General features: G+C 73.1%; 42 protein-coding genes, 3 tRNA genes and 1 pseudogene (1 of these 46 cut by a window edge). 21 read left to right on the top strand and 25 right to left on the bottom strand.

Going from position 1 to position 41734, the window contains the following annotated elements:
* Positions 1-789: hypothetical protein (locus tag R2740_RS17490; RefSeq protein ID WP_371303978.1), on the top strand; the 789-nt coding region annotated here is incomplete at its 5' end.
* A 15-nt stretch (positions 790-804) separates the two neighbouring features.
* Here the strand turns inward: R2740_RS17490 and R2740_RS17485 are convergent.
* The 5 genes from R2740_RS17485 to R2740_RS17465 all read right to left on the bottom strand — a co-directional run bounded on the left by R2740_RS17485 (position 805) and on the right by R2740_RS17465 (position 8936).
* On the bottom strand, positions 805-1746 hold the full coding sequence (locus R2740_RS17485; RefSeq protein WP_371303977.1) for a putative zinc-binding metallopeptidase: 942 nt from the start codon (positions 1744-1746) through the stop codon (positions 805-807).
* 16 nt (positions 1747-1762) lie between these two features.
* Positions 1763-2662, bottom strand: coding sequence for a transglutaminase N-terminal domain-containing protein (locus R2740_RS17480; RefSeq protein ID WP_371303976.1), 900 nt, complete (start codon positions 2660-2662; stop codon positions 1763-1765).
* Positions 2659-5244 (bottom strand): circularly permuted type 2 ATP-grasp protein, encoded by a 2586-nt coding sequence (locus tag R2740_RS17475; protein WP_371303975.1) that lies wholly within the window; start codon positions 5242-5244, stop codon positions 2659-2661. The genes R2740_RS17480 and R2740_RS17475 overlap by 4 nt, the downstream gene beginning before the upstream one ends.
* A 1-nt stretch (position 5245) precedes the next feature.
* On the bottom strand, positions 5246-8545 hold the full coding sequence (locus R2740_RS17470; protein WP_371303974.1) for a DUF2126 domain-containing protein: 3300 nt from the start codon (positions 8543-8545) through the stop codon (positions 5246-5248).
* Between the two features lie 79 nt (positions 8546-8624).
* On the bottom strand, positions 8625-8936 hold the full coding sequence (locus tag R2740_RS17465; RefSeq protein WP_371303973.1) for a YciI family protein: 312 nt from the start codon (positions 8934-8936) through the stop codon (positions 8625-8627).
* A gap of 320 nt (positions 8937-9256) precedes the next feature.
* Between R2740_RS17465 and R2740_RS17460 the strand changes: the two genes are divergently transcribed.
* Positions 9257-9655, top strand: coding sequence for a hypothetical protein (locus R2740_RS17460; RefSeq protein WP_371303972.1), 399 nt, complete (start codon positions 9257-9259; stop codon positions 9653-9655).
* Positions 9656-9778: 123 nt separating this feature from the next.
* On the opposite strand, the gene R2740_RS17455 is transcribed toward R2740_RS17460, so the two are convergent.
* From R2740_RS17455 to R2740_RS17440, 4 genes are all read right to left on the bottom strand, one after another.
* Positions 9779-9973, bottom strand: a complete 195-nt coding sequence (locus R2740_RS17455; RefSeq protein WP_371303971.1) for a hypothetical protein — start codon at positions 9971-9973, stop codon at positions 9779-9781.
* Entirely contained in the window at positions 9943-10155 is a 213-nt protein-coding gene (locus R2740_RS17450) for a DUF6328 family protein (RefSeq protein ID WP_371303970.1), read from the bottom strand. The genes R2740_RS17455 and R2740_RS17450 overlap by 31 nt, the downstream gene beginning before the upstream one ends.
* Positions 10156-10580: 425 nt before the next feature.
* Positions 10581-10653 (bottom strand) — tRNA-Arg (locus tag R2740_RS17445).
* A gap of 3 nt (positions 10654-10656) precedes the next feature.
* Complete coding sequence (locus tag R2740_RS17440; protein ID WP_371303969.1) at positions 10657-11955, bottom strand: cation:proton antiporter; 1299 nt, start codon at positions 11953-11955, stop codon at positions 10657-10659.
* A gap of 233 nt (positions 11956-12188) precedes the next feature.
* On the opposite strand from R2740_RS17440, the gene R2740_RS17435 reads away from it, so the two are divergent.
* Complete coding sequence (locus tag R2740_RS17435; RefSeq protein ID WP_371303968.1) at positions 12189-14018, top strand: phosphoenolpyruvate carboxykinase (GTP); 1830 nt, start codon at positions 12189-12191, stop codon at positions 14016-14018.
* Positions 14019-14143: 125 nt separating this feature from the next.
* Positions 14144-15532, top strand: a complete 1389-nt coding sequence (locus R2740_RS17430) for a hypothetical protein (protein WP_371303967.1) — start codon at positions 14144-14146, stop codon at positions 15530-15532.
* Between the two features lie 154 nt (positions 15533-15686).
* Here R2740_RS17430 and R2740_RS17425 read toward each other — a convergent pair.
* A tRNA-Ser gene (locus R2740_RS17425) sits at positions 15687-15776 on the bottom strand.
* A gap of 84 nt (positions 15777-15860) precedes the next feature.
* On the bottom strand, positions 15861-16304 hold the full coding sequence (locus R2740_RS17420) for a hypothetical protein (protein ID WP_371303966.1): 444 nt from the start codon (positions 16302-16304) through the stop codon (positions 15861-15863).
* 172 nt (positions 16305-16476) lie between these two features.
* Between R2740_RS17420 and R2740_RS17415 the strand changes: the two genes are divergently transcribed.
* Both R2740_RS17415 and R2740_RS17410 read left to right on the top strand, forming a co-directional pair.
* Complete coding sequence (locus R2740_RS17415; protein WP_371303965.1) at positions 16477-16848, top strand: hypothetical protein; 372 nt, start codon at positions 16477-16479, stop codon at positions 16846-16848.
* Between the two features lie 84 nt (positions 16849-16932).
* Positions 16933-17021 (top strand) — tRNA-Ser (locus tag R2740_RS17410).
* Positions 17022-17046: 25 nt separating this feature from the next.
* Here R2740_RS17410 and R2740_RS17405 read toward each other — a convergent pair.
* A complete protein-coding gene (locus tag R2740_RS17405; protein WP_371303964.1) occupies positions 17047-18105 on the bottom strand; it encodes a hypothetical protein in 1059 nt (352 codons plus the stop codon).
* Between the two features lie 11 nt (positions 18106-18116).
* Positions 18117-18896, bottom strand: coding sequence for a carbon-nitrogen hydrolase family protein (locus tag R2740_RS17400; RefSeq protein ID WP_371303963.1), 780 nt, complete (start codon positions 18894-18896; stop codon positions 18117-18119).
* 17 nt (positions 18897-18913) lie between these two features.
* Between R2740_RS17400 and R2740_RS17395 the strand changes: the two genes are divergently transcribed.
* A complete protein-coding gene (locus tag R2740_RS17395; protein ID WP_371303962.1) occupies positions 18914-19483 on the top strand; it encodes a molybdenum cofactor guanylyltransferase in 570 nt (189 codons plus the stop codon).
* On the opposite strand, the gene R2740_RS17390 is transcribed toward R2740_RS17395, so the two are convergent.
* The gene (locus R2740_RS17390; RefSeq protein ID WP_371303961.1) at positions 19456-21069 is read right to left on the bottom strand and encodes a hypothetical protein; all 1614 of its coding nucleotides are present in this window, start codon (positions 21067-21069) and stop codon (positions 19456-19458) included. The two genes, R2740_RS17395 and R2740_RS17390, sit on opposite strands and share 28 nt — an antisense overlap.
* A gap of 138 nt (positions 21070-21207) precedes the next feature.
* Here R2740_RS17390 and R2740_RS17385 point away from each other — a divergent pair, with 138 nt between their 5' ends.
* The 3 genes from R2740_RS17385 (at position 21208) to R2740_RS17375 (ending at position 23188) form a co-directional block, all read left to right on the top strand.
* Positions 21208-21531, top strand: a complete 324-nt coding sequence (locus R2740_RS17385; RefSeq protein ID WP_371303960.1) for a DUF6457 domain-containing protein — start codon at positions 21208-21210, stop codon at positions 21529-21531.
* Positions 21532-21540: 9 nt separating this feature from the next.
* Positions 21541-22518 (top strand): NAD(P)H-quinone oxidoreductase, encoded by a 978-nt coding sequence (locus tag R2740_RS17380; protein WP_371303959.1) that lies wholly within the window; start codon positions 21541-21543, stop codon positions 22516-22518.
* Between the two features lie 61 nt (positions 22519-22579).
* Positions 22580-23188: a bacterial proteasome activator family protein gene (locus R2740_RS17375; RefSeq protein ID WP_371303958.1), complete on the top strand. Its 609-nt coding sequence runs from the start codon at positions 22580-22582 to the stop codon at positions 23186-23188.
* A 7-nt stretch (positions 23189-23195) separates the two neighbouring features.
* Here the strand turns inward: R2740_RS17375 and R2740_RS17370 are convergent, their stop codons facing one another.
* The 4 genes from R2740_RS17370 to serS are packed head-to-tail and all read right to left on the bottom strand — an operon-like array spanning position 23196 to position 26788.
* Entirely contained in the window at positions 23196-23834 is a 639-nt protein-coding gene (locus R2740_RS17370; protein ID WP_371303957.1) for a hypothetical protein, read from the bottom strand.
* 39 nt (positions 23835-23873) lie between these two features.
* On the bottom strand, positions 23874-24686 hold the full coding sequence (locus R2740_RS17365) for an HAD family hydrolase (protein WP_371303956.1): 813 nt from the start codon (positions 24684-24686) through the stop codon (positions 23874-23876).
* Complete coding sequence (locus tag R2740_RS17360; RefSeq protein ID WP_371303955.1) at positions 24679-25515, bottom strand: HAD family hydrolase; 837 nt, start codon at positions 25513-25515, stop codon at positions 24679-24681. The genes R2740_RS17365 and R2740_RS17360 overlap by 8 nt, the downstream gene beginning before the upstream one ends.
* Positions 25508-26788 carry a serine--tRNA ligase gene (gene serS, locus R2740_RS17355; RefSeq protein WP_371303954.1) on the bottom strand — a complete coding sequence of 427 codons (1281 nt, stop codon included), beginning with the start codon at positions 26786-26788 and terminating at the stop codon, positions 25508-25510. Before serS ends, R2740_RS17360 begins: the two co-directional genes overlap by 8 nt.
* 78 nt (positions 26789-26866) lie before the next feature.
* Between serS and R2740_RS17350 the strand changes: the two genes are divergently transcribed.
* Complete coding sequence (locus R2740_RS17350; protein WP_371303953.1) at positions 26867-28438, top strand: diacylglycerol kinase family protein; 1572 nt, start codon at positions 26867-26869, stop codon at positions 28436-28438.
* A gap of 11 nt (positions 28439-28449) precedes the next feature.
* On the opposite strand, the gene R2740_RS17345 is transcribed toward R2740_RS17350, so the two are convergent.
* Positions 28450-29247 carry a glycerophosphodiester phosphodiesterase gene (locus tag R2740_RS17345; protein WP_371303952.1) on the bottom strand — a complete coding sequence of 266 codons (798 nt, stop codon included), beginning with the start codon at positions 29245-29247 and terminating at the stop codon, positions 28450-28452.
* On the opposite strand from R2740_RS17345, the pseudogene R2740_RS17340 reads away from it, so the two are divergent.
* A pseudogene (locus R2740_RS17340) lies at positions 29150-30234 on the top strand (prephenate dehydratase). The gene R2740_RS17345 and the pseudogene R2740_RS17340 sit on opposite strands and share 98 nt — an antisense overlap.
* A 6-nt stretch (positions 30235-30240) precedes the next feature.
* The gene (locus R2740_RS17335) at positions 30241-30831 is read left to right on the top strand and encodes a TMEM165/GDT1 family protein (protein ID WP_371303951.1); all 591 of its coding nucleotides are present in this window, start codon (positions 30241-30243) and stop codon (positions 30829-30831) included.
* A gap of 24 nt (positions 30832-30855) precedes the next feature.
* Here R2740_RS17335 and R2740_RS17330 read toward each other — a convergent pair whose 3' ends face one another.
* Positions 30856-31446, bottom strand: coding sequence for a TetR/AcrR family transcriptional regulator (locus R2740_RS17330; RefSeq protein ID WP_371303950.1), 591 nt, complete (start codon positions 31444-31446; stop codon positions 30856-30858).
* A gap of 46 nt (positions 31447-31492) precedes the next feature.
* Between R2740_RS17330 and R2740_RS17325 the strand changes: the two genes are divergently transcribed.
* Both R2740_RS17325 and R2740_RS17320 read left to right on the top strand, forming a co-directional pair.
* Complete coding sequence (locus R2740_RS17325; protein WP_371303949.1) at positions 31493-31942, top strand: HXXEE domain-containing protein; 450 nt, start codon at positions 31493-31495, stop codon at positions 31940-31942.
* Positions 31943-32057: 115 nt separating this feature from the next.
* Complete coding sequence (locus tag R2740_RS17320; protein WP_371303948.1) at positions 32058-33302, top strand: arginine deiminase; 1245 nt, start codon at positions 32058-32060, stop codon at positions 33300-33302.
* Between the two features lie 260 nt (positions 33303-33562).
* Here R2740_RS17320 and R2740_RS17315 read toward each other — a convergent pair whose 3' ends face one another.
* A complete protein-coding gene (locus R2740_RS17315; protein ID WP_371303947.1) occupies positions 33563-34489 on the bottom strand; it encodes a DUF5926 family protein in 927 nt (308 codons plus the stop codon).
* Positions 34490-34500: 11 nt separating this feature from the next.
* Positions 34501-35301 (bottom strand): glycerophosphodiester phosphodiesterase, encoded by an 801-nt coding sequence (locus R2740_RS17310; protein WP_371303946.1) that lies wholly within the window; start codon positions 35299-35301, stop codon positions 34501-34503.
* A 91-nt stretch (positions 35302-35392) separates the two neighbouring features.
* On the opposite strand from R2740_RS17310, the gene R2740_RS17305 reads away from it, so the two are divergent.
* On the top strand, positions 35393-35968 hold the full coding sequence (locus tag R2740_RS17305) for a DinB family protein (RefSeq protein ID WP_371303945.1): 576 nt from the start codon (positions 35393-35395) through the stop codon (positions 35966-35968).
* 36 nt (positions 35969-36004) lie between these two features.
* Here R2740_RS17305 and R2740_RS17300 read toward each other — a convergent pair whose 3' ends face one another.
* Positions 36005-36178 carry a hypothetical protein gene (locus R2740_RS17300; RefSeq protein WP_371303944.1) on the bottom strand — a complete coding sequence of 58 codons (174 nt, stop codon included), beginning with the start codon at positions 36176-36178 and terminating at the stop codon, positions 36005-36007.
* 4 nt (positions 36179-36182) lie between these two features.
* Positions 36183-37643: an NAD(P)/FAD-dependent oxidoreductase gene (locus R2740_RS17295; protein WP_371303943.1), complete on the bottom strand. Its 1461-nt coding sequence runs from the start codon at positions 37641-37643 to the stop codon at positions 36183-36185.
* Positions 37644-37695: 52 nt separating this feature from the next.
* Between R2740_RS17295 and R2740_RS17290 the strand changes: the two genes are divergently transcribed.
* The 5 genes from R2740_RS17290 (at position 37696) to R2740_RS17270 (ending at position 41335) form a co-directional block, all read left to right on the top strand.
* Positions 37696-38730, top strand: a complete 1035-nt coding sequence (locus R2740_RS17290; RefSeq protein WP_371303942.1) for an SLAC1 anion channel family protein — start codon at positions 37696-37698, stop codon at positions 38728-38730.
* A gap of 124 nt (positions 38731-38854) precedes the next feature.
* Positions 38855-39217: a rhodanese-like domain-containing protein gene (locus R2740_RS17285; protein ID WP_371303941.1), complete on the top strand. Its 363-nt coding sequence runs from the start codon at positions 38855-38857 to the stop codon at positions 39215-39217.
* A gap of 59 nt (positions 39218-39276) precedes the next feature.
* Positions 39277-39837: a helix-turn-helix domain-containing protein gene (locus tag R2740_RS17280; RefSeq protein WP_371303940.1), complete on the top strand. Its 561-nt coding sequence runs from the start codon at positions 39277-39279 to the stop codon at positions 39835-39837.
* Positions 39834-40574 carry an ABC transporter ATP-binding protein gene (locus R2740_RS17275; RefSeq protein WP_371303939.1) on the top strand — a complete coding sequence of 247 codons (741 nt, stop codon included), beginning with the start codon at positions 39834-39836 and terminating at the stop codon, positions 40572-40574. The genes R2740_RS17280 and R2740_RS17275 overlap by 4 nt, the downstream gene beginning before the upstream one ends.
* On the top strand, positions 40571-41335 hold the full coding sequence (locus R2740_RS17270) for an ABC transporter permease (protein WP_371303938.1): 765 nt from the start codon (positions 40571-40573) through the stop codon (positions 41333-41335). Before R2740_RS17275 ends, R2740_RS17270 begins: the two co-directional genes overlap by 4 nt.
* Positions 41336-41359: 24 nt before the next feature.
* On the opposite strand, the gene R2740_RS17265 is transcribed toward R2740_RS17270, so the two are convergent.
* Positions 41360-41734: the 3' portion of a CBS domain-containing protein gene (locus tag R2740_RS17265; protein ID WP_371303937.1), read on the bottom strand. It continues 33 nt past the right edge of the window; 375 of the gene's 408 nt are visible here — the last part of the coding sequence; its start codon lies beyond the right edge, outside the window — the gene reads right to left on this strand; it ends in the stop codon at positions 41360-41362.

Genomic DNA, 41734 nt, shown 5'->3' with positions numbered 1-41734 from the left:
ACGCTCGTCGCGTGGGCCTGGAGCAACAACAACCCGCCCAAGATCCAGGCAGCGTTCCGGCCGGTGGCCGGGCCGTGGCGGAAGGCGGTCGACCTGACCCCCGCCGCCAACGCGACGAACCCGCGGGTGGCGTTCGCGCCCACGGCCAAGGCCTGGGTGGCCTTCAACCGGACACCGCTCGACGGACCGACGGCGGTGAAGGCGCGCTGTCGGCTGCTTGACGGCAGCTGGACGCCGACCGCCCGCGTCGGCAGCGGCCGGCTGGGCGGACTGGGGGTCGACCGCTACTCGGAGGTGACGGTGGCCTTCAGGAGCTCCGGCACGATCAAGACGGCGCTGTGGTCTCCGGTCGCCGGCTGGCAGGCTCCGACCCTGGCGACGCCCGTCGGCGCGAGCGTCCAGGAGTGGGCGTTCGCCAGCAACCGGCGCGGGGCCGCGCTGGTGGTCTACCACCGCCCCAACGGCCGCATCGACGCTGCCCGGCGGACCAACCAGGGCGTGTGGATCGCGCCGGTCACGCTGGCCGATCCCGGGAGCAACCTGCTCCCGACGGCGGCGATGAACGCGAGCGGTGACCTGTTCGCGGCCTGGGGCATGTACGGCGTCTGGGGCGCCTACCGACCCAGCGGCGGCGACTGGCATCCGGCGACCGCCGCTCTGCCCGACACGGGCGGGGTCGACGTCCTGGAGACCACCGCCTCGCAGGTCGCGCCCAACGGCGACGCCGTACTGCTCTGGGACCAGGAGGCCCGCGCCCTGAAGGTGCGAGTGCTGGTTCCTGGCGAGTAGGCGTGGCCGGCGGGCTCAGCGCAGCAGCGCGTCGACCCAGGACAGCTTGTCGACCACGACCGGCGGCAGCACGAACGGGTAGAGGTCACCGTGGCCGAGGGACCGGTTCATCTGGTTCAAAGCGGCCGACAGCGGCACCCAGGTGCCGAGCACCACGTCGCCGAAGTCGCGGGTCGCCAGCTGCGGGTCGACGCTGAGCCCGGTCTCGTGCGCGGTCTCCAGCGCGTCGCGGATGTGCAGCACGTGGGCGAAGGTCTCGGCGAAGTCCTCCCACGGGTGCATGGTGGCGTAGCCGGACACGAAGGTCTCCTCCCAGCCCGAGGGCGGCCCGTCGGCGTAGTGCCGACTCACCGCGTCGTCGTAGGAAGCCCGCTCGTCACCGAAGACCGCCCGGAAGCCGTCGAGGTCGCCGGGCTCGACGAGCACCGTCCAGTAGTAGTGCCCGATCTCGTGCCGGAAGTGGCCGAGCAGGGTGCGGTAGGCCTCGCCGAGGTGCAGCCGCACCTGCTCCCGGTGCACCGCGTCACCCTCGGCGAGGTCGAGGGTGATGATGCCGCCCGCGTGGCCGGTCGTGACGTCCTCGGCGACGCTGGAGAGCAGGTCGAACGCGAGACCCCGGCCGGTCGCGTCGTCGTAGGGCTCGACCGGCAGCCCGATCCGGTCGAGCTCGAAGAGCAGCCGCCGCTTCGCCTGCTCGGCGCGGTAGTACTGCGGCATGCCCTCCAGGTCGGCGTCGTTCGGCCGGGTGCGGGTCAGCCGGCAGGCGAAGCACAGGTCACCGGCCACCTCCGGGATCCAGTTGCAGCCGTTGAGGTCGAGGTTGGCGCAGGGGACCATCCCGTCGAGCGGTCGCACGTCACGCGCGTCGCGGGCATAGCCCACCGCCCGTCCGCACCTCAGGCAGACGGAGTTCTCGAACGACAGCGTCTGGCCGCAGACGCAGGTGAAGGACCGCACCGCACGACCCTACGCGTCAGGTGGGCAGCTCGCCCGTCGCGGGCGCCACGTCGACCTCCACCGACATCGTCGACTCGGTCGCCTCGGTGAAGATGACGCCCTTGACCGGCGGTACGTCGGCATAGTCGCGCCCCCAGGCCACCGCGATGTGCCGGTCTCCGGTCTCGCGGTCGTTGGTGGGGTCGACCGACAACCAGCCGTGCGCCGGAATCCAGCACTGCACCCAGGCGTGCGTGGCGTCGGCGCCGACCAGGCGGGGCTGACCGGGTGGCGGGTCGGTCGCGAGGTAGCCACTGACGTAGCGGGCGGCGAGCCCGTGACTGCGCAGCGCCGCGATCGTCAGGTGCGCGAAGTCCTGGCAGACGCCGCTGCGCAACCGCAGCACCTCGGGGACCCGGGTGCTGACCGTGGTGCTCCCGGGGTCGTAGTCGAAGTCGGCATGCACCCGGTGGACGAGGTCTAGGACGGCGTCGACGAGCGGGCGGCCCGGCAGCAGCGAGTCGGCGGCGTAGGCCCGCACGGCCGGGCCGACATCGACGAGCGGCGAGGCGACGGCCACCTCGGCCACCAGCGCCGCCTCGGGCAGGTCGGACCGCGCGGCCGGCCGGGCGTCCTCCCAGACGACCAGGTCGCGCTCCGGAGCGGGCTGCTCCACCAGGCAGTCGACCACCGAGCGGGCGCCCACCCGGAGCTCGCGGTGCGGCTCGGTGACGTGGAAGTAGGTGGCGTGGTTGCCCTGCGCGTCGAGGTGGCTGCCGAGGTCGGCGTGGCCGGGGTCGGTCCAGAGCTCGTGCTCCACCACCGTCTGGCCCGCGCCATCGCGTGGCCGGCAGAAGGTCAGCCCGAACGAGTCGGTCACGTCGTCGTCGTAGGTGTACGTCGTCACGTGGGTGATCTGGTAGCGGCGCGGCGTCACGAGGCCACCTCCGCGGCTCGCTGCCGGACGCCGGGGCCGAGCGGCCTCGGAGCGACCGGGTGCCAGAACCAGGTGGCCGCCATCGCGTCGGAGAGGCCGGCCAGGCCGCGCTCCATCGACTCGCACATCTCGACCAGCGCCTCGCGCCGGGCCAGGTGGAAGTGCTCGACGTCGCCCTCGGCGGGCGTCGGTGTGGCGAGCTGAGGACCGGTGTGCGACGCGAGCAGCGAGCCCAGGTCGTCGAGCCGGGCGGTGAGCTGCTCGACGCGCGGGCCACCCGGCAGCCGGGCCAGGTCGCGGCGCACCCGGGAGAGCTGGTAGGCGACCGACCGGGGGTTGCCCTCGTCGAGGAGCAGCAGGTCGAGCATGGTGTCGACGCCCTGGGTGCCGGCGAAGCGACGACGGTGGGTGAGCACGCTCTCGGCCGCGGACAGCACCGAGGTGACCAGGTGCCGCTCGATCCAGAGCGGCTGGGCGGCGCCCATCGTCCACTTCACCAGCGTCGTCAGCTGGGTCGCCCGCTCGATGCCGCGGCCGATGTCGAGCAGGTGCCAGCCGACGTCGTGGACCATGTTCTCCACCGTGATGCCCGCCAGCGCGAGCGTGCTGGACAGCACCTGGCCGCCGGCGTCGAGGATGTGGGGGCCGCGCACCCGAGGCGCCTCGGCCAGCTGCGTCAGCGCCCGCTCCAGCCCGCCCAGCACGGTGAAGACGTCGGAGGACAGCTGGTCGCGCACGGCCCCGGTCGCTCCGGCCAGGCCGGCGAGGGCCTGCGCCACCGAGCCCGCGCGGGTCTCGTCGACCAGCAGGTCGCGGAGCTCGGCGTCGATGGTGGCGTCGCTCAGCGACGGCTGTCCCAGGAGGCCCGGATAGGTCGTCGTGGCGTGGGTGAGCGCCGCGGCGAGCACATCGACCGCGGCGCGGCCGGGGTCGGCGTACCAGACGGGCAGCTCGGTCGCGAGCCGGCGCAGCGCGAGCAGGTGCCGGGTGGTGCCCTCGGCGCGCTCGGTGTAGCGCCCCATCCAGTAGAGGTTCTCCAAGGCGTGCGGCACCATCGGGACGCCGGTCGGCACGGCGACGATGTGCTCGGCGGGACCAGCGAAGCCGCCGCCGTCCTCGGGCGCCTTGAGGACCCAGACGTCCTTGCTCAGCGGCACCCGCTCGCGACGCCCGGTGGCCGCGTCGAAGGAGTCGGGCACGATCCGGCCGAGCGCCCCCGGCAGCATGGTGTACGACGACCGGTGCGCGACCCCGAAGAGCCGCAGCGTGAGCGGCCGGGCGCCGAGGCCGAAGCCCGCCACCGTCGGCGTGGTCGACAGCGGAAGCACCTCCTGACCGACGAAGCGCTCGGGGTGGGCCTCGAGGCGCGCGCGCCAGGTCTCGCGGTCGGCCCGGCTGAGGCCGGGGCCGTAGATGCCGCGCTCGGCGCCGGGGTTGACCGGCCGGATCACCAGTCGGTCGAGATGGGTGACGAGGTGGTCGAGCCCCTGGGGCGTGCCGCCCCACCACGCGTCGGCCGAGGGCAGCAGCAGGCTCTCGTCGAGCAGCGCCTCGCAGAGCGCCGGCAGCAGCGGCGCGAACGCCGGCGACTCGACGAGACCGGCGCCGAAGCCGTTCGCGGACACCACGGAGCCGCGCCGGCAGGCCTCGAGGAAGCCGGGCACGCCGAGCTCGGAGTCGGGGCGCAGCTCCAGCGGGTCGCACCACACGTCGTCGACGCGGCGCAGCACCACGTCGACCGGGCGCCGGCCGTCGAGCTCACGCGTCCAGATCCGGCCGTCGGCCATCTCCAGGTCGGCACCGGTGACCAGCGGGAAGCCCAGCAGCGAGGCGATGTAGGCCTGGTCGAACGCGGTCTCACTGTGTCGGCCGGGCGTCAGCACCACCACCCGTGGGCCCTCGATGCCGGGCGCGGCCAGCTCGGTGAGCGCGTCGCGCACCACCCCGAAGTACGCCGTCAGCCGGTGCAGCTCGGCGGACTGGTAGGCGTCGGGGAGCAGCCGGGCGACCACCCGGCGGTTCTCCATCGCATAGCCGAGCCCCGAGGGGGCCTGCGCGCGGTCGGAGATCACCCGCCACGAGCCGTCCGCGGCACGACCGACGTCGGTGGCCGCGAGCACCAGCCGGGGCCGGCCGGCGGGCAGACCCCAGGCAGGACGCAGGTAGGCCTCCAGCTGCCACAGCAGCTCGGGCGGCACCAGCCGCGAGGTGAGCAGCCGGCGCGGGCCGTAGAGATCGGCGAGCACCGCCTCGAGCAGGCGGGCGCGCTGGCTGGCGCCGCGCTCGAGACCGGTCCACTCGTCGTGGGTGAGCACGGTCGGGAGTGGGTCGAGGCGCCACTCGGTGTGGCCACGACCGCCGGGGCCACCGCCGGTCCAGGTGGCCGGCAGCGGGTTGTAGGTGACGCCGTCGTCCTCGAGGAGCCGGTGGGCCTGGCTGCGCGCGGCGCGGAACGCCTCGGCGTCCCAGCTGTCCAGCGCCAGCGTCTCCCAGCCCGGGCGCGGGCCGCCGTCGGCACCCACGAGCTCGTCGTAGCGGCTGCCGATCGCGTCGCGATAGGGGCCGAGGAAGGCTGCCGTCACGCTAGCCGCCCCACGCCCTCGGGACCTGCCGGCGCAGGTCGAGGGTGTGGGGGTACTCGGCGGACCGGGTGCGACGTGCCTCGGCCTCGAGCGTCGCGACGTCCACCTCCCCGGTCATGAACCCACGCTCCTCGAAACGACTGGCCCGCCGCGCCTCCGCCTCCTGGGCGTTGACGGGGGGCACGTCGTAGGACCTGCCCCCGGGGTGCACCACATGGTAGGTGCAACCGCCGAGGGACAGACGGCGAGCCAGGTCGATGACATCGAACCGCAACGGAGAGTGCACGCCGATGGTCGGGTGCAGGGCCGAGTGGGGCTGCCAGGCGCGGTAGCGGACGCCGGCCACCAGCTCGCCGGTGCGGCCCGTCGGGCTCAGCGGGACGGGCACGCCGTTGCAGGTGACCGCGTGTCGACCGGGGACGGCGTTGGCGACCCGGACCTGGAGCCGCTCGACCGAGGAGTCGACGTAGCGGGCCGTGCCGGCGCCGGTCGCCTCCTCGCCCAGCACCCGCCACGGCTCGATCGCCTGCCGCAGCTCCAGCTCGACGCCGCCGAGCACCACGGTGCCGATCCGCGGGAACCGGAACTCCAGGAACGGCGCGAACCACTCCTCCTCGAGGGGGAAGCCGTGGGCCCGCAGGTCGGCCACCACCTCGGCGATGTCGGCCTCGGCGCCGGCGGGCAGCAGGAAGCGCTCGTGGAGCTCGGTGCCCCAGCGGATCAGCGGGGCGACGTACGGCGACTCCGCGAAGCGGGCGACCAGCGCCCGCACCAGCAGCGCCTGCACCAGCCCCATCTGGGCGTGCGGGGGCATCTCGAAGCCGCGCAGCTCCAGCAGCCCGAGCCGGCCCCGGGAGGAGTCGGGGCTGTAGAGCTTGTCGATGCAGAACTCCGCGCGGTGAGTGTTGCCGGTCAGGTCGGTGAGCAGGTGCCGCAGCGCCCGGTCGACCACCCACGGCGGGCACTCGCCGTCCTCGCGGGTCAGCCGCTCGATCTCGGCGAAGGCGATCTCCAGCTCGTAGAGCGACTCGGAGCGTCCCTCGTCGGCCCGCGGCGCCTGGCTGGTCGGGCCGACGAACCGGCCGGAGAACAGGAACGACAGGCTCGGGTGGTGCTGCCACCAGGTCAGCATGCTGACCAGCAGGTCGGGCCGCTTGAGCATCGGCGAGCGCTCCGGCGCCGGGCCGCCCAGGGTCAGGTGGTTGCCGCCGCCGGTGCCGGTGTGCAGCCCGTCGAGGTCGAACTTCTCGGTGCCGAGCCGGGCCGTGCGGGCCAGGTCGTAGAGCAGCTCGGTGACCCGGGTCAGCTCGCCCCACGACGAGGTCGGCTGGAGGTTGACCTCGATGACGCCGGGGTCGGGGGTGACCATCAGGGACACGACGCGAGGGTCGGGCGGCGGGCCGTAGCCCTCGACGACGACCCGGGCACCGGTGTCGGCGACGACCCGGTCGATGAGGCCGAGCAGCCCCGCGAAGTCCTCGAGATGGTCCAGCGGCGGCAGGAACAGGTGCACGAACCCGTCGCGCGCCTCGACCACCAGCGCGGTGCGCGGCGCGTCGGCCGCCTCGGCGAGCGGGAGCACGGTGGCCGTCGGGGCGTCGCCGGCGAGCGCCTCCCCCTCATGGAGGTACGACGGCTCCGGGTCGGTGCGCGGGTCGGTCCAGGAGACGGCGTCCAGCGGCAGGCGCAGACCGGCCGGCGAGTCACCGGGGAGCAGCACCAGGCGACTCCGGCGGAAACGCCACTCGGGGCTGACCCAGGCGCCCGCGCCGGGCTCGTCGTCGGCGGGGTGCATCGGCAGCACCCAGGCCACGGGGTCGCCGGCGGCCTCGTCGAGGGCGGCCACGTCGGCGGCGGCCGAGGGCTCGTCGGCCGGTGGGTCCCCGGCGGGCCGGCGTACCTCCGCGACGAGGGTGGCGAGCGGGTCCTCGAAGGCCGGGACCAGCTGCTCGGGCGGCAGCCCGAGACGAGCGGTCAACGCGGCGGCCAGCCGCCCGGCGACCGCCGGGGCCTCGGGGTCGGGGTCGTCGGACCACGGGTCGGCCAGCAGGTCGGGGCTCGACCAGAGCGGCACCCCGTCGGTGCGCCAGAGCAGCGCGATCTGCCAGCGCGGCAGCGGCTCGCCGGGGTACCACTTGCCCTGCGCGCGCTGGACGACCGCACCGAGACCGAACGCCTCGCGCAGGCGGTGGGCGAGGTCGGTCGCGAGCCGGCGCTTGTGCTCGCCGTCGGCGGCGGTGTTCCACTGCGCGCTCTCCATGTCGTCGATCGACACGAAGGTCGGCTCGCCGCCCATCGTGAGCTCCAGGCCGGCGGCGGCCAGCCGCCCGTCGACCGCCTCACCGACCCGCTGGACGCGCTGCCACTGGTCGGGGGTGTAGGGCAGCGTGACCCGCGGGTCCTCGTGGAACCGGGTGACCACGTTGGCATAGTCGAGAGTCGACTCGCAGGGGTCGACGACGCCGGTGATGGCGGCCGCGCTGGTCGGGTGCGGGGTCGCGGAGAGCGGGATGTGCCCCTCGCCGGCGAACAGCGCCGAGGTCGGGTCGAGCCCGATCCAGCCCGCTCCGGGGACGAACACCTCGGTCCAGGCGTGCAGGTCGGTGAAGTCGGCGGTCGGGCCGCTGGGGCCGTCGAGGCTCGCTTGGTCGGCGGCGAGCTGGACGAGGTAGCCGGACACGAAGCGGGCGGCCAGGCCGAGCTGCCGCAGCACGCTCACCAGCAGCCAGGCGGAGTCGCGGCACGACCCGATGCCGACCTGGAGCGTCTCGTCGGGGCTCTGCACCCCCGGCTCGAGGCGGATGGTGTAGCCGACGGCGTCGTGCACGCGCTGGTTGACGTGGACCAGCAGGTCGACGATCGGCCGACCGCCCAGGTCGCCGAGATCCGCGACAAGGGCCTCCACCAACGGACCGGGGCCGGTCGCGCCACCGGGCTCGTCCACCGGGCGCAGGTAGGGCTCCAGGTCGACCGCCTGGTCGCCGTAGGGGAAGGGGTAGTGCTCGGCCCACTCCTCCACGAAGAAGTCGAACGGGTTGATCACCTGCAGGTCGGCGATCAGGCCGACCACCACCTCCAGCCGGTCGGTCTTCTCCGGGAAGACCAGTCGGGCGACGTGGTTGCCGAAGGGGTCCTGCTGCCAGTTGAGGAAGTGCTCCTCCGGCACCACCGTCATGGAGTAGGCCTCGACCGGCGTCCGGCAGTGCGGCGCCGGGCGCAGCCGCACCGCGTGCGGGCCGAGCGAGACACGACGGTCGAACGTGTACGTCGTCCGGTGCTCGATCGACACCTTGATGCCCATGAAGCGACCCTAGGGCGTGCGTGTCACAGCCGTGTGAACCCCGCACCCGCCGGGACACGGCACGCCCCACGGGCGCCGCTCACATGGGGATGGTCTCGTAGACCTCCACGGTGCCGCCCCCACCGAGCACCGGGCAGCCCTGGGCCGCCTTCGTCGCCGCGGCCAGGCTGTCGGCGGTGAGGATGCTGTAGCCCGTGAGCCCGGACCGGCCGGGACCCGCCTCGCCGTCGGAGGTCACCGTCGTCGAGGGCCCGAACGGGTTGCCCGCGTCGGCCACGGCCGACCCCAGGCCCTCGAACCACGCCCCCCACGCCGCCATCACGGCCTGCTGCTCGGCCTCGGTCTCCGGCATCCCGGCCCCACCGCTGTAGGTCAGCACGAAAGTCGCCATCTCGTCCTCCTCGGACTCCGCGGCGAGGTGGTTCCCCGCCGGTCACCCTGATGACGTGGCGACACCTCCCGGATCGACAGCTCATGTCGAGGTGCAGCGAACCTCGACGACGGTTCCCGCGGGCCACCTTGATGAGCTCGGCGCGAACCGCCGAGTTGGTCGAGGTCCGCCGAATGCGCCCGCCGGACGTCGTCATAGCGCGCGCCGTCACCGGGAAACTCGCCGGACGGGGCTTGCGGGACACGGACAGTCGCTGGCGCACGGCAAGCTGCAGCGTTGCCGCACGGGGATCGCCTTGTGGCACGCTCCCTCGAAGCGGCATGTCAGGAAGTGGCGAGGGCGGTACACCCTCCCGCCTCGCGTATGACGAGGACGGCTACTACTTCATCGTCGACCGGGCCAAGGACATGATCATCCGGGGCGGCTACAACGTCTATCCCCGCGAGATCGAGGAGGTGCTCTACGAGCACCCGGCCGTCGCCTCGGCCGCCGTGGTCGGCGTACCCCATCCCACGCACGGCGAGGAGATCGCGGCCGCCGTCGTCCTCAAGCCGGGCACGGAGGCCACGGAGGCCGAGCTGCGCGAGTGGGTGCGCGACCGCGTCGCGGCCTACAAGTACCCGCGCATCATCTGGCTCACCGACGCGCTGCCGATGGGCGCCACCGGCAAGATCCTCAAGCGCGAGATCACCATCCCGGCCGAGGCCACGCAGGCCTGAGCTCCGCCAGGCCTGATCGAGGGACGGCGGCCGACGTGGCGTGGACCGCGTCGGCCGCCGTGGGCAAGCGCACTCTGCGGGCGGATGGTCAGCGGATGTCGCCCAGTCCCAGGCCGCGAGGCGTCACCAGGAGTCGTCGGCAGGGCGCAGGCGTGCCCACGCGGGCCAACCGAGCCACAGCAGCCCGACGCCGAGCCCCAGCGCGGCGGCCAGCAGCGTCGCCCAGCCGTGCAGCACCAGGCTCGCGGCCAGCTGGACGGCACAGACCATCGCGAGCAGGACGAGCGTCAGCCCGAGGACGGCGAGCCGGTGAGCCACGGCCACCACGCGCAGCGAGGCCGGCGCCGGAACACCAGGCGGTGGTACATCACCGGCGCGAGCAGCACACCGGCCGCGACCGCGCTGAGCACCAGCGCGATGACGTAGACCGCCTGCTGACCGGCGCCGAGCTCGTCGAAGCGCCCCGTGAAACCCAGACCGAGCAGGAAGGCGAAGAGCACCTGGATGCCGGTCGGGCGACCTGGACCTCCTGCAAGAGCTCCGCGAAGTTGCGGTCCGCCTGCTGGATGCGGGTCTCGCCCCGCACCGAGCGGTTCCACTTCTCGTGGTCGCTGCCCGGCCGGCTGGCGGAACCTCGTGCGCGCGACGGCCATTCCATCGACCCTACCGTGCGGAGAGGAGACGAGCGTGGGCGAAGGCGTGCCCGAGCCGTGGTGATGCTTCGGCACTGTGTCCGGTGTGTGTGCGCTGACAGCTCGCCGACGTGCACGTCCTACCGGCTCCCACGGTGGCCGTCCGAACGCGGAGGTTCCATCTTCAGCGCCGGTGTTGCTGGTGAGTGCGCCGTTGACGAGGCACTAACCCACCGCAGCGGCGCGGGAATGGAACGGACGGCAGACACCGCGTCGCGAGACGTCACATACGGCGCGCCCGTAGGGATTCGAACCCCAAACCTTCTGATCCGTAGTCAGATGCTCTATCCGTTGAGCTACGGGCGCCTGTCACCAGGACTGCACGAGGATAGCCGACCACGGCTGGCGATGCCGAATCCACTCGGGGCCGAGGAGGGTCCACTCCGGGCCCGACTCGGCCTCCAGGGCCAGGTCGTCGCCGACCGTGGGGTGCTCGCCGTGCCAGTGCGGGGCCTCGCGTTCCTCGTCGAAGCCGCGAGCCACGACGACGTCGGTCGAGGAGTGCAGCAGGATCGACAGGCAGACCGTGATCGCGATCAGGTGGAAGAGCTCGTCCGCGCTGCCGATGCCGGCGTTGAGGACATAGAGCCCGTAGACCACCGAGGCGAAGCCCTTCGGGCCGAACCACATCGCGGCCAGCTGTTCTCGTCTGGTCAGCTCCGAGCCGAGGAAGGACACCCAGAGCGCCACCGGCCAGGCGACGAAGATCGCCAGGACCACGAAGACCCAACCCCGAGGCTGACCTCGCCGACGAACGCCGGTGTGATCAACGCGCCGAACACCAGCAGCGCCGCGAGCTTCAGCAGCTCGGCGATCAGCTCGCCGAACTCCACGAAGGTCTCCCGCTGGCGCTCCCGCCGTGGCGATGGTGACGCCCGCGGCGAACGCGGCGATGAAGAGGTTGGCGTGGGTGGCCTCGGACAGCGCGAGGACGAGCAGCCCGATCGCGACGGCGTTGAGCGGCTCGTAGTGCGAGGAGGCGCGGAACAGGCGGGTGCGCTCGGGGCGGATCGCGGCGTAGGGCACGACGACCCCGATCGCCAGGCCCAGCGCCAGCTCGGACATCAGCAGGCCGAGGTGGAAGTCCTCCTCGCCCGACGCGACCGCCAGCAGCACCACCACGAACGGCAGCGCCAGGCCGTCGTTGACGCCGGACTCGACGTTGAGCAGATGGCGCAGCCTCCCGGGGACCTTGTCGTTGCCGACCAGCGCGGCGGCGAACACCGGGTCGGTCGGTGCCAGCACGGCGCCGAGCAGGAAGGCGTCGGCCCAGTCGAGGCCGGCGACGTAGTGCGCGAAGACCGCGGTCACCGCGAGCGTCAGCGGGAGCCCGAGCAGCAGGGCCCGCCCGGGCAGCCGCCAGGCCGAGGTGAGGTCCTTGAGGCCGACGCGCATGCCGTCGGTGAACAGCACCGCGAACAGTGCGAGCTCGGCCAGGTTGCCCACCAGGTCGTCACCGCCGGTGAGGTCGATGACCCCCAGCACTCCGTCACCGAGCAGGAACCCGGCGACCAGGAACAGCACCGCGGTGGACAGGACCGTGCGGTGGGCGAGGTGCGAGAGGAGCACGGCCAACAGCAGCACGGCGGCGTACGACAGCAGCAGCACGTGGTCTCCTCGTCAGGGGCGGTCCGGGCTCACACGCTAGCCGGTCGAGGCGGGGCCGAACTCGCCACAAACCCCACCGCAGAGCCGGATTCTGTGGCCTGCGACACACAAATCGCTGGGCTGGATCGATCCAATATGCCCATCGCCCGGCGCTCCCTATCGTCGCAACCAAGAAGCGCGAACCAGGGCGACAACGAGGTCCTCCGCCGATCCCAGAAAGGTGCGAGGGGAACATGGTCGATGTAGAGGCAGTGCTCGACGAGGCAGGCCTGAAGAACACCCACGTGCGCGAGTACGTCGCCCACTGGGCCGCCATCACGCAGCCGGAGCGCATCGAGGTCGTCACGGCCGACGACGACGCGCGCCTGCTGGCCGAGGCGGTCGAGGCCGGCGAGCTGCTGCCCGCCGGCGAGGGGCGCTACTACTCCCGCAGCTACTACAAGGACACCGCCCGCTCCGAGGAGCGCACCGTGGTGGCCACCCACCGCCCGGAGGACAAGGGCGTCTACAACAACTGGAAGCCCGCCGACGACGTCACCGCCGTCCAGGTGGAGCGGATGCGCGGCGCCTCGCAGGGCAAGACGATGTACGTCATCCCCTACCTGATGGCGCCCCCCGGGTCGCCGCTGGAGAAGTACGCCGTCGGCGTCCAGCTCACCGACACCCGCCCCGTCGTGCTGCACATGATCCGGATGTCGCGGGTCGGCATCGAGTTCGTCGACAACCTCGCCGAGCCCGACACCTTCGTGCGCGCGGTCCACGTCACCGGCGACCTGGAGAACCTGGGCCAGGGGACGCCCGACGACCAGCGGCTGTTCGCCACCGTCGCCGACGACCGCACCATCCTCCACTTCGGGTCGTCCTACGGCGGCAACGCGCTGCTCGGCAAGATCGCCCACGGTCTCCGCCAGGCGTGCTACGACGGCCGCGAGTCGGGCATCTTCCTGGCCGAGCAGTTCATGCTGCTCGGCATCACCGACAAGCAGACCGGCCAGCGCTGGCACATCTGCGGCGGCTTCCCGAGCGCCTCCGGCAAGACCAACCTCGCCATGACGCTGGCCCCCGACGCCCTCGGCGAGCGCTACCACGTCGAGTTCTACGGCGACGACATCGCCTGGCTCTGGGTCAACCCCGACGACGGCCGGGTCTACGGCATGAACCCCGAGTTCGGCGTCTTCGGCGTCGCCAAGGACACCAACGAGAAGACCAACCCGACCGCGCTGGACTCCATCGGCGACGGCTCCGGCGTGATCTTCACCAACGTGGCCTACAACGAGGACACCCACGAGGTGTGGTGGGAGGGTCGCACGCCGACGCCGCCGGCCGACCTCACGGGCTGGCTCGACTGGAAGGGCGAGCGGATCGCCGACCGGGCACCCCGCGACGACTCCCCGTGGGCACACCCCAACAGCCGGTTCACCACGACCCTGGCCAACGTGCCCAACGTGGCGAAGGACTTCGCCGACCCGGCCGGCGTACCCATCGACGGCATCATCTTCGGCGGCCGCACCCGCGACCGCGAGCCGCTGGTGCGCGCGATCACCGACCTGGCCGAGGGCGTCTACGACGGGCTGACGCTGGGCGCCGAGGCGACCTTCGCGGCCGAGGGCGTCGAGGGGCAGCTGCGCTACGACCCGATGTCGATGCGGCCGTTCATGGCCTACGGCGAGGGCGACTACGCCGCCCACTGGCTGAAGATCATCGGTGCCGCCACCGACCAGCCGATCTTCGCCCACGTCAACTGGTTCCAGCGCGGGGAGGACGGCCACTTCCGCTGGCCCGGCTACCGCGAGAACCTGCGGGCCCTGCTGTGGCTGATGCGCTTCAAGGACGGCGACGTGGAGGGCGTCCAGACCCCGGTCGGCGTGCTGCCGACCGAGGAGGAGCTCGAGCTGACCGGCGTCGACGTCACCGCCGAGGACCTCGACCTGATCCTCTCCATCGACACCGAGCGCTGGCAGCAGGAGATGGGCTTCCGCGAGGCGCACCTCCAACAGTTCGAGCGGCTGCCCGAGGAGATCTGGGAGGTGCACCGCCGCGTCGCCCGCGCGCTGGAGGGCTGAGACCCGCGGGAGCGCCCGCCGCGACGGCGGACGCTCCCGGATCATCGGCATCGAATTGGCCGCTCGGCCGTCACGATCCCCGAATCTGTGTGAAAATCTGCCCAGGGCAGGCAGAGGAGGGGGACGTGACGGGGTTCAGCCCGGAGGATCGGGCTCTGTTCGAGGCCGAGGCGACCGCGCTGTTCGAGGACGCGGTGGCCGAGGGCAGCCTGTCCGACGACGATCCCCGCATCCACCCGCGCAGCGCCCTGCGCCCGGCGTTCGACCTGTTGCGCGAGATGGGTCTGCTGGTGCTCGACGACCAGACCCACGCCTACTTCCCGGTCGACCCGACCACGGTGCAGTCCCGCGTGGTCTCGCCGATGAGCCAGGAGGGTGCCAGCCTGCTCACCGAGTCGTCGCAGTGGGCCTCGGCGTTCTCCGGCCTCGCGCAGACCTGGCGGCGAGCACCCGGCTCCGAGCGCGGTCCGATCACCGAGGTCCGGGGCGACGCGATCGACCCGTTCATCGCCTCACTGGTCGCCGACGCCGAGAAGGAGCTGCTGACCGCGCAGCCGCAGACCGGTCGCAACGCCGCGGCCCTGGCGGCCGCCGCCGTGCGCGACGTCGCGGCGCTCGACCGCGGCGTACGCCTGCGCACGCTCTACCAGCACTCCGCTCGACGCAGCTCGATCACCCACAAGTACGTCGGCACGGTCACCGCGCACGGCGCCGAGGTGCGCACCCTCGACGAGTTCTTCAACCGGATGATCGTCGTCGACCGCAGGGTCGTGGTCATTCCCAGCCACGAGGGTCTCGGCGCCGCCCTGGCGATCCGGGAGCCGTCGTTGGTGGCCTACCTCGTCGACATCTTCGAGCGGACCTGGGAGCGCGCCCGCCCGTTCAGCAACCGTGAGTCCACGATGATGCGCCACGTCGCCGCCGAGCAGCGGGCGATGACCATCCGGATGCTGATCGAGGGCCACGCCGACCCGACCAGCGCCAAGCGGCTGGGGTCAGCCCGCGCACCTACGCCGGCTACGTCGCCGACCTCAAGGAGCAGTACGAGGCCCAGACCCGCTTCCAGCTCGGCTACGCCATGGGTCGCGCCGGCATCGCCGGCGACGACGAGGACGACTGACGAGCCCGAGGGCAGCGACCCGGGAGGTCGCTGCCCTCGTTTCCATGAGACGGGCCGTGGGGGTGGGCGCTGGGTCCAACTCGGTTGCCGAGGTGATGACCACCGTCTCAGGTCTGTGACGTGCAGGTCGTGGCTCGGCGGTCAGCGGCGCTGGACCCCTTGTCCCCAACTGGTGTCGGCCTGGGCGGAGGACGTGGTGAAGCCGACGACTCCGAAGCCGAGCACCGCGGCCATCAGGGCACCGACGAGACGACGTGTGATCTTCATGCTGACTCTCTTTCCGACGGGCCCGCTTGACCCTCGCAGCCATTGTCCGTGCAGGTCCGTGGTCCGTCATCGCGAACGCACCCTCAGAAAACTGCAATGCGAAATGTTGCAGGGCGGCCGCGGCTGACAACCTTGTCGGCCGCTGGTAGTGGCGCGCCTCGCCGGACGGCCTCCGGCGCAGCAGGGGCCTCCACGCAACAGCGCCCTCCGCAAACCCTGGACACCAGCCGGACCCACCATCGTGGGTCCGGCTGTCGCCGATGTCCTGAGACATCACAGGGCGGAGGCGGCGGGATTTGAACCCGCGATCGGCTGTTAACCGAAACCCGCTTAGCAGGCGGGCGCCATAGACCGGACTAGGCGACGCCTCCCCACGCCCGAAGGCGCGCAGCACAGGCTACCGCCCGCCGGCCGCGGAGTCCGAATCGGTTGCCGGCGACACCGGCCGGCGGCGGTCAGAGCCTGCGGATGCCGTGGCCGCGCTGCAGGTGGTCCTGGAGGGTGCGCACCAGGTCCTCCCGGTCGACGTCGAGGAGTCGCACCGGCAGCACGGTGCGGCGACCGTCGCGGAGCTGCAGCACGACCACCGGCTCGTCGCCGGCGTACGTCGCGGCGGCGTCGTCCACGTCCTGCCAGGCGGCGGCCCGGACCCCCGACGCGCGCCACCGCACGTGGTAGCCCCGGTCGTCGAGGGTCAGGATCGACCAGCCCCGGACCGCCACCGCCGCGCCCACCGCGAGGCCGACCACCAGCAGCGCCAGCCCGAGCAGCACGCCCGGCGAGGCGTTGAGCAGGACGACCACCAGCGTCACGACCATCACCGCGAGCGCCGCCGCCACCAGGGTGGCGCCCACCAGCCGAGCAGCGAGCGGGCGGGCCAGGCGGTATCGGGTGCGCACCCCCTGATTCAACCCAAGCCGGTCGTCCTCGCGCCCACCGGGTCCCCGGGCCGGCCACCGGCGGGGCGCCCTCCCGCGGGCCGGGGGGGCGTCGGCCCACCCTTGTGCCCACGGCCGTCGGCAGGTCACACTCGTGGTTCCTACCCGATATCCGCCCATACCGGGAGGCACCATGCGCACCACGTCTCGCGTCCTCGAGGAGCTCCACCAGGCCCTGGAAGTCCCGATCCAACCGGGCGCCCCGCTGGGCACCTGGCGGTGGACGGTGCGGCAACGGATGGCCGGGGTGCGCGACGCACTGGTCGCCGAGACCGCCCACCACGAGGACGCCTGGCTGGCCGCCCGCGGCGGGTCGGTGCTGCGCGAGCGCAACGCCCTCCTGGGCCGGCTCAGCGCGCTGGGCCCCCAGGTGCTCGAGGAGGAGCGGATCGAGCAGGTGCGCGGTGAGCTGGCGCGGCTGCTGTGCGACATCCGCCATCACGTGCAGCGGCTCCACGACCTGGCCTACGACGAGGTCGAGCTGGAGCTCGGCGGCTCCGAGTAGGCACGGCTCTCGCGCCCGCCGACGCTCGGCGACCACGGCCCCGCCCTAGACTGCCCTGGTGCCGCCGGTCCGCGATCGGCGCACGGAGGGGTGCCGGAGTGGCCGATCGGAACCGCCTTGAAAGCGGTCGCTGGCAGAGATGTCAGCCGCGGGTTCGAATCCCGCCCCCTCTGCGGAGTGCCCCGAGAGCCGGCCGGCTCAGAGCAGCGCCTGGGTGCGCGGCGGCTCGGGCCGGATGGCGGCCGCCTCCTCCGCGCGCCGGCCGCGGCGTCCGCGGGACCCGGTCATCCGCAGGTCGATGCGGATCACCACGTAGCCCAGCAGCAGCCCGACGACCAGCGTGTAGAGCTCCGCGAGCGCCAGGTGGGGCAGGGTGAACGCCGGGCTGACCACCAGGTGCGAGATCGGCACGGTGGCGCCGACGCCGAAGGCGCTGACCCACCATCCCTGCCGCCGGCGGGCCCGCTGGTGGCAGCCCCAGGCCAGCGCCGGGATGCCGAGCAGCGCCTGCAGCGGTCGCGGGAAGGCACCGAGGTGGTCCCGCGTCCAGTCGATGGTGTCGAAGACCGAGGTGACCAGGCCCGGCGTGCCGTAGCGGCGCAACAGCTCGGCGTACGCCAGCGTCACGCCGAGCACCACGCCGCCGCCGACCACCACGATCAGGCCCCGACGGCCGAGGCCGTGCAGGCCCGCGCCGAGCCGGTAGACCAGGGCGAAGACGAGCACGAACGACACGACCAGCGTGGTGTAGCCGAAGCGGGCCACGTTGATCACCGGCTCGTAGCCGACCGCGGCGACGGCACCGACGAAGGCGACCCCCATGGCCAGCAGCACCTCGCGCGCGGCGGCCGCGAACCGGACCGTCGGCACGGTCACCATCACGCCGAGCACCGCACCCAGCGAGGCGGTGCTCACCGCGGCGCCGGTGCGGAGCAGGTCGTAGTCGCCGAACGCGGCGAGTCCGGACAGCGCGCCGACCAGCAGGGTGAAGAGCATCCACCGCCCGCTGGTGCGCAGCGCGAGCACCCACGTGTACGTCGTGGTGATCAGCGCGGCACCGGCACCTCCGGCGTACGCCGGCCCGACGCCGGCCGCCGAGGCCACCAGGCCTGCGATGCCGGTCAGCACCAGCAGCAGGTGGAGCAGCACCAGCAGCCGGGGCGCGGCCGCGGTCGCGAGGGTGCGCAGCCGCGAGGGTCGGTCCTCCCGGCGGGCGGCGCGACGGCCGGCGCTGCGGGAGGCGGTGCGGGGAGACACGGGGGAGAAGGCTACAGCCGGCGGTTGCCGAGTGACGGATTGGCGGCGCGGGCCTCCTCGAGGGCCGCCCGCTCCAGCGTGGCGTGGAGCACCTCGCCGGCGGCACCCGCCTCGACGACCACCTCGCCCCAGGGGTCGACCACGAGCGAGTGCCCGGTGTAGCGCGGCCCCGGCTGACCGACCGCGACGACGTAGGCGACGTTCTCGATCGCGCGCGCCCGCGCCAGCGTCCGCCAGTGCTCGACCTTGTGCGCGCCGGCCACCCAGGCGGCGGGCAGCACGAGGACCTCCGCGCCGGCCGCCGACAGCTCCCGGGCCAGCTCGGGGAAGCGCAGGTCGTAGCAGGTCATCAGGCCGACCCGGAAGCCGTGCAGGTCGACCACCTGCGGCGTGAGAGGGCCGGCGGTGATGCGGTCGGACTCGCAGAAGCCGAAGGAGTCGTAGAGATGGATCTTGCGATAGGTCGCCTCGACGGCGCCGCGCGCCACGAGCGTGTTGAAGGGACGGGCCGGGTCGGTGGAGGTCTCGAACATGCCGGCCACGATGGTGGTGCGACGCGCCTGCGCGACCCTCGCCACCTCGGTGGCGAACGGACCGTCGACCGGCTCCGCCTCGCCGCTCACGTCGGAGCCGGGCTCGCCGAAGTCGCGGGCGAACGCCTCCGGGAAGACCACCAGGTCCGCCCCGGCCGGGGTCAGCCGGTCGAGCAGCGCCCGGTTGTCCGCCGGCTCGAGGCCGGAGGCCGCCTGCACGAGGGAGACCTGCAGGCAGGTGGGGGGTTCGCAGCTCACGTCCCTAGCCTGCCACGATGAGCGCCATGCCCGAGCTCGCCGCCGTGATCCTGACCGGGGGCACCGCCTCGCGGATGGGCGGGACCGACAAGGCCGCCCTGGAGTACGCCGGCCGGTCGCTGCTCGAGCGGGCCCTGGCCGCCGTCGCCGACGCCGGCCGGACCGTCGTCGTCGGGCCGCCCCAGGAGACCAGCCGCCCGGTGACCTTCGTGCGCGAGGAGCCGCCGCTCGGCGGGCCGGCCGCGGGGCTGCTGGCCGGGGTCGACGCGCTGCCCGCCGCCTCGTCGGTCGTGGTGCTGGCCGTGGACATGCCGTTGGTCGACGCCCGCACCGTGGCTCGGCTGCTGGCCGCCGCGACCGGCCACGACGGCGCCTTCCTGGTCGGCCCCGACGGCCGACGCCAGCTGGCCGGGGTCCTGACCCGCGCGGCCGTGGAACGGGCCCGCCCCGAGCGAGGGGCGGAGGCCGGGCTGCCGATGCACCGCCTGCTGTCGGGCCTCGACCTCGCCGAGGTGTCGGCGGCCGGCGGCGAGGCGCGCGACGTGGACACCTGGGACGACTACTCCGGGCTGCCGCCCGACGCCTGAACCCCGCGGGCCCGGTCGGTCGCTGCCGGCTCGCCGAGCCGGAGCGAGACCTCGGCCTCGGCGGCGGTGCCGAGCTGGATCCAGTCACGGGCGCTGACCCTGATCCCGAGCGGGAAGCTGCCGGCCACCCGGTCGGCATGGACGCAGACGACGTCCCAGCTGGCCTGGATGTCCAGCCGCACCGGCCGCCACTCGGGGTTCCCACCCCGAGGTGGAGTCACCGTCCGACCCGCGGTCCACGACTGGCGGTGCCCGTGCCCGACGCCCTGGAACGGCAGCCGCTCGCCGGCCAGCTGCCAGCTGAACTCCGGCCGCTCGAATCCCACGGTCTGCGCCCACACGTGCCAGTGCCAGCCGTCGTCGTCGAGCCTCTCGGCGCGGAGGTCCATCCGGGGGACGACCGCGTCGGCACTGACGAGGACCGTGACCCCGTCGGCGTCGGCGTCGAGCAACCGAGCGGTCCACGGGAGCGCCTGCGCCGAGGTCACGTCGAGGTCTCCGGCAGCGGGCAGCGGGATGGTGCCGACATAGACCGCCCGGTGCGCGCGGCGCCGGCCGTTGTTGGTCAGCAGCTCGCGCCAGGTCGCCGGGCGGCGCAGCGACTCGAGCACGTGGAGGACCACCCCGGGGCCGTCGTGGAGGTCCTGGCTCGGCTCGCGGTCGGCGCGCTGGTACCACCGCCGCAGGTCCAGGCCGCCGTCCCAGTCCACCCCGCGCCGCGGGTCCGGCCGGCGTACCTCCAGCACGAAGCGGCGCGCCTTGGCCGTCTCGACCACGACACCGGCCGGCAACGGTCCGGCCCGGTCCCGGTCGGTGAGCCGCACGGTCACGCTCTCGCCCGGGGGCACCCGCACCCAGGGCAGCCAGGAGGCGTCGGCCGCGGTCAGCCGGCGTCCTCGGTCGCGCAGGCCCCAGGCCACCAGCTCGGCCAGCGAGACCCGCGGGCCCGCGATCCGGAAGAACTCCGCGGTGTCCGCGGGGGCACCGGCCCAGGCGGGCACCGGCGTGCACACCTCGTCGAAGCGCCGGGCGGTGCCCATCACGCAGTAGGGCGAGCCGTACTCGCGGGTCAGCACGTTGCCGACCTCGGTGGCCAGCCCCCACGGGTGCTCGAAGCCGAAGACGTGACCCAGCTCGTGGGCCAGGATCGTGTGGTGGGTCTGGTCGCTCACGAAGGCCACCTGCAGCGTGCGCCGACCGACCTGCAGCTCGGCGGTGTAGGCCCGCTCGACGGGCAGCGAGCCGACGACCAGCAGCCCCGTGGCATCACGCACCGAGGCCGGGTCGAGGCAGCGCCGGACCAGCGCACCGAGGGCCAGGCGGTGCCGGTGGTCGGGGTCGGCACCGTGCCGGGCGGCGACCCAGTCGGGGTCCTCCGGCGACAGCAGGACCGGCGGCAGCACCCGCCCGGTCGTCCGCAGCACCCCGCACGTGGAGTCGGCCCAGAAGTCCGCCATCGTGGTGCGCTGCTCGGGCCGGGTGCCGGGAGGGCTGGGGTCGAGCAGGCGTTGCAGGAAATCGGCGGGCCACCCGGCTCCGGGCTCGTGCACCAGCGGGAGGGCGACGACCCGGTGCCTCACCACCACGTCCGGCCCCGTCCCACGCACCGGATCAGAGCACACCGCCCCCGTCGGGTCAACGACGTGACGCCGCTCACGGCCGACTCGACGCGACTCGGCGGTCCGGGCTTGCACCCGGGTCGCCGTTGGACGAGTCTGGGCCTCGTGAACCTGCACGACTGGATCGACGAGCTGTGTGACGTCCTGGACCTGGAGACCGAGGTCGACGAGGGCCTGGTGCTCGACCTGGCCCGGGCCGCGGCCCACAACGTCGAGCGGCCGGCCGCGCCGATCACCACCTACCTGCTGGGCTATGCCGCGGGCAGCCGCGGCGCGGGCCCGGCCAAGATCGAGGCGCTGGCGGCCCGGGCGCAGGCGCTGGCCGACGAGTGGGACCGGCCCGCCGACGCGCCCGACCCCGACGACGTCGACGACGAGGTCCCCGACGACAGCGCGGTCGACCACACCGGCGACTCGTTCGACGACTGAGCGCGGCCGATGCTCGCGATCGTCCCGACGGAGCCCGGTGGCTCGGAGGTCCTCCGGATCGGCGAGCTCCCCGACCCGGACCCCGGGCCGGGTGAGGTCCTGGTCGACGTGGCTGCGACCGCGGTGAACCGCGCCGACGTGCTCCAGCGGCTGGGCTTCTACCCGCCGCCGCCCGGCGCCTCCGACGTGATCGGGCTCGAGTGCAGCGGCACGGTCGCGGCGCTCGGCGAGGGCGTCACCGGCTGGTCGGTCGGCGACGAGGTGTGCGCGCTGCTGGCCGGCGGCGGCTATGCCGAACGGGTCGTCGTACCGGCAGGGCAGCTGATGCCCCTCCCCGACGGGGTCGGCCTGGTCGAGGCGGCCGCACTGCCGGAGGTCGCCTGCACGGTGTGGTCCAACGTCTTCATGGTCGCCGGCCTGCAGCCCGACGAGGTGCTGCTCGTGCACGGCGGCGCCGGCGGGATCGGCACGATGGCCATCCAGCTGGCCACCGCCCTCGGGGCCCGGGTGGTCACGACCGCCGGCTCCGCCGCCAAGCTCGCGCGCTGTCGTGAGCTGGGCGCCGACCTGCCGATCGACTATCGCGAGCAGGACTTCGTCGCCGTGGCCCGCGAGGCGACGGGTGGCGTCGGCGTGGACGTGGTCCTCGACAACATGGGGGCGGCCTACCTCTCGCGCAACGTCGACGTGCTCGCCCCCGGCGGGCGGCTGGTGGTGATCGGCATGCAGGGAGGCACCAGGGGCGAGCTCGACCTGGGTGCGCTGCTCGGCAAGCGGGGCGCCGTGATCGCCACCTCGCTGCGCAGCCGGCCGGTCGAGGAGAAGGCCGCGATCTGTGCCGCCGTCGTCGAGCACGTCTGGCCCCTGGTCGCCGACGGCGTGGTCCGCCCGATCATCCACACCCCCATGCCGCTGGCCGAGGCCGCCGCGGCCCATCAGCTGATGGAGGACGGCGGCCACGTCGGCAAGATCGTGCTGAGCGTCTGACCCGGCCGTCACCCGCGAAGGGCCCCTGGGGAGCCCATCGACCGGTCGCTAGGGTGGCGGAATGAGCGAGAACGGACCCGAGGCCGACGGCGAGGTGCAGCAGGTCGTGGTCGTGGGCCCCGACGGACAGCCGGTCGGCACCATCCCGGCGCACCTGGTCGAGGGGTTCCAGGAGGGAGCCGAGGACCCAGACGCGGAGGACGACGAGGAGCGCCACCTCACCGACCTGGTCGAGCAGCCGGCCAAGGTGATGCGGATCGGCAGCATGATCCGCCAGCTCCTCGAGGAGGTGAAGTCGGCACCGCTCGACGAGGCCAGCCGACACCGCCTCAAGGAGATCCACCGGGCCTCGGTCAAGGAGCTGGAGACCGGCCTGGCCCCCGAGCTCGTCGAGGAGCTGGAGCGGCTGAGCCTGCCGTTCACCGAGGACGGGACGCCGACCGACGCCGAACTGCGGATCGCCCAGGCCCAGCTGGTCGGCTGGCTCGAAGGGCTCTTCCACGGCATCCAGACCGCCATCTACGCCCAGCAGATCGCGGCCCGCGCGCAGCTGGAGCAGATGCGCCGGGCGCTGCCTCCGGGCGTCCACCTCTCCCCCGGCCAGGCGCCGCAGGCGATGCCGGAGCAGTCACCGGGCCAGCCCGGCTCGTCGGGCGGCATGTACCTCTGAGGGGCGCCTACCCCTCCCGAGGCGTACGCCGGCGCGCGCGACCGACCGCGGCCAGCCCGAGCAGCCCGACCAGCGTCGCCGCCGCGCCCGGGGCCAGCAGGCGACCCAGGGGCAGTGGGGTCGAGGTCTCCAGCTCGGTCCACTCCAACGGCGGCCGATCCGGCTCCGGCTCGACCACGGCGTGCCCGGAGCCGAGCACCCGCTCGACCCGGCGCAGCAGGGCGCTGGTGGCCCGCTCGCTGCCCTGGCAGGAGTTGCCGAAGAACTTGGCGTTGCTGCCGTTGACGAAGAACAGCCAGGTCTTGTCGGTGGGGATCGAGCCCAGCCCATGCTTCGCGGCGGACTTCGGTGAGACCACGACGACCTTCTTGGCGGTCACGGTGCCCTGATAGACGCGTTCGACGGTCGCCTGGTAGCGGCGTACCTGCCGGGTCTTGTCGCCGGTGCCGATCGCATCGACCTCCTGGCCCGTGACCGCGGCGGTGAACACGGCGTCGACGTTGTCCGCGCGGGTGCCGACACTGCCCGGCACGCTGCAGTCCGGAGCGGGCGCGGCCTGGGCAGGTGCGCCGGTGAGGGCGGAGAGGCCACCGGCCAGCAGCAGCGCCGCCAGCACGTGTCTCGGCGCGGGAAGGGGTCCAGGCACGAGCCTCAGCCTACGGGGAGGTCCCGAAGCCGGCGGGGCTCAGCCCACGAAGAGGGCTTCGAGAGTCGCGGCCACACCGTCGTCGTCGTTGCTGGGCACCACCGCGTCGGCCGCGTCGAGCACCGTGCGGTGGGCGTTGGCCATCGCGTAGGACCGGCCGGCCCACTCCATCATCGGCAGGTCGTTGGGCATGTCGCCGAAGGCCACGACGTGGCGCCGGTCGACGCCGAGCCGGGCGCAGACCAGCGCCAGCGTGGAGGCCTTGGTGACGCCCGCGGCGCTGATCTCCAGCAGCGTGGTGTCCGACGACCAGGTGAACTCCGCCAGGTCGCCGGCCGCCGCCTCGGCCCGCAACCAGTAGTCGAGGGGACCCAGCTCCTCGTGCCGAGCCAGCAGCTTGAGCGCGGGGGCGTCGAAGATCTCCTCGATCCGGCCGCGCCGGCTCCCCTCGGGGATCGGGTGCCGCTCCAGGAAGGCCGGCTCGAGGGCGATGCCCGCGACCGTCTCCACGGCGAACGCCGACCCGGGCACGGCCGCGCGCAGCCGGCGGGCCACCTCGAGCCCGGTGACGGGAGCGATCGTGCGCTCCAGCTCGACCCGCCGCTCGTGCACGTTCCAGACCAGGCCACCGTTGGAGACCACCGCGAGCCCGTGCTCGCCGACGTGCTCGAAGACCTCCACCGTCCAGCGCAGCGGTCGCCCCGTCACGAAGACCACGGGGACGCCCCGCGCCTCCAGCCGCTCCAGCACCGCGCGGGTGCGGGCGGTGACGGTGCCGTCGGAGTGGACCAGGGTGCCGTCGAGGTCGGTCGCGACCAGGCGGGGAGGACCGTCGGGTTCGACCTCATCCACCGGGGAACCACCGCTCCAGCTCGCGGGCGGCCCCGTCGAGCGTCACGTCGTCGGTCACCGCGTCGGCGGCGGCCTTCACCTCGTCGACGGCCTGGCCCATGGCCACGCCGCGGCCGGCCCATCGGAGCATCTCGATGTCGTTGCGACCGTCGCCGATGGCGAGTACGTCGGCCGCGTCGACGCCGAGCTCGCGGGCGACGTACTCCAGGCCCGAGGCCTTGGACACGCCCATCGGCGACAGGTCGAGCCAGGCCGTCCAGCCCACGACGTAGTCGGTGCCGTGCAGCCCCAACCGCCCGACGAGCTCCACGAAGTCCTCGGCCGAGGCGTCGGGATCTCGGATGATGACGCGGCTGACGTGCTCCTCGATGAGGGAGTCGAGCTCGTCGACGATGATCTCGCCGGACAGCTCGCCGAGGGGGAAGTGCCGGTTGACGCGATAGCCGACGCCCCGCTCCTCGACCGCGACCAGCGCGTTCGGATGCAGCTCGAGGACGGCCGCCACGGCCGGCCGGGCGTCGAAGGTCTGCTCGTGCACCACCTCGAGCGGCGGGTAGCGGAACACCACGGCGCCGTTGGACGCGACCACCCACAGCGGCGGGTCGCCCGACTCGTGGAGGTCCAGCAGGTGGGTCATCGGGATCATGCCGTGCGGCGAGCGGCCGCTGGCCAGCACGATGTGGGCCCCCGCCTCGCGGGCGTGGTGGACCGCGGCATAGACCGCGCCCCCGACCTCCTCGCGGGTCTGACCGGAGCCCTCGATCCACTTCAGCAGGGTGCCGTCGATGTCGAGTGCGACCAGCCGGGGCCGCCAGCCGTCGTCAGCCACCCGTGACCGGCTTCAGCACGTCGGTGCCCATCCACGGCTGCAGCGCCTGCGGCACGAGCACCGAGCCGTCGGCCTGCTGGTTGTTCTCGAGGATCGCCACGATGGTGCGGGTCATCGCGCACAGGGTGCCGTTGAGCGTGGCGACCGGGCCCGTGGACCCGTCGGCCAGCCGACCTCGGGTGTCCAGCCGGCGGGTCTGGAAGTCGGTGCAGTTGGAGGTCGAGGTGACCTCGCGGTACTTGTCCTGGGTCGGGATCCACGCCTCGCAGTCGAACTTGCGCATCGCCGACAGCCCGAGGTCGCCCGCGGCCACGTCGATCACCCGGAACGGCAGCTCCAGCGCGGTCAGGAACTCCTTCTCCCACGCCAGCAGTCGCTCGTGCTCGGCGTAGGACTCCTCGAGGGTGGTGTAGACGAACATCTCCACCTTGTCGAACCAGTGCACCCGGATGATCCCCTTGGTGTCCTTGCCGTGCGAGCCGGCCTCCTTGCGGAAGCACGGGCTGAACGCGGCGTAGCGCCGTGGCAGCGCGGCGACGTCGAGGATCTCGTCGGAGTGGTAGGCCGCCATCGGGACCTCGGAGGTCCCGACGAGGTAGAGGTCCTCGCCCTCGATGCGATAGACGTCGTCGGCCGCCTGGCCGAGGAAGCCGGTGCCGTCCATGGCCCGCGGCTTGACCAGCGACGGCGCGATCACCTGGGTGAAGCCGGCGCCACGCGCCTGCTGCATCGCCAGGTTGATGAGCGCCAGCTCGAGCTGCGCGCCGACCCCGGTGAGGAAGTAGAACCGCGCTCCCGACACCTTGGCACCCCGGTCGAGGTCGATCGCCCCGAGCATCCGGCCGAGCTCGATGTGGTCGCGCGGCTCGAACCCCTCCGCCGCGAAGTCGCGCGGCGTCCCGTGGTGCTCCAGCACGGTGTAGTCGTCCTCGCCGCCGGCCGGCGCCTCGTCGGCCGCCAGGTTGGGGATCGACATCAGCGCGTCGCGCCACTCCGCCTCGGCGTCGGCCTGGGCAGCCTCCGCGGCCTTCACCTCGGCGCTGAGCGCCTTGGTGCGCTCCAGCAGCGCGGCCCGCTCGTCGCCCTGGGCCTGCGGGATCTGCTTGCCGAGCTGCTTCTGCTCCGCGCGCAGCGCCTCGAAGGTCGCGATCGACCCTCGCCTCGCGCCGTCGGCCGAGAGCGCCCGGTCCACCACGTCGGCGGACAGGCCGCGCTTGGCCTGGGCGGCACGCACGCGGTCGGGGTCGTCTCGGAGCACACGGGGATCGATCATGGCCTCAGGCTAACGGCCTGCGTGGGCGAGCAGCACCGCAGTTCTCGGCGGCGCCGGCACGACCGGCATACTGCGGGGGTGCTGGATCGACCTCGCATGGTGGCGCTGGCCTCGGGGGCCGCCTGCCTCCTGTTGGCGGCCGTCCTCATCGCGTTGGTGCAAGGCGTCGAGCCCGGCTGGCTCGCGACGATCGACGCCCGGCCCGCCGACACCGCGCGCAGCGTCGCCGACCTGACCCTGGTCGGTGGCCTGCTGCGGCTGCTCGAGGTCGTGTTCGGCACCTGGGGCGCGCCGATCGTCACCGCCGTGCTCGCCTTCGGCCTGCTCAACCGCAAGCACGACCGCGCCGCGGCATACGTCGTCGGTGTGGTGGTCATGACCTGGGCCTCGACCGGCGTCATCCAGGTCGCCACCGGTCGCTTCCACCCCGACTGGCTCGGCGAGCCGATCGACCGCGGCTCGCTGCCGTCGGCGCCCGCGGCACTCGTGGCCGCGCTCGCCGGGGTGGCGCTGGTGCTGCTGCAGATGCTGGTCCGCCGCGCGTCGGTACGCCGCGGGGCGGGGCTGGCGCTGGTGGCCACCGCCGCGCTGGTCGGCCTCGCCGCGGTGCTGCTGGCCGACGCCTACCCGACGGACGTGGCCGTGGGCTGGCTCCTGGGCGCGGGGGTCTCGCTGGTCGGCCTGGGGCTCTACAGCCCGTTGCCGCGCAGCCATGCCGAGTCGGCGCCGCCGCTGCCGCAGGCCGTTCCGACCGGGCGCAACCTGGCGGTGATCCTGAACCCGATCAAGGTCGAGGACCCCGGCCAGTTCCGCGCGATCGTCACCTCGATGGCGACCGAGGCCGGCTGGTCCGCGCCGACCTGGCACTACACGACCATCGAGGACCCCGGCACCGGCATGGCCCACGACGCAGCGGTCGAGGGTGCCGACCTGGTGATGGTGTGCGGGGGCGATGGCACGGTCCGCGAGGTGTGCGCGGAGCTGGCCGGCACCGGCGTTCCGGTGGGCATCATCCCGGCCGGCACCGGCAACCTGCTGGCACGCAACCTCGACATCCCGCTCTATCTGCGGGCCGCCATCGACGTCACCCTCAACGGCCAGGACCGGGCCATCGACCTGGTCGAGGTCAGCGGCGACAACCTCGAGGACACCCACTTCCTGGTGATGGCCGGCATGGGCCTGGACGCCGCGATGATGGAGGGCGTCAACGAGGACATCAAGAAGAAGGTCGGCTGGCTGGCCTACGTGCTCTCCGGCGCCAAGGCGCTGATGTTCCCGCCGGAGCGGATCGACATCTCCGTCGACGACGAGGAGTTCACCCGGCATCGCGCCCGCACCGTGGTGGTGGGCAACGTGGGCTTCCTGCAGGCCGGCATGCCGCTGCTCCCCGACGCGGTGATCGACGACGGCCTGCTCGACGTGGTGGTGCTGCACCCCCGCCGGTTCTTCTCGTGGATCCCGCTGGCCCTGCGGGTGGTCACCCGGCGCCGGCGTACCGACGACACGATCAACCGGATGACCGGCCGGTCGGTGGTGCTCCGCGCCCACGGCGACGTGCCCCGGCAGCTCGACGGCGACACCATCGGTCCGGGCCGCGAGCTGCGGATGCAGTGCATCCCGGGCAAGCTGCTGGTGCGAGTGCCGCGCTGACACCGTCCGGCTCAGCGCCGGGCCAACGCTCGCTCGGGGTGGTCGGTGATCACCCCGTCGACGCCGGCCCGGCGGGCCCGCCACAGGTCGAACCCCGTGTTGGCGGTCCAGGCATGCACCGCGAGGCCACGGTCCTGGGCCCGCCCGACCGTCTCCCGGCGGGCCGCCCAACAGGACAGGTTGAGCTGGTCGGCGAAGGCCGCGATCCGCTCGATCGCCAGCACCGGCACGGCATGCTCCGACAGCACCCCGACCCGCACCTCGGGCGCCCGCTCCTTGAACGACTCGACCCAGTCGCGGTCGAACGACTGCACCACCAGGCGGCCCTCGGCGACCGCGGTCCGCAGGATGCCGGGGCGGGCCAGCTCGGCCTGCAGGTCCCGCTCGATGCCCGGGTAGCGCCCCGGGTCCTTCACCTCGACGAGCAGGTGCCCGTGCCTGCCGACGGCCGCCGCCCAGCCGGCCAGCGTCGGCACCGGCTCGCCGGCGAACTCCGGACCGAACCAGGCGCCCGCGTCGACCCGGCGTACCTCGTCGAGCGTCAGGTCGGCGACGTGCCAGGGCGCGCCGCCGGGCAGCACGGTCGGCGCGTCGGTGGTGCGCCGCAGGTGATGGTCGTGCACGACGACGAGCGCGCCGTCCACGGTCCGGTGCAGGTCGCACTCGACGCCGTCGGCTCCCAGCGCCATCGCGAGCCGGGCGGCGACGAGGGTGTTCTCCGGCGCCCGGCCGGACGCCCCGCGGTGGGCGAGCACGCGGGGCAGGGTGCGGGTCCGGTCGAGCCGTACGCCGGGGCTCAGCGTGGGCACGGCGCCTCCTGGGATCGGGTCGCCCCGGTTCGTTCGCCGAGGACGCCCCCACCGTGACCCGGCCGGGCTTCCAGCAGGCGTCCTGCGTGCGAACACCCGGTGGCGCGCGTGGGAAGATGCGCCGGTGACCCCTGAAGCTCCTGGGACCCCCGGGGCGCGGCGGATCGCCTACCAGGGCGAGCCGGGCGCCAACTCCCACACCGTCTGCGTGCAGCACTACCCCGACTGGGAGGCGGTCCCGTGCGCGTCGTTCGAGGACGTGTTCGCGCTGGTCGAGGGCGGCGACGCCGAGCTGGCGATGATCCCGATCGACAACTCCATCGCCGGCCGGGTCAGCGACATCCACCACTTCCTGCCGGCCTCGCGGCTGCACATCGTGGCCGAGCACTTCCTGCGCATCCGCTTCATGCTGATGGCCGTGCCGGGGCCTCGCTCGACACGCTGGAGACGGTGCACAGCCACGTCCACGCACTCGGCCAGTGCCGCAAGGTCATCCGCGAGCTCGGGCTGACGCCGATCATCAGCGGTGACACCGCCGGCGCGGCCCGCGAGGTGTCCGAGGCCGGCGACGTCACCATGGCCGCGATCGCGCCCCCGCTCGCCGCCGAGACCTATGGCCTGCAGATCCTCCGCGAGGACGTCGAGGACGAGGACCACAACACCACCCGCTTCGTGGTGCTCTCCCGCGAGCTCGTGGAGGCGGCTCCCGGCAACGGACCCGTGGTGACGTCGTTCATCTTCAGCGTGCGCAACCTCCCCGCCGCGCTCTACAAGGCGCTCGGCGGCTTCGCCACCAACGGCGTCAACATGACCAAGCTCGAGAGCTACATGGTCGGCGGGCACTTCTCGGCCACCCAGTTCCTGGCCGAGGTCGACGGGCACCCGGCCGACCTGCCGGTGCGCCGGGCGCTCGAGGAGCTGCGGTTCTTCACCACCGACGTGAAGATCCTCGGCGTCTACCCCGCCGCCCCCGAGCGGGTGGAGTAGCCGCCGGTGGACATCGCCGTCCTCGCGCTGACCTTCGGCGCGATCTTCGTCGTCGAACTGCCGGACAAGACGTTCCTGGCGACGCTGGTGCTGTCGACGAAGTACCGCCCGCTGTTCGTCTGGATCGGCGTCGGCCTGGCCTTCGCCGTGCAGACGGCGGTGGCCGTGACGGTCGGCAAGGCGGCGTCACTGCTGCCCGAGGACCTGGTGCGCGGGTTGGCGATGCTGATGTTCCTGGCCGGGGCGGTGATCCTGTTCCGCGAGGGGCGCAGCCATCACCGGGAGTCGGGCGAGGAGTTCATCGAGAAGGCGGGCGACCCGCACGGGGCGCGGGTGATCCTGTCCAGCTTCCTGGTGCTGTTCGCCGCCGAGTGGGGCGACCTGTCGCAGCTGCTGACGGTGTCGCTGGTCGCCAAGTACGACGCCCCGGCGACCGTCTTCGTCGGCGCGCTGGCCGCGCTGCTCACCGTCAGCGGGCTCGCGGTGGTGTCCGGCCGGGCCCTGATGCGGGTGGTGCCGCTGCACGCACTGCACTACGTCGGCGCCGGGGTCTGCCTGCTGCTCGCCGGGCTGACCGGCTACGAGCTCTGGGGCTGAGCCGGGCGGACTCGGCCGCGGGACTCAGCCGTCGCCTCGGACCACGTCGTCCACCAGCCGGATGAGGCGCTCTCGGGTCTCGGCCGCGGACAGCCCACCGACGTGGAGCCACGCGAAGACGGAGCCCACCAGGATCGCCTGGTAGTCCTCGACGGGCCTCTGCAACGCGCTGCCTCGGTCAGCGGCGATCCGTTCCAGCACCGGCCTCAGCTCGGGCTGGCTGCCCAGCACGAACGACTCCATGAACCGCTGCCTGAGCGCTGGGTCGTCGGCCACGTCGGCCAACACGCCCGGGAACACCCGCGCCGCCACCCCTCCCCCCACGAACGCCAGCATCCGATCGGCGAGGGCGGCCACGTCGCCGTCGCCGCTTCCCGTCGGGGCCAGCGACGGCAGGTCACGGTCGTGCAGCACCAGGTCGAACACGAGCTCGGCCTTGCTGGGCCAGTGCCGATAGAGCGTCGACTTCGCGACGCCGGAGCGCGCGGCGATCCGTTCGTAGGTCAGCTCGCGGTAGCCGCCCTTGCGCAGGAGGGAGAGGACCGTGCGCTTGACGGTGGTCCGGGTGGCGAGCCTGCGCCGCTCGCCGACGGAAGAGGGAGAGACCTTCGTCACGGCCTGAAGACTACGCTACGTAGCGTAGCGTTGCTAGTCTCGGAGCATGACCACTCCCACCACAGCACCGCGGACCTCACCCGATCGGGCCTGGGCGGCCACGGCCGCGCTGATCGGGATCCACCAGGTGGAGGAGGTGGTGTTCTCCCTCGGGGTCTGGCGCGACGAGGTGGGCGACACGGGCTGGGCGCCCCTCGATCGGGTCCTGCGCCACTCGCCGATCGCGAGCTACTCGGTCGGTCCCCGGGTGGCCACCCTGGCGGGCCAGGCGCTGGTGGGCACGATGCTGTACGCCGCCACGAGGCGCTCTCCCGGCCTCACTCGGGCCGCCACCTCGGCGCTGAGCCTCGGCTGGGGTGCCGCCTTCGTCATGCATCTCACCGTGGCGACCCGCACCCGCTCGGCCATGCCTGGGCTGGCGACCTCGATCCTCCCCGGCCTGCCGGGGGTCGCGGTGACGCTGCGATACATCTGGGCGGGGCACCGCGCCGGCTAGTTGTCCTGGCATGGAGGCCTGGCATGGAGTCCTGGCACGCGTGGACGTGGGGCGTGTTCGGGGCGGGACGGGCAGCCCATACGCCCCGCCGAGGATGGCCGCTAGGCTGCCGCGCATGTCTGACAATGCTGAGGGCGCACGCCCGGTCGGCGCGCACGGTGCGGACTCCGAGGTCGGCGTGCTCCGCACGGTCATGCTGCACCGGCCGGGCACCGAGCTGAAGCGGCTCACCCCGCGCAACAACGACCGGCTGCTGTTCGACGGCGTGCCGTGGGTGGCCCGGGCCCAGGAGGAGCACGACGCGTTCGCCGAGGCGCTGCGCTCCCGCGATGTCGAGGTCGTCTATCTCACCGACCTGCTCACCGAGACCTTCGCCAGCGGCGAGGCCCGCGAGCTCGCGGTGTCGCGCACGCTCTCGGCGCTGCACCTCGGCGACACGCTCCGCGCGCACCTGGGCGAGATCCTCCACGAGGCCAGCCCGGCCGAGCTGACGTCGTACCTCACCGGAGGGATCCGCAACGACGAGCTGCGCAACGGCACCGGCCTGGTCACCTCGCTGCTGGCCAGCGACGACTTCCTGATCGACCCGCTGCCCAACCTGCTGTTCACCCGCGACTCCAGCGTGTGGGTGCGCGACCGGGTGGCCGTCACGTCACTCGCGATGCCGGCCCGCTCGCGGGAGACGCAGCTGACCGAGCTGATCTACTCGCTGCACCCGCGCTTCGCCGGCACCGAGACGATCCACGGCTGGCAGCACGAGTACGTCGAGGGCGGCGACGTCCTGCTGCTGTCGCCCGGCGTGATCGCCGTCGGCGTCGGCGAGCGCACCACCCCCGCCGGAGCCGAGCGGTTCGCGCGACAGGCCTTCCACGCCGGGCTGGCGCACACGGTGCTCGCCGTGCCGATCGCGCAGGAGCGAGCGACCATGCACCTCGACACCGTGTGCACCATGGTCGACGTCGACAAGGTGGTGATGTACCCCAACGTCGCCCACGACCTGCGGGCGGTCGCGGTGACGATGCGCGAGCCGGGTGAGACCGACAGCGACATCGTGCTCGATGTGGCGGCGGCCGAGCCGTTCCTGGTGGCGGCCGCGAAGGCGATGGGCATCGACCGACTGCACCAGATCGACACCGGGCTCGACCCGGTGACCGCCGAGCGCGAGCAGTGGGACGACGGCAACAACACCCTGGCGCTCGCCCCGCGGGTGGCGGTGGCCTACGAGCGAAACGACGAGACCAACGGCCGGCTCGAGGAGGCCGGCATCGAGGTGGTCAAGATCGCCGGGTCCGAGCTCGGCTCCGGGCGCGGCGGGCCGCGCTGCATGAGCTGCCCGATCTCGCGGACGCCGCTGGGCTGAGCCCGGGCCGCCCGGACGGCCGCCGCCCGGAAATGAAGAGGCCCGGCCGTTGCTGACGGGGGATGCAACAACGGCCGGGCGCCACGAAATCTACGGCACCGTAGGTCGGATCTCAACCGAATCCAACGGTGTCTCGCGGCAATTTCTTCAAATCTCGCACGGCCGTGCGACTCCTGAGGAGAGCCCGGACCGACGAGTCATGGCCCCGTCGCCTCGACGGGGCTGCCGGCGACGCCCCAGCTCCGTCGAGGCGGGCGATCTCAGCGCAGCGTGACCTGACGGTTGGCGAGGCCCGCGCGGGCCGAGCGCTCCTGCGCCGACAGCGGGGAGTCGTCGGCCAGCGCCTCGGCGAGCGCCGCGGCGAAGGTGGCCGCGGGCTCCTCCAGGACCGCCGCCCCGGTGCCCGGCTCGAGGTCCCAGACGGGAGCGAGCAGACCGTAGGCGCGGAACATCCCGACCAGACGCGACCCCTCCACCAGCCCATCGCGGCCGGCGGCGTGCAGCCGGGAGAGCGCGTCGAGCAGAGGGTCCTCGTCGTGCGGCATCACCCAGCGCAGGTGCTCCTTGGCGCCGACGTCGGTCCAGTACGCCGCCTCGACCGAGGCCAGCCGGGACGTCGGCGCGGCCGCGGCGTCGGCCTGCTCCAGCGCGGCCTCGATCTCCGGGGAGGCCTCGACGTCGGCGACCCAGAAGCCGAAGCCGTCGTGCACGGTCACCTCGAGGTCACCGCCGGCGACCAGGTCCTGCAGTCGGGGCCCCTCCCCCGGCGGGTCGGTCAGCCCGACCACGCCGGCGTCGGCCTCGAACGCCCGCTCCAGCACGGCGGCCAGGTCGCGCGAGGGGTCGCCGAACTGGTGCCGCACCTGCAGCCCGAGCCAGATCTGGCCCGACTCACGCACCATCGCGGGCACCGCCCCGGGCAGCAGGGTGCAGAGCACCACGTCACGGTCGGAGTCCTTCAGCGCCAGGGGCGCGGTGGCCGCGGGCACCAGGTCGCGCATCGCGATGACGTCGCACTCCGACGGCAGCCCGGCGAACGGTCGGGCGACGAAGGCGGGCGCGGCACCGCCGGGTGCCCCGTGGCAGTGCTTGTAGCGCTTGCCCGAGCCGCACGGACACGGCTGGCGCGGACCCACCTCGCCCGCCGGCGCCTGCTCCCGGGTCTTCTGGCGCGATCGCTTCCCCATGACGGCACAACCTACTCGGCACGGGTGTCGAGCAGCTCCAGGAGGTGGGCCGGCCGGTCACTGATCACCGCCTTGACGCCGAGGTCGAGGCAGGTCTCCAGCTGCGCCCGGGTGTTGACCGTCCAGACGTGCAGGTCGTGTCCGCTGGCGGCCAGTCGCTTGGCCCACCGCGGATGTTGCTGGAGCAGGTCGATGCCGGGCCCGATCACCCAGTCGCGGGCGACCACCTTCTCCAGCATCGACCAGGCCGCCCGCTTGTCGATGAGCATCACCAGGGTCAGCTCCGGTGTGAGGCCGGCCATCCGCTGCATCGCGGTGTAGGAGAAGCTCATCACCCGGGCCGGCGACCCCGCCCGGTGCCAGCCGAAGTCGCGCAGCTGCTCGGCCAGGCGGCGCTCGACGAGGCCGCCGTACCTCGTGGGGTGCTTGGTCTCGATCGCGATCTCGACCCGCCGCTCGAAGTCGGCCACCGTCTCCAGCAGCTTGCGCAGCGTCAGCACCCCGCCGGGGGCCGCGTCCGCCTGCGGCGCCTCGTCGTCGAGATCGGCCCACGGGTTCTTCCAGGCCGCGAAGTCGAGCTGGTCCAGCTCCGCGAGCTCCATGGTGGAGACCACGCCGGGGTGCAGGGCGGTACGCCGCAGGTCGCGGTCGTGCACGCAGACCAGGTGCCCGTCGGCGGTCAGCCGGACGTCGCACTCGAGTCCCTCGGCGCCCTCCTCCAAGGCCCGGACGTAGGCGCCCAGCGTGTGCTCGGGGCTCTCGTGGCTGGCCCCGCGGTGGGCCACCACCTGCGGCCTCGTCTGCGCCGTCACGGGCTCATTGTGCACCGGCGCCGCCCGCCGCCGGGGGACCAGCGCGCGAGGAGGACTGGACAGCCTTCCTCGCCCTCGTCAGGGTGTGGGGATGGTGGAGAGGCGCCCGGCAGCGGGGACCGAGTCCGGCCTGACCGAGGAGGCCTTCTCCCTGGTGTGGGCCGACGACCGGCGCCCGCGGATCCCACGGGTGGCCGGCGAGCGCGACGCGCTCGCGGGCTACTTGGACTACTACCGCGCCACGGTGGAGATGAAGTGCCAGGGCCTGACGGCCGAGCAGGCCCGGGCCCGATCGATGCCGCCCTCCACGATGTCGGTGCACGGACTGGTCCGACACCTGGCGGGAGTGGAGCGCTGGTGGTTCCAGCAGAACTTCGAACGCCGCGAGGTGCCGTTCCTGTTCTTCACCGCCGACAACCCCGACCTCGACTTCGAGCCGCCGCCCGATGCCGACTTCGCCGACGACCTGGCGACGTGGCGCGACGAGTGCGCCGTGTCGAGGCAGATCGTCCTCGCACACGACCTGGACGACACCGCGCGGCCCCTCGACTGGACCGAGGACGTCGACCTGCGCTGGCTGGTGCTGCGGATGATCGCGGAGTACGCCCAGCACTGCGGGCATCTCGACCTCCTCCGCGAGGGGATCGACGGCAGGACCGGGGCCTAGCCGGAGGGCGCACCCGGGTCCGCGGGACGACGGGCCTCAGTGGCCCTTGATCACCATCCTCATGATCCGCGCGTTGTAGACGGCGAAGCGGGTCAGCTGGAGTGGGATCGAGCGGCGCTTGCGCAGCGTGTCCTCGGTGGGCAGCGGTGCCTTCGAGAGGTCGGCGATCGGGCCGCCCGTCGGGCTGGAAGAAGCAGGCTTGTCGGTCATCGGCTCACTCCGGGATGAACTGCCAGCCCAGACGGGCCTTGGCCTTGTGCAGGAACAGGTGGTGCAGCATCAGCTTGACCCAGTGGCCGCTGAGGCCGATCTCACCACGGGTCGCGGACAGGTCGCGACCGGTGGGATAGCGGGTGTAGTCGGGCACGACCGGCATCATCGTCATCGCGGCCGCCGAGCCGGTGCGCAGGTCGGCGCCGGCCGAGGCGACGCAGGCGGCACCCATGTGCGCCATCGACGCGCGGTGTGCCTCCGCGTGGTCGCCGTTCTTGATGCGGTCGTGGATCGTCAGCGCCGCGACCTTGCCCATCACGCCCGAGGGCATGCCGGTGCGCGGCGGCGCCGGCGCGATCGGCGTGCCGTTGGCGCTGGTGCGCGGCCGGGAGATCTGGTGCGGCGGGGCGAAGGCGATGCCGACGGCGAAGATGTTGTCGTAGCCCGGCACCTGGTAGGTCTCCGGCCAGTCCTGGGCCCGCCACTCCTCGTAGGGCTTGGCGGTGTAGTCGGCGTCGACCTTCATGAAGCCGCTCGGCGCGAAGAGCCGCTCGGTGATGTCGCCGCCCTCCGCGTCGTACGCCGACAGCCCGACGCCGCCGAACGGCGGCAGCAGCATCGCGAAGTCGAAGCCGAGCTCGTGGAACTCGCCGTCGAGGGTCTCGTAACGCACGACCCCAGGGGCGACCTCGGTGACGTGGGCACCGAGGATCGCCTCGACGTTGCGCTCCCGGAACAGCGAGGCGGTCCACATCTCCGACGACGTCTGGAAGCCCTGCTCCTCGAAGGTCATGCCGTCGACACCGAAGTCGCCCAGCTGCGCCTCGTTGGTGAGGTAGACCAGCCGGGCCCGGTCGCGCACCCCCGCCTCGCGGAGCTCGTGGTCGACGTTGAAGTCGTACTCGAACGCCGCCCCCTCCCAGGTGCAGGTGCCGTGTCCCATGCCGACCACGAGCGTCTGCTCCTCGCCGGCGCGGAGCTTGTCGATGGTCGCGGCGAGCGAGCGTGCGGTCTCGGTGGCGTGGTCGGCGGTGCACACCGAGAGTGAGTGGCCGTCGGGGCCGAGGCCGGGCGTGGCCTCGAAGCGGAGCTTGGGACCGGTGGCGTTGACGAGGTAGTCGTAGCGGATCCGCTCGGTGGTGCCGGCCTTGCCCTGGCCGGTGTACTCCACGTCGACGGCGCCCCGGGGGTCGTCCGCATCGCCATCTGGCCACAGCGCCACCGCCTTGGCCTGACGGAACGCGATGCCCTTCTTGCGATAGACGGGCTCGAGGGGGAACACCACGTCGGGCTTGCCCATCTTGCCGACGCCCACCCAGATGTTGGAGGGGATCCAGTTCCACTGAGAGTTCGGCGACACCACCGTCACGGTGTGCTCGCTGCTGCGCCCCAGCTTGCGCTTGAGATGGAGCGCTGCGGTGTGGCCTGAGATGCCGGCGCCCAGGATGACCACGTCGGCCATGAGTTCCTCCCGATTTCCTGTTGGATACCCCCCGGGGTATACACTACCGCTCGTGAGCACCCCGTCAACCCGGTCGGCCAGCGGCACCGACGCCGCCGCCCCGGCCGCCGCCGTCCCAGCCACCCAGGTGACCGGTGGCCTCCAGTATCTCCCCGTCCCGCTGTTCGCCACCGTGATGGGGATCGGCGGGCTCAGCCTCGCCTGGCGCCGGGCCGGCGTGGTCTGGTCGCTGCCCGCGTGGCCGGCCCAGACGCTGTTCTGGATCGCCCTGGGCGTGTTCGCGCTGGTGCTCTCGCTCTACGCCGCCAAGTGGGTCCGCCACCCCGCGGCGGCCCGCGCCGAGCTCCGGCACCCCATCCGGATGACCTTCGCCCCGGCGATCACCATCGACCTGCTGGTGCTCGCCACCGCGGGCCAGGACCTGCTGCCGACCGCGGCCACCGTGGCCTGGTGGCTGGGCGCGGTGGGCCACCTGCTGCTCACCGTGGTGGTGATGTCGGCCTGGTTCGGCCGCCACGACATCCGGCTCGACCACGTCACGCCCGCCTGGTTCATCCCGGTCGTCGGCAACGTGATCACGCCGCTGGCGGCCCGTGAGGTCGGCAACCTCGAGCTCGCCTGGCTCTCGTTCGGTGTCGGCATCGTCTTCTGGCTCGGGCTGCTGCCGATCCTGCTGCGGCGGGTGCTCCTCCATGGAGAGTCGCTGCCGCTCAAGCTGATGCCGTCGATCGCGATCTTCGTCGCGCCGCCCGCGGTGGCGGGGCTGTCCTGGCTGGCGCTCACCGAGGCGGCGCCGGGCGACCCGTTGTTCCGGATCCTCTACGCCGCCACCATGATGTTCGCCGCCATGGTGCTCGCGCAGGCACCGGCCCTCGCCAAGGCGCCGTTCGGCGTGCCCTGGTGGGCCACCACCTTCCCCTTCGCCTCCGCGGCCGCGATCGCGATCGCCGCCGCCGGCCGGCTGCCCGGCACGGCCTACGACGTCGTGGCCGTCATCCTGCTCGCGCTCGCCACCACGATCGTCGCCGCGGTGGCGGCGCTCACCCTGCGGGCGGCCGCCCGCCGCGAGATCTGCGTCCCCGAATGACCCACCAGTCCCCATCTGCTCGAGGAGAGTCCATGTCCCGCCGCCCCACCACCCTGCTCCCGCCGGCCTGCTGGCGCTCGGTCTCGCCGTCGGCGCGACCGGCTGCTCGTCCACGACGGCCGAGGTGAGCGTCAAGGACGGCCCGACCGCCAGCGCGGCGCCCGAGGTGGGAGCGGCACTGAGCGCGGCCGACTTCGCGGCCGCCCTCAAGCGCCCCGGCACCACCATCCTCGACGTGCGCACCCCGGCGGAGTTCGCCGAGGGCCACCTCCCGGGCGCGGTCAACATGGACGTGGAGGACCCGTCGTTCCAGCAGCAGGCCGCGACGCTCAACCCGTCCGGCACCTACGCCGTCTACTGCCGCAGCGGCAACCGCTCCGGCATCGCCGTCAGCTACCTCGTCAGCCAGGGGTTCGCCTCGGTCTACCACCTCGACGGCGGCATCCAGAGCTGGGAGTCCTCCGGCGGCGACGTCGTCACCGGCTGAGGCGCCCGCCTCAGCGAATCGGGTTGCCACCGGCTGATGTTAGTGACTAACATCAGCGAGTGACCACCACCCGAGCCGCGCGCACCCGAGCCCTCCTCCAGGAGACCGCGACCCGGCTGTTCACCGAGCAGGGCTACGACGCGACGACCGTCGAGGAGATCGCCGCCGCCGCCGGGGTCAGCCACATGACGTTCTTCCGGCACTTCCCGACCAAGGACGCCGTGGTGCTCGACGACGGCTTCGACCCTGCCATCGCGGGGGCCGTGGCCGCGGCCCCGGCGGGGCTGCGCCCGCTCGCCCGGGTCTGCGCCGGCTTCCGCCTCGCGCTCGACCACGTCGACCTGCCCGAGCAGGAGCAGGTCCGCCAGCGGGTCCAGATCGCCGCGGCCACCCCCTCGCTGCGGGTCGGGATCTACGCCAACACCGAGACGACCCGCGAGGCCGTCGTCGACGTCCTCATCGCCGACGGCGCCGACGAGCTCGCCGCGCGCGTCGCTGCGGCGGCGGCGCTGGCCGCGCTCAGCGTCGCGCTGCTGGAGTGGTGTCACGACGACGGCGCCGACACCATGCGCACCCGCCTGGGGGCGGCCCTCGACGTGCTCGACGGGAGTGCGGCATGAGCGCCCTCGAGCTGCGCGGGGTCCGCCACGACTTCGGGGAGCGGCCGGTGCTCCGCGAGGTCGACCTGACGGTCGGTACCGGCGAGGTGCACGCGCTGATCGGGTTCAACGGCGCCGGCAAGTCGACCCTGATGCGGGTCGCGCTGGGCATGCTCCGCCCGGCCGCCGGGACCGCGCGGATCGACGGGGTCGACGTGGGCCGGGCTCCGGCGGCGCTGTGGCGGGGCGTCGGCCAGGTGATCGACTCCCCCTTCGTCTACCCCGAGCTGACGGTGCGCGAGAACCTCTGGGCGGCCGCCCGGCTGCACGGCGTACCGAGGTCGGAAGCGGCCGCCGCGGCCGAGGGCGTGCTGAGCGCCCTCGAGCTCGAGCCGTGGGCCGACCGTCGCGCCAGCACCCTGTCGATGGGCAACCGGCAGCGCGTCGGACTGGCCAGTGCGCTGGCGCACCGCCCGTGGCTGCTGGTGCTCGACGAGCCCACCAACGCCCTGGACCCGTCGGGCGTCGTGCTGCTGCGCGAGCTGCTCCTCGGCGCGGCCAGCGAGGGGGCGGCCGTGCTCGTGTCGAGCCACCACCTCGACGAAGTGGCCCGGATCGCCGACCGGGTCAGCGTCATCCACGCCGGTGCGATCGTGGGCGAGCTCGACCCGCGGGGCACCGATCTCGAGCGCGACTTCTTCGCGATGGTGCACGCCGCCGACCAGGCCCACCGCGGCGCGGGCAGGGGTGCGGCATGAGCCCGGCCTACGCCGTGGAGGCGCTCAAGCTGCGCCGGTCCCGGGTCGTCCAGATCGCCACCCTCGCGCTGGTCGTGGTGCCGCCGGCGATGGCCCGGGGCTTCCTGGCGGCGGCCGAGAACGCGGGCAACGACCCCGCCAGCCTCAAGGCGGCCGCGATGCTGCCCGGCCTCGGGTGGACCGGCTACCTCGGCGGGCTGATGCAGATCTACGCGACCGCCGGGGTGGTCGGCGTGGGCATCGTCGTGGGCTGGTGCTTCGGCCGGGAGTACGCCGACCGCACGGTCGTGTCCCTCTACGCGTCGGCGACCCCCCGCGAGGCGGTGGCCACCGCCAAGCTGGCACTGCTGACCGTCTGGGCCGTCGGCACCGGGCTCGCCATGGTGGCGGCCACCTGGCTCCTCGGCGTGGCGACCGGCCTCGGCCTCCCCGACGCGGCCGACGCGCGGGTCCTGGTCCGGGTGCTGGCGCTGGCCGTCCTGTCCGGACTGCTCGCACTGCCGGTGGCGCTGGCGGCCAGCGCTGGTCGCGGCTACCTGCCCGCGGTCGGCGGCCTCCTCGTCCTGGTGGTGCTGGCGCAGGTGGCGACCATCGCCGGTGCGGGTGACTGGTGGCCCTGGTCGGTCGCGGCCGTGTGGGCGATGGGGCCGGAGGCCGGGATGCCGGCCGTCGCCGAGGCCCGGCTGCTCGTGGTGCCCGCGGTGGTGGTCACCGGGGCGCTGCTCACCGTGCGCTGGTGGCGGCACGCCGAGGTCGTCTGACCATCACCTGCCGCACCGCTGGGGTCACAGGTCGCGGCACAGTCCCCGCAGCACCATGTCGGTGTAGCTCACGATCCCGACGATCTCGCCGTTCTCGACCACGGGCGCGCGCGACAGGCCGAACTTGTCGAACAGCCGGGCGGCGTACCTGATGTCCATGCCGGGCGCCACCGACAGCACCGGCTTGGACATGATCTCGTAGACGTTGACCCGTTCGGGGGCCCGGTCCTGGGCCAGCACCTGCCGGGCGATGTCGGAGATCAGCACGACGCCGTACTCGTCGCCCGGGTGCCGCTTGTCGACGACCAGGGTCTTGGTCTCGACGTGCTTCATCCGGCTCAGGGCGTCGGCCACCGTCGTCAGCCCGTCGACCATGTCGACGTTGCGCTTCATCACCTC

It is taken from the genome of Nocardioides sp. (genome assembly GCF_041393715.1).
In the GTDB taxonomy this organism is placed as follows: Bacteria; Actinomycetota; Actinomycetes; order Propionibacteriales; family Nocardioidaceae; genus Nocardioides.
The sequence above is the reverse complement of the archived record's forward strand: the minus strand, read 5'-3'. Positions and strand labels throughout refer to the sequence as shown.

Excerpts from the sequence above, each read along its gene's own strand:
- R2740_RS17470 (WP_371303974.1), bottom strand. The coding sequence starts at position 8,545 with ATGGGCATCAAGGTGTCGATCGAGCACCGGACGACGTACACGTTCGAC.
- R2740_RS17465 (WP_371303973.1), bottom strand. The coding sequence starts at position 8,936 with ATGGCGACTTTCGTGCTGACCTACAGCGGTGGGGCCGGGATGCCGGAG.
- R2740_RS17460 (WP_371303972.1), top strand. The coding sequence starts at position 9,257 with ATGTCAGGAAGTGGCGAGGGCGGTACACCCTCCCGCCTCGCGTATGAC.
- R2740_RS17435 (WP_371303968.1), top strand. The coding sequence starts at position 12,189 with ATGGTCGATGTAGAGGCAGTGCTCGACGAGGCAGGCCTGAAGAACACC.
- R2740_RS17415 (WP_371303965.1), top strand. The coding sequence starts at position 16,477 with ATGCGCACCACGTCTCGCGTCCTCGAGGAGCTCCACCAGGCCCTGGAA.
- R2740_RS17395 (WP_371303962.1), top strand. The coding sequence starts at position 18,914 with ATGAGCGCCATGCCCGAGCTCGCCGCCGTGATCCTGACCGGGGGCACC.
- R2740_RS17380 (WP_371303959.1), top strand. The coding sequence starts at position 21,541 with ATGCTCGCGATCGTCCCGACGGAGCCCGGTGGCTCGGAGGTCCTCCGG.
- R2740_RS17375 (WP_371303958.1), top strand. The coding sequence starts at position 22,580 with ATGAGCGAGAACGGACCCGAGGCCGACGGCGAGGTGCAGCAGGTCGTG.
- serS (WP_371303954.1), bottom strand. The coding sequence starts at position 26,788 with ATGATCGATCCCCGTGTGCTCCGAGACGACCCCGACCGCGTGCGTGCC.
- R2740_RS17325 (WP_371303949.1), top strand. The coding sequence starts at position 31,493 with ATGACCACTCCCACCACAGCACCGCGGACCTCACCCGATCGGGCCTGG.
- R2740_RS17320 (WP_371303948.1), top strand. The coding sequence starts at position 32,058 with ATGTCTGACAATGCTGAGGGCGCACGCCCGGTCGGCGCGCACGGTGCG.
- R2740_RS17315 (WP_371303947.1), bottom strand. The coding sequence starts at position 34,489 with ATGGGGAAGCGATCGCGCCAGAAGACCCGGGAGCAGGCGCCGGCGGGC.
- R2740_RS17305 (WP_371303945.1), top strand. The coding sequence starts at position 35,393 with ATGGTGGAGAGGCGCCCGGCAGCGGGGACCGAGTCCGGCCTGACCGAG.
- R2740_RS17300 (WP_371303944.1), bottom strand. The coding sequence starts at position 36,178 with ATGACCGACAAGCCTGCTTCTTCCAGCCCGACGGGCGGCCCGATCGCC.
- R2740_RS17295 (WP_371303943.1), bottom strand. The coding sequence starts at position 37,643 with ATGGCCGACGTGGTCATCCTGGGCGCCGGCATCTCAGGCCACACCGCA.
- R2740_RS17275 (WP_371303939.1), top strand. The coding sequence starts at position 39,834 with ATGAGCGCCCTCGAGCTGCGCGGGGTCCGCCACGACTTCGGGGAGCGG.
- R2740_RS17270 (WP_371303938.1), top strand. The coding sequence starts at position 40,571 with ATGAGCCCGGCCTACGCCGTGGAGGCGCTCAAGCTGCGCCGGTCCCGG.